General features: G+C 55.3%; 59 protein-coding genes and 1 other RNA gene (2 of these 60 only partly in view). 29 read left to right on the top strand and 31 right to left on the bottom strand.

All coding sequences use genetic code 11. The annotated features are described in order from the left end of the window. Window positions 1-775, bottom strand: partial view of a glutamate-5-semialdehyde dehydrogenase gene (locus GRI36_RS11890; RefSeq protein ID WP_160598647.1) — the 5' portion only. The gene continues 488 nt to the left of window position 1, outside the view; 775 of the gene's 1,263 nt are visible here — the first part of the coding sequence; its start codon is at window positions 773-775; the stop codon falls past the left edge of the window. Window positions 776-961: 186 nt separating this feature from the next. On the opposite strand from GRI36_RS11890, the gene GRI36_RS11885 reads away from it, so the two are divergent. Continuing rightward, window positions 962-1,729, top strand: coding sequence for an SDR family NAD(P)-dependent oxidoreductase (locus GRI36_RS11885; RefSeq protein WP_160598646.1), 768 nt, complete (start codon window positions 962-964; stop codon window positions 1,727-1,729). A gap of 101 nt (window positions 1,730-1,830) precedes the next feature. Here GRI36_RS11885 and typA read toward each other — a convergent pair whose 3' ends face one another. Beyond that, a complete protein-coding gene (gene typA / locus GRI36_RS11880) occupies window positions 1,831-3,666 on the bottom strand; it encodes a translational GTPase TypA (RefSeq protein WP_160598645.1) in 1,836 nt (611 codons plus the stop codon). A 291-nt stretch (window positions 3,667-3,957) separates the two neighbouring features. Here typA and GRI36_RS11875 point away from each other — a divergent pair, with 291 nt between their 5' ends. Both GRI36_RS11875 and GRI36_RS11870 read left to right on the top strand, forming a co-directional pair. Next, window positions 3,958-6,567 carry a TonB-dependent receptor gene (locus tag GRI36_RS11875; RefSeq protein ID WP_160598644.1) on the top strand — a complete coding sequence of 870 codons (2,610 nt, stop codon included), beginning with the start codon at window positions 3,958-3,960 and terminating at the stop codon, window positions 6,565-6,567. A gap of 130 nt (window positions 6,568-6,697) precedes the next feature. Then, complete coding sequence (locus tag GRI36_RS11870; protein WP_160598643.1) at window positions 6,698-7,165, top strand: DUF805 domain-containing protein; 468 nt, start codon at window positions 6,698-6,700, stop codon at window positions 7,163-7,165. 368 nt (window positions 7,166-7,533) lie between these two features. Here GRI36_RS11870 and GRI36_RS11865 read toward each other — a convergent pair whose 3' ends face one another. Both GRI36_RS11865 and GRI36_RS11860 read right to left on the bottom strand, forming a co-directional pair. Continuing rightward, complete coding sequence (locus tag GRI36_RS11865) at window positions 7,534-10,053, bottom strand: ABC transporter permease (RefSeq protein ID WP_160598642.1); 2,520 nt, start codon at window positions 10,051-10,053, stop codon at window positions 7,534-7,536. Next, a complete protein-coding gene (locus GRI36_RS11860; RefSeq protein ID WP_235902466.1) occupies window positions 10,050-10,742 on the bottom strand; it encodes an ABC transporter ATP-binding protein in 693 nt (230 codons plus the stop codon). The genes GRI36_RS11865 and GRI36_RS11860 overlap by 4 nt, the downstream gene beginning before the upstream one ends. Window positions 10,743-10,786: 44 nt before the next feature. Here GRI36_RS11860 and GRI36_RS11855 point away from each other — a divergent pair, with 44 nt between their 5' ends. Next, entirely contained in the window at window positions 10,787-11,491 is a 705-nt protein-coding gene (locus GRI36_RS11855; RefSeq protein WP_160598640.1) for an arylesterase, read from the top strand. 6 nt (window positions 11,492-11,497) lie between these two features. Here the strand turns inward: GRI36_RS11855 and recF are convergent, their stop codons facing one another. Both recF and GRI36_RS11845 read right to left on the bottom strand, forming a co-directional pair. Beyond that, the gene (recF, locus tag GRI36_RS11850) at window positions 11,498-12,586 is read right to left on the bottom strand and encodes a DNA replication/repair protein RecF (RefSeq protein WP_160598639.1); all 1,089 of its coding nucleotides are present in this window, start codon (window positions 12,584-12,586) and stop codon (window positions 11,498-11,500) included. A gap of 17 nt (window positions 12,587-12,603) precedes the next feature. Next, window positions 12,604-12,897: a hypothetical protein gene (locus tag GRI36_RS11845; protein WP_160598638.1), complete on the bottom strand. Its 294-nt coding sequence runs from the start codon at window positions 12,895-12,897 to the stop codon at window positions 12,604-12,606. Between the two features lie 74 nt (window positions 12,898-12,971). Between GRI36_RS11845 and GRI36_RS11840 the strand changes: the two genes are divergently transcribed. Together GRI36_RS11840 and GRI36_RS11835 are read left to right on the top strand one after the other, a co-directional pair. Next, window positions 12,972-13,103 (top strand): recombination protein F, encoded by a 132-nt coding sequence (locus GRI36_RS11840; protein WP_160598637.1) that lies wholly within the window; start codon window positions 12,972-12,974, stop codon window positions 13,101-13,103. Next, complete coding sequence (locus tag GRI36_RS11835; protein ID WP_160598636.1) at window positions 13,100-13,315, top strand: PspC domain-containing protein; 216 nt, start codon at window positions 13,100-13,102, stop codon at window positions 13,313-13,315. Before GRI36_RS11840 ends, GRI36_RS11835 begins: the two co-directional genes overlap by 4 nt. 81 nt (window positions 13,316-13,396) lie before the next feature. Here the strand turns inward: GRI36_RS11835 and GRI36_RS11830 are convergent, their stop codons facing one another. From GRI36_RS11830 to GRI36_RS11805, 6 genes are all read right to left on the bottom strand, one after another. Then, complete coding sequence (locus GRI36_RS11830; protein WP_160598635.1) at window positions 13,397-14,191, bottom strand: SDR family oxidoreductase; 795 nt, start codon at window positions 14,189-14,191, stop codon at window positions 13,397-13,399. 2 nt (window positions 14,192-14,193) lie between these two features. Next, a complete protein-coding gene (locus tag GRI36_RS11825) occupies window positions 14,194-14,736 on the bottom strand; it encodes an NUDIX hydrolase (RefSeq protein ID WP_160598634.1) in 543 nt (180 codons plus the stop codon). Then, window positions 14,733-15,416, bottom strand: coding sequence for a TPM domain-containing protein (locus tag GRI36_RS11820; protein ID WP_160598633.1), 684 nt, complete (start codon window positions 15,414-15,416; stop codon window positions 14,733-14,735). Before GRI36_RS11820 ends, GRI36_RS11825 begins: the two co-directional genes overlap by 4 nt. A gap of 9 nt (window positions 15,417-15,425) precedes the next feature. Further along, the gene (locus GRI36_RS11815) at window positions 15,426-16,214 is read right to left on the bottom strand and encodes a TPM domain-containing protein (protein ID WP_160599223.1); all 789 of its coding nucleotides are present in this window, start codon (window positions 16,212-16,214) and stop codon (window positions 15,426-15,428) included. 28 nt (window positions 16,215-16,242) lie between these two features. Next, a complete protein-coding gene (locus tag GRI36_RS11810) occupies window positions 16,243-16,716 on the bottom strand; it encodes a TPM domain-containing protein (RefSeq protein WP_160598632.1) in 474 nt (157 codons plus the stop codon). Between the two features lie 89 nt (window positions 16,717-16,805). After that, entirely contained in the window at window positions 16,806-17,411 is a 606-nt protein-coding gene (locus GRI36_RS11805; protein WP_160598631.1) for a LemA family protein, read from the bottom strand. A 183-nt stretch (window positions 17,412-17,594) separates the two neighbouring features. On the opposite strand from GRI36_RS11805, the gene mscL reads away from it, so the two are divergent. The 4 genes from mscL (at window position 17,595) to GRI36_RS11785 (ending at window position 19,632) form a co-directional block, all read left to right on the top strand. Continuing rightward, window positions 17,595-18,017, top strand: coding sequence for a large conductance mechanosensitive channel protein MscL (gene mscL / locus GRI36_RS11800; protein ID WP_160598630.1), 423 nt, complete (start codon window positions 17,595-17,597; stop codon window positions 18,015-18,017). A gap of 105 nt (window positions 18,018-18,122) precedes the next feature. After that, on the top strand, window positions 18,123-18,377 hold the full coding sequence (locus GRI36_RS11795; protein WP_160598629.1) for a hypothetical protein: 255 nt from the start codon (window positions 18,123-18,125) through the stop codon (window positions 18,375-18,377). A 53-nt stretch (window positions 18,378-18,430) separates the two neighbouring features. Then, window positions 18,431-18,774, top strand: a transfer-messenger RNA (tmRNA) gene (ssrA, locus tag GRI36_RS11790). Between the two features lie 180 nt (window positions 18,775-18,954). Beyond that, window positions 18,955-19,632, top strand: a complete 678-nt coding sequence (locus tag GRI36_RS11785) for a CPBP family intramembrane glutamic endopeptidase (RefSeq protein ID WP_160598628.1) — start codon at window positions 18,955-18,957, stop codon at window positions 19,630-19,632. Here the strand turns inward: GRI36_RS11785 and GRI36_RS11780 are convergent. From GRI36_RS11780 to GRI36_RS11765, 4 genes are all read right to left on the bottom strand, one after another. Then, entirely contained in the window at window positions 19,624-19,893 is a 270-nt protein-coding gene (locus GRI36_RS11780; RefSeq protein ID WP_160598627.1) for a hypothetical protein, read from the bottom strand. The two genes, GRI36_RS11785 and GRI36_RS11780, sit on opposite strands and share 9 nt — an antisense overlap. Before the next feature lie 119 nt (window positions 19,894-20,012). Then, window positions 20,013-21,263: an N-succinylarginine dihydrolase gene (locus GRI36_RS11775; RefSeq protein ID WP_160598626.1), complete on the bottom strand. Its 1,251-nt coding sequence runs from the start codon at window positions 21,261-21,263 to the stop codon at window positions 20,013-20,015. Further along, on the bottom strand, window positions 21,260-22,276 hold the full coding sequence (locus GRI36_RS11770) for an arginine N-succinyltransferase (protein WP_160598625.1): 1,017 nt from the start codon (window positions 22,274-22,276) through the stop codon (window positions 21,260-21,262). The genes GRI36_RS11775 and GRI36_RS11770 overlap by 4 nt, the downstream gene beginning before the upstream one ends. Continuing rightward, window positions 22,273-23,484, bottom strand: a complete 1,212-nt coding sequence (locus tag GRI36_RS11765; protein ID WP_160598624.1) for a hydrolase — start codon at window positions 23,482-23,484, stop codon at window positions 22,273-22,275. Before GRI36_RS11765 ends, GRI36_RS11770 begins: the two co-directional genes overlap by 4 nt. A gap of 178 nt (window positions 23,485-23,662) precedes the next feature. Between GRI36_RS11765 and GRI36_RS11760 the strand changes: the two genes are divergently transcribed. Further along, window positions 23,663-25,762 (top strand): malate synthase G, encoded by a 2,100-nt coding sequence (locus tag GRI36_RS11760; RefSeq protein ID WP_160598623.1) that lies wholly within the window; start codon window positions 23,663-23,665, stop codon window positions 25,760-25,762. A 226-nt stretch (window positions 25,763-25,988) separates the two neighbouring features. On the opposite strand, the gene GRI36_RS11755 is transcribed toward GRI36_RS11760, so the two are convergent. The 5 genes from GRI36_RS11755 to GRI36_RS11735 form a co-directional block, all read right to left on the bottom strand. Next, the gene (locus GRI36_RS11755; RefSeq protein WP_160598622.1) at window positions 25,989-26,351 is read right to left on the bottom strand and encodes a DUF6481 family protein; all 363 of its coding nucleotides are present in this window, start codon (window positions 26,349-26,351) and stop codon (window positions 25,989-25,991) included. Window positions 26,352-26,474: 123 nt separating this feature from the next. After that, window positions 26,475-27,293 carry a 16S rRNA (adenine(1518)-N(6)/adenine(1519)-N(6))-dimethyltransferase RsmA gene (rsmA, locus tag GRI36_RS11750; protein ID WP_160598621.1) on the bottom strand — a complete coding sequence of 273 codons (819 nt, stop codon included), beginning with the start codon at window positions 27,291-27,293 and terminating at the stop codon, window positions 26,475-26,477. Next, the gene (gene pdxA / locus GRI36_RS11745; protein WP_160598620.1) at window positions 27,290-28,312 is read right to left on the bottom strand and encodes a 4-hydroxythreonine-4-phosphate dehydrogenase PdxA; all 1,023 of its coding nucleotides are present in this window, start codon (window positions 28,310-28,312) and stop codon (window positions 27,290-27,292) included. Before pdxA ends, rsmA begins: the two co-directional genes overlap by 4 nt. Window positions 28,313-28,317: 5 nt before the next feature. Next, window positions 28,318-29,655, bottom strand: a complete 1,338-nt coding sequence (locus GRI36_RS11740) for a peptidylprolyl isomerase (RefSeq protein ID WP_160599222.1) — start codon at window positions 29,653-29,655, stop codon at window positions 28,318-28,320. A 211-nt stretch (window positions 29,656-29,866) separates the two neighbouring features. Next, complete coding sequence (locus tag GRI36_RS11735) at window positions 29,867-32,188, bottom strand: LPS-assembly protein LptD (protein ID WP_160598619.1); 2,322 nt, start codon at window positions 32,186-32,188, stop codon at window positions 29,867-29,869. Window positions 32,189-32,301: 113 nt separating this feature from the next. On the opposite strand from GRI36_RS11735, the gene GRI36_RS11730 reads away from it, so the two are divergent. From GRI36_RS11730 to GRI36_RS11710, 5 genes are all read left to right on the top strand, one after another. Further along, a complete protein-coding gene (locus GRI36_RS11730; protein ID WP_160599221.1) occupies window positions 32,302-33,762 on the top strand; it encodes a leucyl aminopeptidase in 1,461 nt (486 codons plus the stop codon). 9 nt (window positions 33,763-33,771) lie between these two features. Continuing rightward, complete coding sequence (locus GRI36_RS11725) at window positions 33,772-33,918, top strand: DUF2256 domain-containing protein (protein WP_160598618.1); 147 nt, start codon at window positions 33,772-33,774, stop codon at window positions 33,916-33,918. Between the two features lie 15 nt (window positions 33,919-33,933). Further along, the gene (locus GRI36_RS11720) at window positions 33,934-34,371 is read left to right on the top strand and encodes a DNA polymerase III subunit chi (protein WP_160598617.1); all 438 of its coding nucleotides are present in this window, start codon (window positions 33,934-33,936) and stop codon (window positions 34,369-34,371) included. A 99-nt stretch (window positions 34,372-34,470) separates the two neighbouring features. Continuing rightward, the gene (gene ndk, locus GRI36_RS11715; protein WP_160598616.1) at window positions 34,471-34,893 is read left to right on the top strand and encodes a nucleoside-diphosphate kinase; all 423 of its coding nucleotides are present in this window, start codon (window positions 34,471-34,473) and stop codon (window positions 34,891-34,893) included. A gap of 134 nt (window positions 34,894-35,027) precedes the next feature. Further along, window positions 35,028-35,279: a YdcH family protein gene (locus GRI36_RS11710; RefSeq protein ID WP_160598615.1), complete on the top strand. Its 252-nt coding sequence runs from the start codon at window positions 35,028-35,030 to the stop codon at window positions 35,277-35,279. Window positions 35,280-35,313: 34 nt separating this feature from the next. Here GRI36_RS11710 and GRI36_RS11705 read toward each other — a convergent pair whose 3' ends face one another. Genes GRI36_RS11705 through purM form a run of 3 tightly spaced genes read right to left on the bottom strand, consistent with a single transcriptional unit; the run spans window position 35,314 to window position 38,588 of the window. Next, complete coding sequence (locus GRI36_RS11705) at window positions 35,314-36,510, bottom strand: sulfotransferase (protein WP_160598614.1); 1,197 nt, start codon at window positions 36,508-36,510, stop codon at window positions 35,314-35,316. Window positions 36,511-36,514: 4 nt separating this feature from the next. After that, window positions 36,515-37,489: a phosphoribosylglycinamide formyltransferase gene (gene purN / locus GRI36_RS11700; protein WP_268893855.1), complete on the bottom strand. Its 975-nt coding sequence runs from the start codon at window positions 37,487-37,489 to the stop codon at window positions 36,515-36,517. After that, window positions 37,482-38,588 (bottom strand): phosphoribosylformylglycinamidine cyclo-ligase, encoded by a 1,107-nt coding sequence (gene purM / locus GRI36_RS11695; RefSeq protein ID WP_160598613.1) that lies wholly within the window; start codon window positions 38,586-38,588, stop codon window positions 37,482-37,484. The genes purN and purM overlap by 8 nt, the downstream gene beginning before the upstream one ends. A gap of 71 nt (window positions 38,589-38,659) precedes the next feature. On the opposite strand from purM, the gene GRI36_RS11690 reads away from it, so the two are divergent. Genes GRI36_RS11690 through GRI36_RS11675 form a run of 4 tightly spaced genes read left to right on the top strand, consistent with a single transcriptional unit; the run spans window position 38,660 to window position 41,725 of the window. Continuing rightward, complete coding sequence (locus GRI36_RS11690) at window positions 38,660-39,952, top strand: heavy-metal-associated domain-containing protein (RefSeq protein WP_160598612.1); 1,293 nt, start codon at window positions 38,660-38,662, stop codon at window positions 39,950-39,952. A 20-nt stretch (window positions 39,953-39,972) separates the two neighbouring features. Then, on the top strand, window positions 39,973-40,584 hold the full coding sequence (locus GRI36_RS11685; RefSeq protein ID WP_160598611.1) for a P-loop NTPase family protein: 612 nt from the start codon (window positions 39,973-39,975) through the stop codon (window positions 40,582-40,584). Between the two features lie 56 nt (window positions 40,585-40,640). Further along, entirely contained in the window at window positions 40,641-41,345 is a 705-nt protein-coding gene (epsC, locus tag GRI36_RS11680) for a serine O-acetyltransferase EpsC (protein WP_160598610.1), read from the top strand. Continuing rightward, a complete protein-coding gene (locus GRI36_RS11675) occupies window positions 41,345-41,725 on the top strand; it encodes a DUF2794 domain-containing protein (protein WP_160598609.1) in 381 nt (126 codons plus the stop codon). The genes epsC and GRI36_RS11675 overlap by 1 nt, the downstream gene beginning before the upstream one ends. Before the next feature lie 71 nt (window positions 41,726-41,796). Here GRI36_RS11675 and GRI36_RS11670 read toward each other — a convergent pair whose 3' ends face one another. The 5 genes from GRI36_RS11670 to GRI36_RS11655 form a co-directional block, all read right to left on the bottom strand. Continuing rightward, complete coding sequence (locus tag GRI36_RS11670) at window positions 41,797-42,066, bottom strand: hypothetical protein (RefSeq protein WP_328598387.1); 270 nt, start codon at window positions 42,064-42,066, stop codon at window positions 41,797-41,799. Beyond that, complete coding sequence (locus GRI36_RS13760; RefSeq protein WP_202392166.1) at window positions 42,020-42,499, bottom strand: phage holin family protein; 480 nt, start codon at window positions 42,497-42,499, stop codon at window positions 42,020-42,022. The genes GRI36_RS11670 and GRI36_RS13760 overlap by 47 nt, the downstream gene beginning before the upstream one ends. 123 nt (window positions 42,500-42,622) lie before the next feature. Further along, the gene (locus tag GRI36_RS11665) at window positions 42,623-43,699 is read right to left on the bottom strand and encodes a hypothetical protein (RefSeq protein ID WP_160598608.1); all 1,077 of its coding nucleotides are present in this window, start codon (window positions 43,697-43,699) and stop codon (window positions 42,623-42,625) included. Window positions 43,700-43,770: 71 nt separating this feature from the next. Next, window positions 43,771-44,706 (bottom strand): SDR family NAD(P)-dependent oxidoreductase, encoded by a 936-nt coding sequence (locus tag GRI36_RS11660; protein WP_160598607.1) that lies wholly within the window; start codon window positions 44,704-44,706, stop codon window positions 43,771-43,773. A gap of 168 nt (window positions 44,707-44,874) precedes the next feature. Next, on the bottom strand, window positions 44,875-45,555 hold the full coding sequence (locus tag GRI36_RS11655; RefSeq protein WP_160598606.1) for an HAD-IA family hydrolase: 681 nt from the start codon (window positions 45,553-45,555) through the stop codon (window positions 44,875-44,877). A 61-nt stretch (window positions 45,556-45,616) separates the two neighbouring features. Between GRI36_RS11655 and glmU the strand changes: the two genes are divergently transcribed. Genes glmU through GRI36_RS11640 form a run of 3 tightly spaced genes read left to right on the top strand, consistent with a single transcriptional unit; the run spans window position 45,617 to window position 48,140 of the window. Then, entirely contained in the window at window positions 45,617-46,972 is a 1,356-nt protein-coding gene (glmU, locus tag GRI36_RS11650) for a bifunctional UDP-N-acetylglucosamine diphosphorylase/glucosamine-1-phosphate N-acetyltransferase GlmU (RefSeq protein WP_160599218.1), read from the top strand. After that, a complete protein-coding gene (locus GRI36_RS11645) occupies window positions 46,969-47,613 on the top strand; it encodes a hypothetical protein (protein ID WP_160598605.1) in 645 nt (214 codons plus the stop codon). Before glmU ends, GRI36_RS11645 begins: the two co-directional genes overlap by 4 nt. A gap of 44 nt (window positions 47,614-47,657) precedes the next feature. Next, window positions 47,658-48,140, top strand: coding sequence for a DUF6265 family protein (locus tag GRI36_RS11640; RefSeq protein ID WP_235902248.1), 483 nt, complete (start codon window positions 47,658-47,660; stop codon window positions 48,138-48,140). Window positions 48,141-48,150: 10 nt separating this feature from the next. Here GRI36_RS11640 and GRI36_RS11635 read toward each other — a convergent pair whose 3' ends face one another. Continuing rightward, the gene (locus GRI36_RS11635; RefSeq protein ID WP_160598604.1) at window positions 48,151-49,332 is read right to left on the bottom strand and encodes a PQQ-dependent sugar dehydrogenase; all 1,182 of its coding nucleotides are present in this window, start codon (window positions 49,330-49,332) and stop codon (window positions 48,151-48,153) included. Here GRI36_RS11635 and GRI36_RS11630 point away from each other — a divergent pair. Next, window positions 49,331-49,966 carry a ribonuclease HII gene (locus GRI36_RS11630; protein ID WP_160598603.1) on the top strand — a complete coding sequence of 212 codons (636 nt, stop codon included), beginning with the start codon at window positions 49,331-49,333 and terminating at the stop codon, window positions 49,964-49,966. The genes GRI36_RS11635 and GRI36_RS11630 overlap by 2 nt on opposite strands. A gap of 16 nt (window positions 49,967-49,982) precedes the next feature. Here the strand turns inward: GRI36_RS11630 and GRI36_RS11625 are convergent, their stop codons facing one another. Continuing rightward, window positions 49,983-50,882 (bottom strand): hydrogen peroxide-inducible genes activator, encoded by a 900-nt coding sequence (locus GRI36_RS11625; RefSeq protein ID WP_160598602.1) that lies wholly within the window; start codon window positions 50,880-50,882, stop codon window positions 49,983-49,985. A gap of 99 nt (window positions 50,883-50,981) precedes the next feature. On the opposite strand from GRI36_RS11625, the gene GRI36_RS11620 reads away from it, so the two are divergent. The 5 genes from GRI36_RS11620 to folP form a co-directional block, all read left to right on the top strand. Continuing rightward, window positions 50,982-51,155 (top strand): YdcH family protein, encoded by a 174-nt coding sequence (locus GRI36_RS11620; protein WP_160598601.1) that lies wholly within the window; start codon window positions 50,982-50,984, stop codon window positions 51,153-51,155. Window positions 51,156-51,284: 129 nt separating this feature from the next. Next, a complete protein-coding gene (gene nhaA, locus GRI36_RS11615; RefSeq protein WP_160598600.1) occupies window positions 51,285-52,469 on the top strand; it encodes a Na+/H+ antiporter NhaA in 1,185 nt (394 codons plus the stop codon). Further along, complete coding sequence (locus GRI36_RS11610) at window positions 52,469-53,395, top strand: calcium/sodium antiporter (RefSeq protein WP_160598599.1); 927 nt, start codon at window positions 52,469-52,471, stop codon at window positions 53,393-53,395. Before nhaA ends, GRI36_RS11610 begins: the two co-directional genes overlap by 1 nt. Before the next feature lie 241 nt (window positions 53,396-53,636). After that, the gene (locus tag GRI36_RS11605; protein WP_160599216.1) at window positions 53,637-54,755 is read left to right on the top strand and encodes a site-specific DNA-methyltransferase; all 1,119 of its coding nucleotides are present in this window, start codon (window positions 53,637-53,639) and stop codon (window positions 54,753-54,755) included. Next, window positions 54,752-55,567: the 5' portion of a dihydropteroate synthase gene (gene folP, locus GRI36_RS11600; protein ID WP_160598598.1), read on the top strand. Its footprint extends 300 nt past the window's final position; the window shows 816 of its 1,116 coding nt (coding positions 1-816); the start codon lies at window positions 54,752-54,754; the stop codon falls past the right edge of the window. Before GRI36_RS11605 ends, folP begins: the two co-directional genes overlap by 4 nt.

Here is a 55,567-nt window from a genome sequence, read left to right as displayed (position 1 = left end):
TTCGGCGCATTTTTGCGTTGTAAATAACCTCCACCGCGTTGTCCTGATCAGCGGCGCTATGGACATAGGTGTGACAATTGCCGTCGAGATGCAGCAAAGTTGGCACTCGCGCCTGATCCCGTACAAGCTCGACAAGGCCGCGGCCGCCGCGGGGAATTGCCAGATCGATATAGTCCACAGCGCGCAGCAATTCGCCCACCGCCTCGCGGCTGGTTGTCTCGACCATTTGCACTGCATCTTGCGGTAGGCCCGCCGCCGCCAATCCGCTGCGCATACAAGCGACGATGGCGACGGTGGAATGGTGGCTTTCCGATCCGCCTCGCAGGATAATTGCATTACCCGACTTCAAGCACAGCGCGCTCGCATCGGCGCCGACATTGGGACGCGATTCGTAAATCATTGCTATCACCCCGATCGGCACTGCTACGCGCTCTATCTTCAAGCCATTTGGCCGCTCGAATGTGGCGAGCACACGGCCTACTGGATCGGGTAGGGCGGCAATGTCCTCCAGCGCTTTGGCCATCGCTTCGACACGGGCCTGATCCAGCATAAGCCGGTCAATAAATGCGGCAGGCTTAGTGTCGCGGATACTCTCCACATCGCGCAGATTAGCCGCAAGAATGTCAGCCGATGCTTCGCGAAGGGCTTCTGCCGCCTTGGTCAAAGCAAGGTTTTTTGCGGTGTTTGGCGCGCTCAGCAAGCCCTTTGCAGCCGTCTTGGCACGCTGGCCCAGCGTATCAATGCTGGATGAGGTTTCGGGTGTATGATGGCTCATCGCTGCTTCCATTTGCTCTCGCTAGCGGTCTTAGCATAGAACGGTCCGCCGATGCCTGCAGAAATGCTTGGCTCTGCGCAAGCTTAGGCAGGCTGAGCACCCCATTCAGGAAAAGCCCTTGCGGTCTTGCTACCAAACGCCGAACATTGCCTCAACTCAGACCCGTCCGTTCTCAAGGAGATTTCCATGTCCCGCTTCGCTGGCAAAACTATCATTGTAACCGGCTCCTCCAACGGTATCGGCGAGGGTATCGCCCGCCGTTTTGTTGAGGAAGGAGCGAATGTCGTGCTTAATTCGCGCAACCGTGCCGATTGCGAGGAAGTGGCCGCAACGCTCGATCCGGAGCGGACTTTGATTGTCGAGGGTGATGTGTCGAAGCCCGAATTTGCTGCGGAGATTATCAGCAAAACCGTTGATCATTTCGGCGCGCTGGATGTGCTGGTCAACAATGCCGGAGTGGCTGGAATGGGCCTGCTCGCCGATGCCAAGGACAGTGAAATTGACCGGATTATCGACATCAATGTGAAGGGAGTGCTGTATCTTAGCCGCGCGGCCATTCCCGAACTGATCAAGACGAAGGGCAATATCGTCAATATTTCCAGCGTATCGGGCATTGGCGGGGATTGGTCGCTGCCGATTTATAACGCTTCAAAGGGGGCGGTGACAAACCTGACGCGTTCGCTGGCGCTGCAATTAGGTGCACAGGGCGTTCGCGTGAATTGCATCTGCCCATCGCTAACGCGGTCGGATATGACCGCTGGCCTAACCGATAATGAGCAGGCGATGAAGGCGATCAAAAACCGGATGCCGCTCGGCCGCGCCGCCGAGCCATCGGAAATTGCCGGGCCGGTTGCATTTCTTGCCAGCGATGATGCGGTGTTTGTGACCGGTGTTAATTTGCCCGTTGATGGCGGGGTTAGCGCATCAAATGGCCAGCCGAATTTCTTTGGTTGAGGAATTCTTGGCGTAACTGAAGCGAGTTCGGCGGACAAATCAATAAATTGCGGCGGCGATAAATGGTCAGACCCTTATCGCCGCCGGATAATTTATCTCGCTTAGTCGCCCATCTTGCGGCGCTGTTTCTTGCGCTCGTTCGGGTCGAGTTCCGATTTGCGAAGGCGGATGCTTTCGGGCGTCACTTCGACCATTTCATCATTATCGATATAGGCGATTGACTGTTCCAGGCTCATCTTGCGCGGCGTGGTCAGACGGATCGCGTCATCCTTGCCGGTCGACCGGAAGTTGGTCAGCGCCTTCGATTTCATCGGGTTGACTTCGAGGTCGTCAGGCTTGGCATTTTCGCCAATAATCATGCCTTCATAGATCTTCGCCTGACTGCCGATGAACAATTCGCCGCGCTCTTCGAGCATATTGAGCGCATAGCCAACCGCTTCGCCAGTGCAGTTCGAAATCAACACGCCATTCTGGCGGCCTTCGATTGTGCCTTTGTAAGGGCCATATTTCTCGAACAGGCGGTTCATGATGCCGGTTCCGCGCGTGTCGGACAGGAATTCACCGTGATAGCCGATCAAGCCGCGCGACGGGGCGCTGAAGGTAATGCGAGTCTTACCGCCGCCCGACGGACGCATATCGGTCATTTCGCCTTTGCGCATGGCGATTTTCTCGACCACTGTGCCCGAATATTCATCGTCCACGTCAATGACGACAGTCTCGTATGGCTCGGTTCGGTTGCCATTTTCGTCTTCTTGATAAAGCACGCGTGGGCGGCTGATACCGAGTTCAAAGCCTTCGCGGCGCATCGTTTCGATCAAAACACCCAGCTGCAATTCGCCCCGGCCAGCAACTTCGAAGCTGTCCTTATCGGCAGACTCGCTGATTTTAATCGCTACGTTGCTTTCTGCTTCGCGAGCCAAACGGTCGCGGATCATCCGGCTGGTAACTTTGGTGCCTTCGCGGCCTGCAAACGGACTGTCATTGACCGCAAATCGCATCGACAGCGTTGGTGGATCGATTGGCTGTGCGTGAAGCGGCTCGGTTACGGATGGATCGCAAATGGTGTTGGACACGGTCGCAACGGCTAGGCCGGCCATGGAAATAATGTCGCCAGCGCGGGCTTCTTCGACAGGGACGCGCTCGAGGCCGCGGAATGCCATCAATTTGGACGCGCGACCAGTTTCAACAATGTTCCCGTCATTGTCGAGCGCGTGGATTGGTGCGTTGACCTTGATTGTGCCCGATTCCACCTTGCCGGTAAGAATCCGGCCGAGGAAATTGTCGCGGTCCAGCAGTGTCACGAGGAATTTGAACGGGCCGTCATAATCCGCCTGTGGGGCGGGGACGTGCTCGACAATTTTCTCAAACAATGGCGTCAAATCGCCTTCGCGGGCGTCGATGTCCTCGCTGGCATAACCATTGCGGCCCGAGGCATAAAGAACAGGGAAGTCGAGCTGTTCATCGTTAGCGTCGAGGCTGACGAATAGGTCGAAAACTTCGTCGAGTACCTCTGCTGCGCGTCCATCGGGTCGGTCAATTTTGTTGACGACGACAATTGGTTTCAGGCCGAGCGCAAGCGCTTTGCCGGTAACGAATTTGGTCTGCGGCATCGCGCCTTCGGACGAATCGACCAGCAGAATTACGCCATCGACCATCGAGAGAATGCGCTCCACTTCGCCGCCGAAATCGGCGTGGCCTGGCGTATCAACGATATTGATCCGGCGTGCATTCTCGCCTTCGCCATATTCGACCGAGGTACATTTCGCCAGAATGGTAATCCCGCGCTCTTTTTCCAGATCGTTGGAATCCATCGCGCGTTCTTCAATGCGCTGATTGTCACGATAGGTGCCGGATTGGCGGAAGAGCTGGTCAACAAGAGTGGTCTTGCCGTGGTCGACGTGGGCGATGATCGCCACGTTGCGCTGATTAGCGGACATTGTGATATGCTTTCAAATTCTAGGGTCCGGCCACTACATGAGCCGGTCGGTGGAGGTGCGCAGGCAATTGTGCAGCGCAATATCGCGCGCCCCGTAGCCGAGGGGGCTCAATACAGCAAGCCTTGGCTTCAACTCTGCCTTGCAAAAGCCTGTGTGGCAGATTGGTCACAAAATGACCACAGGCCGAAGGTCGCTCGCATTATTGCTTGAGCATGAACGTGTGCATACCTATGCTCCTTGGCAGATGTTGCCTGCATTAGAACAGGCTACACGGTAGAGGATGGAGAATCCATGAAATTTACTGCTTTTAAAAGCAGCGCGTCTTCACGTGCTGCACTTTACGCAAGCGTCGCAGCTGTTGGCCTTGCGATTCCCTCCGCAGCGATGGCGCAAGATGCAGACACAGATGTTGCTGCGGCCGATGAAGAAGAATTTCTTGACGAGAATATCATCATCGTCACCGGCACGAAGCGTGAGACCACGCTTCAGGAAACACCGATTTCAGTTTCGGTAACTTCGGGCGAGACACTCGAAAACGCGCAAATCCGCGACGTGCTCGACCTCCAGACCGTTGCGCCTTCGCTTCGGGTCAGCCAGTTGCAGACCTCGTCAGCATCCACTTTCATCATTCGTGGTTTCGGTAACGGCGATAACAACTTCGGCATCGAGCCATCGGTTGGCGTGTTTATCGATGGGGTGTTCCGCTCGCGTTCGGCAGCTGCCCTGTCCGATCTTCCCAATGTTCAGCGCATCGAAGTTCTGAACGGCCCGCAATCGACCCTGTTCGGCAAGAACGCGTCTGCCGGTGTGATCTCGGTCATTACCCGCGAGCCACAGTTCCAGTTCGGCGGCGCGGTTGAGGCTGTTTACGGCAATTTCAACAATATCGTGCTGAAGGCTGACGTTACTGGCCCGCTTAGCGACACAATCGCTTTCTCGGTCGACGGCAGCTACAACAAGCGCGACGGTTACGCTAATATAGTCAATCTGGATGAAGAGCAGAACAACCGCAATCGCTGGGCGACACGCGGCCAGTTGCTGTTTGAACCATCGTCTGATTTTAAAGCTCGCTTCATTGTCGACTATTCAAGAATTGACGAAGTCTGCTGTCAGGTCACAACCTTGGTTGCAGGTCCGGTTACCGGCGCGATCAACGCAGTTGGCGGACAGCTGAGCACAGATCCTTTCAGCTATGATGCGTATCTGAACTTTGTCCCAACAAACGAAGTCGATAATTACGGCGGCTCTTTGCAGATGGACTATCAGGCGGGTGCGTTGTCGTTCACGTCGATTTCCTCATATCGCGAACTGAAGAACTTCTTCCTTTCGGACATTGATTACACCAGCGCTGACATTGCGACAGAAACGCGCGATCAGGCTGTGAAGAGCATAACGCAGGAATTCCGCGTTGCTTCTGATTTTGACGGTCCGATCAACTTCCTGCTCGGCGGGTATTATTTCGACGAAAGCATCTCGCAAGACAGTGCGATCCAGAACGGAAGCCGTATCCGCGATGTGTTCGAACTTCTTGCTGGCGGAAATCCGGCAGATATTCTTACCGGCGCACCTTCTGTTTTCAACGGTGTCGAAGCGGCCCTTGGCCTTCCGCAAGAAAGCATTTTCCGCACTCCGCTACTTTCGCAAGAAACCTTCCGGATGGACAACACATCCTACTCGTTGTTTGGTACGGTTGATTTCGAACCGTTTGACGGCTTGGTCTTAACTGGCGGTTTCAACTACACCGATGATAAGAAGGACTTCGCTCTTGCGCAGCTAAGCCCGGATCCATTGGGCCAGATCAATCTGGTTGATGCCTTTATCACTTTGGCCACGGGCGGAGGGATTACGACTCGCGATCAGTTCCAAGCATTGCCTGCTGCCAACCAGGCAGCCTTGCTTGCGGCTGCAACGAATCCGGCGGTTAATACGCTTTTGCCGTTGTCTGGTTTCCAGTTCCAACCTCCATTCCTTACCATCCCTAACGCTGTTGAAGACGGTAAGACCCGTGACGACAAGTTTACATATCTGCTGCGGGCTGCGTATCGTATCTCCGAAGAGGTCAATGTCTACGCAAGCTATGCGACTGGCTTCAAAGCCAGCTCGGTGAACTTGTCGCGTGACAGCCGTCCGTCATCGGCGGATTACACAGCCGGCCCAGGTCGGTCGACTTTTGCAGCCCCTTCATCGCCAATTCTCGATGCAGGTCTGGCCATTCCAAACCTGAGCACCGGTTCACGCTTCGCGGGTCCGGAGAATGCTGAGGTTTATGAAGTTGGCATCAAGGGCCAGTGGGAAGGCTTCGGCTTTAACCTCGCTCTGTTCGACCAAACGATCAAAGGCTTCCAAAGTCTGGCGTTCACCGGAACCGGCTTTGCCCTGCAAAATGCAGGTCAACAATCGGTTAAGGGCTTCGAATTCGATGCAACAATCCGTCCGAGCGATAGCTTGGTCTTCACCTTCGCGACGACTTACCTCGACCCATTGTTCGATGACTTCCCGGGCAGTGTTTTGGGTGATCTAAGCGGCGTGAAACCGGCAGGTATCCCGCAAATTGCTATCTCGACATCGGCCACTCACATGATGGAATTGGGGTCGAGCGGAAATGAGCTCGTTACTCGCGTTGATTTCAGCCATGAAAGCAATACGCCGATTAACAACGGCCTGCCGACCTTCAACGCTGCACTGGGCAACACCCAAATCTTCAATCGTGCGGTGAATTTGGTCAATGCGTCGACAACTTTGAAGCTTGAAAATGGCCTCGAAATTGGTGCCTATGTCCGTAACCTGTTCAACGATCAGTTTATCACAACTGTGTTTGATGGTGTTGCACAGGCAGGAACAGTGTCAGGCTATCCTAGCCCGCCACGGACCTATGGCGGCGTAGTTCGCTTCAAGTTCTAATCCGGACTTGCAAAGCTATTAAATTAGGGGCTGCCGAAAGGCGGCCCCTTTTTTATGTTAATTGATATTGCGTAATCGGATAGAATATGTTCGTTTATATTCGGGAGCCACAAAATAGGGGGGATGTTCCATGGAATATATGATGATGCCATACCGGAAATTGTACCGGTTGATCGAAGGCCGCTCGGGCCGCCAAGAGTTTTGGATGTTCTTTTTATTCAATATATTGGTTGTCTTGGGTCTCGTCCTTCTCGTTTTCCTCTTTGCAGGCGGACTTTCGTCTCTTGACCCAACAAGCGCATTGATGGGCACTATGGCGGGGGCAGGTGTAGGCTTTGCAGTGTTGCTCATAATTCCAGTTTATGCTTGGGCAATTCTGACTGGCGTTGCCTCAACGGCAGTGTCGATCCGGCGCCTCCACGATATGAATCTCACCGGATGGCTTTATCTCGTTTATCTCATTTTGATGGTAATTCCGTTGTTGAACTTCCTTGTGTTTATTGGGTTCTATGTCGTGATGGCGTTGCCAGGCACAAAGGGACCCAACAAATATGGCGAAGATCCGATTGACCCGGTGAGCGCGTCGACCTTTGAATAGCTGAAGGTTTGCCCGGCATTGCGCCAGGCCTTCAATGATAAAAGCCCCTTTGCCGGACTGGAGGCAAAGGGGCTTTTTCGTACCATGCATGCCGTCTTATTCGGCAGCGAGCGAGCCGGACGCACTATCTTCTGCGGCGCGCTTGGATTTGGAATCTTCGCAATGGTTAGCAGCACTCGGGCGGTTGCCGTTAAAGTTCGCCGGCGGCAAAATATCGAAAAATCAAGTTAGGTCTGGTTTTTCTGCCTCATCCAGCTGGCTGGTAGCGCCATTGTGCTGGTATTTATGAGTATGGCTGGCACATGCAGCAGCCATAAATGTGGCCTGACCCGCACGATAGACACGATATCAAAGTGTTCAGCTAAACCTCAAAGTGCCCGCAAAGCTTGCGCCGGTTTCGCTCTCAATAATGGCAGCGAACCGGCCAGCGCGAACAATAGCACAAATGCCAGTCCCCCGCCGAGCACGGCTAGTATCTCGCCCCAATTTGGCAGCCAATCGAATTCGAACAGTTGGGTAATGACAAGCCAAGCGAGCCCGCTTCCAAGCCCAAGCGCAACCAGAGCCAGTATTGCCGCGAGCAAGCCGTATTCGGCCAATTGCATAAACAGGATCTGCCGGCGGCTTGCGCCAAGCACCCGCATGACGACCGTATCATAGGTTCGAGCCGCGCGGGCCGCGGCAATCGCCCCGATCAGCACCGCCAACCCGGCCAGCACCGCTACTGATGCGGCGGCGAAGGTCGCCAGACTAACCTGACCAAGGATCGTGCGGGCTTCTGCCAAGACCTGTCCGATTTCGATCACCGACGAAGATGGAAAGCTCTTGACCAACTCTCGCAGCAATGGCCCGGCAGTGGTGCCTTCGGGGAGGTCAATCGTGGCGGCAAGGTTGTGCGGCGCATCTGACAACGCGTTGGACGAGAATACGAGCACATAGTTGAAGCCCATATTCTCCCAATCAATCACCCGCAGATTGGCAATGCGCGCGGTGCGCTCGATCCCCAGAATGCCAATTGTCAGATTGTCCCCGATTTTGAGGTCGACCGCCTCAGCAAATTCGGCATCAATCGATACCAAAGGCTCGCCGGAATAATCCTCGTCCCACCACTCTCCCTTGGTCAGAGAATTGCCCATGGGCAGTGTGTCGGAATAGGTCAGGCCGCGCTCTCCGCGTAGCGGCCATGCGCCTTCTGGCAGCTCTTCCAAATCCGCGACGCGGGTCATCGCGGCTTCCGGCCCATAAGCCAGAATTGCCCCGCGTAGCGCGGGGACAGTCCTGATTTCCGCGTTGGCCTGATTGGTGAGCACCAGTTGCCGGAATTCGCCTTCTTGATCCTTGGGAATATCGAGCACGAAATAGTCTGGCGCCTGTGCAGGAACACGTTGATCGATGTTACCTTGCAAGCTGCTCTGGATCGCTGCGAGCAGTACAAAGGCGCTCAATCCAAAGCCAAGCGCTGTCACTAATGCCCCGGTTGATGCGCCAGGCCGGTGAAGATTGGCGAGCGCATTGCGGACCAGCGGGTTGGCCGGGCGGGGCAACTTTCCAGCGAGCTTCTGTATGCTCCACCCAAGCAGAGCGAGCAAGCCAAGGACCACTGCCGCTCCGATCAGGAAGCCACCTGAAAGCAAAGGCTGGCGAGCGGTCAGCAAGGCGAGGGCGACAATGCCGATGAGTCCGCCGAGCACCCATCCGAGCGCCCTCCCATCGCGGGCCAAGGGCACAATCCGCGCCCGCATCAATGCCATCGCGGGAAAGCGTCTTGCACGCAGTATCGGGGTAGCGGCAAACACGAGGGCAACTAACAAGCCGTATGCGGCCGCAACAATCAGCGCGACCGGCTCGAAAACAAATCCCGTATCGACAGGAAGCAAGCCATCAAGCGCTGCGGCAAGCAACGGAGTGACAAGCACGCCTGCAGCCAGCCCGAGTAGACTGCCAACGAGTGCTGCGGCGCCGATTTGCAGGCCGTATATACGTGCGATGTCGCGGCTTGATGCACCCAACACTTTGAGCGTGGCAATCGAAGCGCGGCGCGCCTCAAGATAGGACGCAACACCCCCGCCAATTCCGATGCCGGCGATCACCAATGCAGCGAGACCTACAAGTGTCAGAAATTCGCCCATCCGCGATACAAATCGATCTGCACCAGGCGAGGCGCGGTCTCGCGTGCGATAATCGAAACCGGCATCTGGAAATTGCTGCTCCAGTTGCTCCTGCACAGTTTCGGGGTTCTCGCCGCCGTCAAACGCGACGCGATATTTGCTTTGATACATCGATCCTGGCGCAAGCAGACCGGCTTGGCCGGGAACTGCCTCTGCTACGATAATGGTTGGCCCAAGCTGGAAGCCTTCGCTCAGCTTATCAGGTTCATTGTCGATAATGCCAGCTGCGACCAATTTGGTCTGGCCGATAGTAAAGCTGTCACCCACCGCAATGCCCAAACGGTCAATCGCGCCTTGTGCGACCCATGCTTCGCCAAGTTTGGGGGCAGAAGCCTTTTCGCCGCTCTTAAGCGTAAGCGTTCCGTATAGCGGCCAATTGGCATCAACCGCCTTTAGGCCGATGGGAGCGGCGTTTTCGCCTGCGCTGGCCATCGCTTGCAACCGGGTTCCGCCTGAGATCGAACCAAGCTCAGACAAGGCCATTTTCTCCGCTGCGCTCAGATCGCGCTGCCAAACTTCGACCTCAAGGTCGCCGCCCAGCAATTCCTGTCCGCGACCCTCCAGTTCCGCTTCGATTGCGCCGGTTAATGTCCCAATTGCCGCTAAGGCTCCCGTGCCTAGGAACAGACACACAAGCAGCAAACGAAGCCCCTTGAAACGCCCATTAAGGTCGCGCTTCGCAATCCGCCATGCGGCGGCCCAAGTCAGGGCATTATTCATGCTGCCGCGGTGTCGCTGGCGATCAAACCGTCGCCAATGGTGATAATTCGCCCGCAGCGCTCGGCCAGTTCAACGTCATGCGTGATGACCAGCAATGTCGCTCCGGTGTCTTGTCTGCGTTTGAACAGCAATTCGATGATGTCATGCCCGGTCGAAATGTCGAGATTGCCAGTGGGCTCGTCTGCAAAGATCAATTGCGGCCCTGGGGCAATTGCGCGGGCAATGGCTACTCGCTGCTGCTCGCCGCCCGAAAGTTGTGTGGGGTAATGTCCGAGTCTGTGGCCCAAACCGACAGCCTCCAATTCCGCCTGCGCTTTGGCGGTCGCATCAGGATCGCCTGCGAGCTCCATGGGTGTGGCGACGTTCTCGAGCGCGGTCATGGTTGGCAGTAAATGGAACGCCTGTAAGACTATGCCAATGCGGCCCCGGCGCGCCCACGCCAATTGGTCTTCATCCATCGTCGTGAAATCTTGCCCTGCTACACCCAAGCTGCCGCCGCTCGACCGTTCAAGGCCGGACAGCACAGCCATAAGCGAGCTTTTTCCGGACCCCGAGGGACCAAGCAGCGCAACCACCTCTCCCGATGCAATATCAAGATCAATCCCGCGCAGAACCTCGACGGGATTCTTGTCAGGATCATAAGTGAGAGTGAGATTACGGGCGGAAATCGTGTTTTGACTTGTCACCAAAGACCAATCGCATAGGGAAAGGGGCTGAGCAAGGAGGCTCATCCATGCAACTATGTCGTTTGTCGATTGTTCCCGCCTTTCTGTTGAGCTTGGCGCTCGCCGCTTGCGGAACCGAGCCACCTGCGAGCAAAACCGTCGGAGCAGAAAATGTTGGCGCAATTGCAGCCGAACAGCCTGTTATGGGGCCAGAGCGGCGCATTCTTGCTTTCGGTGACAGTTTGTTTGCTGGATATAATGTCGCGCAGGAGGATAGCTACCCCGCCAAATTGGAGGGCGCATTGCGAGCGCAGGGTATCAACGCTCGGGTCACTAATGCGGGTGTCTCGGGTGACACTACCGCCGCGGGGTTGCAACGTCTGACCTTCACACTCGATGCGCAGGAAGAACGACCTGATCTGTTTATCCTTGAGCTGGGGGGCAATGATTTGCTGCGGGGCATCCAGCCCAATCAGACTCGGTCGAATATCGAAGCGATGCTGAACGAATTGAAGAAGCGCGACATTCCGGTGCTGTTGATGGGAATGCGTGCGCCGCCCAATTTTGCGCAATTTCAGGCTGATTTTGATAATCTTTATCCAGAACTTGCTGCGAAATATGGCTCTGGGTTGGTCCCGTTCTTCTTGGATTCGATCTACACCAAGCCGGAATTAATCCAGCCCGACCGTATTCATCCCACCGAAGTGGGTATTGAAACGCTGGTTGGCGCCACTGTTGATGCGGTGAAGGGCGCTTTGCCCGAGGCAGAGTAGACGAAGCTAGCTGATGCGATTGACCTGCCCGGCATCGACTTTCCAAATAGCTGCCTCATCGCGCACGGCTGCAAAGGGCGCGAGTTCCGTTCCGGTTAGCCACAATTGTGCGCCGCTGTCGCGTAGACGTTCAAACAGGGCATCTCGGCGCACCGGATCAAGATGGGCTGCGACCTCGTCCAGCAACAGCAGATTTGGCCGCCCGCGTGCGGCGATGTTGGCGTGAGCAAGGATAATCGCAATAAGCATCGCTTTCTGTTCGCCGGTTGAGCAAGTTGACGCTGCAACGTGTTTGATTTCCATGGTCACCAGCAATTCATCGCGGTGCGGGCCAATAAGAGTGCGCGATGCGGCGCGGTCGCGGCGGCGGTTGTCGCGCAGGGCTTCTGCCAGTTCCTCCTGCATAATCGGGCCGCCAGAGGCATAGGATAGGGCAGGCCGGGCAAATGGCTCTGCGGGTAACATCGCCAGTTCTGCCATCACTTGCGAGATAAGGTTGGCCCGCCCGGCAGACAGCGCCGCACCATATTCGGCCAAATGCGCCTCCACCCCGTCGAGCCAAGCGGCTTCCGGTTCGCGCTCGTCAGACAGCAGCCGGTTGCGCTCTCTCAAGGCGGCTTCATAGCGAGTGGCGTACCGTGCATGTTGCGGATCAAGCGCAAGCGCCATGCGATCGACAAATCTGCGGCGCGCGCCGGCGCTGTCGGTAAACAGGCGGTCCATGGCGGGGGTAAGCCAGCCCAGTGCAACCCATTCGCTGAGGCCAATCGCGCTCGCATCGCTGCCATTAATACGGACAAGGCGGCGCCCGGGGCGTGTCGCTTCGGTGTAGGTGGCGAGCCGGACGGGCTCTGCGCCGGGGGCTGTGCTGAGCGAAGTTCCAATTGAAAAGCCGCCATTGCCATCATTGCCAGCCATCTCCGCCAGAGCGGCGCGGCGCAAGCCGCGTCCCGGCGCGAGCAGGGAAATCGCCTCAAGCACATTGGTTTTTCCGGCGCCGTTTTCGCCGACGAGCAAATTGAAACGGCTGGTGCCATCCAGCCGCGTCTGGCCGTGATTGCGGAATCCCGAAAGAGTGATTTGATCGATTGCCATGAGCAACAATGTCCTAGCTAGCGGGCATCAAATACGCCACTCGAAACAGGCATCCTGAAAAATGGTGTAAAATCCCAACATTCAGTAAGCATTAATATTTGAATTCGAGTGAATTTCCTTAAAAATGGCTGAATCAAGCCATTTTTCAAAACTGGCACGGTGCCTGCAAAGTGGTTGATATCGGTAGGAACACCCCACCGCCCACTAACGAAAAGGAACAAATCAATGACTACTTTCAATTTCTTCAGCAACCGCGCTGTCGCCGCCATCTCTGCTCTCGCAATCTCTGCAGTGTTCTTGGCAACAGCCATCGTCCCAGCCACCCCAATCGGTCTGCTCGCTTAATCCGCAGCCTGACTATCCAACCCAATAAAGGAAATTGACCATGTTTAACCTTAGCGAAATGAGCAGCCGTGTTCTCGCCGCTGCCTCTTCATTTGCAATCTCTGCCGTACTGTTTGCCTACGCAATCGTACCAGCTGAGCAAGGCGTAGTATTTGCAGGAATGATGGCATGAGCCAGCTTGAACGTAAATCCGCAGGCGGACCACCATCGAAGGCATTTCGCCTCGATAAAGGCCAGGCCAAAGTCTGGGGTGTATGCGGCGGTATCGCCAATTATTTCAACATTGACGCAACGCTCGTCCGTATTGGCTTCGTTGCAGGCACATTGATCGGCTTCGGCTCGCTATTGCTGGTCTATCTCTTGATCGCCCTGATTGCAGACTGAGGGGGCACGCCAGCCCCCTTAGTCCCAAAATAGAATAACCAAAAAGTACACAGAAGGGGCCGGAAATGCATTGCGCCCTGACTACATCGCAGAAATGCCGCCATCCAGTTTAAGTTCGGCCCCGGTCATGAAGCGGCTCTCGTCACTGGCGAGATAAAGCACAGCATTGGCGATATCGATAGGTTCGCCAACCATTTTCAAAGGTATTTGCCGGGCCAATTTGTCGAGCAGAACCTGCTTGTCCAAACCGGCATGTTTTGCCGTACCATCCAAAATCGGTGTATCTACGAAAGTAGGGTGAATTGAATTGCACCTGATATTCATATTTTGTTTTGCGCAGTGAAGCGCGATGGATTTGGACAGCATCCACACAGCAGCTTTTGATGAATTGTATGCCGGCATTGTGTCGCTGGCGATAAGTCCGGCAATCGATGAAATGTTCACAATCGATCCCGGCGCATGTTTGCGCATCAGCGGCAAAGCCTTCTGACAGCCGTGAAAGATGGAATCGACATTGACCGCAAAGCAGCGCTTCCAATCCTCAAATTGGCAGCTTTCGATATTACCCGCAACGCCGATGCCAGCATTGTTTACGAGAACGCTCAACCCGCCGAGGTGATCACGGGCGGCATCCACTGCGGCTTCCCAATCAGCCGCGCTGGTTACGTCATGCTGGATTGAATAGGCGGTGCCCGCTCCGCATTCCTGATTGATTGCTTCGGCAGTCTGGGCCGCGCCATTGGCGTTAATATCAGTGCACAGGACCCGCGCACCCTCTCGGGCCAGGAGGGTCGAATGGGCTGCACCCAAACCTTGGGCGGCTCCGGTTACCAGAGCGAGTTTCCCTCTTACGCGTCCTTGGGGGTTGGCTGGCATGTTCAATCCTCTTGCAAAAAATCTTCCGCCAGCAAAATCGCCAGCCGCACATCGACTGCATGGCCAAGTGCGTGCCAATTCGCAACGAATTGTCGCAAGTGTGCCAGCTTTACACGGTGGACGGTGATGTCTTCGCTATCGGTTCCGCCGCCTTCGCTTACTTTGGTCAGGCCGTGCGCGCGCAGCAGGGTGAAGCTTTCGCTGACCATGCCCGGGCTGGAATAATATTCGCCAAGGTTTTCCATCCGCTGCGCGGTGTAGCCGGTTTCTTCCTCCAGCTCGCGCATGGCGGCGGTTTCGGGTGCTTCATCCTCCGAACCATCATCATCGCCGATTAAGCCAGCGGGAATTTCCAGGCTGATCTTCCCCAGCGGAATGCGATATTGTTCGACCAGCAGCACATGCCCGTCTTCAATTGCAATGATTGCGGCGGCGCGGATATTACGAGCCCGACCGACATATTCCCACCGGCCGCGAACCTTCGCGGTGATGTATTTGCCTTCCCAAACGATCTGTTCGGGCAGCTCTGCGTCTGGTCCGCTCATACCATTATCAACCTGTCGGGAAGTTCATTCTGATCATCGGCACCGCGGGGGAAATGTTCGGAGAGAACCTGACCGACATCGCGCACACCGGCGGCCATACCCTCGGCGATATTGCCTTTCTTAATCTCTGCCAACATGTCTGCCATCGCCTCGCCCCACACTTCGGCATCAACGATTGCTGCGATGGGTTCATCAGCAACAATTTCCGCCCGGTGTTCCTTCATCGAAAGATAAATCAGGATGCCGGTGCGGCCATGGGTACGCCGTTCAGCGCCAACTTTAAACATCGCGATTGCGCGGCTATGCGCTCGTGCAGTTTTTAACCTGCCGGGGATCAGAGCGAATTTGATCGGATCCCACAGCTGTAAAAGCCACAATAACAGGAACCAGAAGATTGCGGCACCTGCCGCCATCGCGAAAATTTCACGCGGGCTCCATTCAGCATTCCAGTTGCCGAGCAAACCTGCATAACCATCGAGCATGAATTCGGGAAATGTTACGCAAAATGTCAGGGCAAGAAAGGATGCTAGCGCAGACCATGCCAAGGCAATATCCGAATAGCTGTCCGACCGGTCCCCCAGCACTGTAACAATTTCGCCCGAAGTGTTCAGCTCTGCCTGAGCCACCGCATTGGTAACAACCGCCTGTGCATCGGCGTCGAGATAGGTTTTCGTGCTCATTTTGATCTCCTACCAGCCGCCCGAGGCGCCGCCGCCCCCGAAACTGCCGCCGCCCCCGGAAAATCCGCCGCCGCCGCCAAAGCCCCCACCGCCGAAGCCACCGGAACGGTCACCTCCGCTTGCGCCGCGAAGGGCTGCATTGGCGACTTCCCACAGGATGATGTCTCCGACCGTGCTGCCAGTCAGGCCGCGTTTGTAGCGCTTGCCGCGCTTACCCCCACTGCGGAACATTGGAATGATCACAAACAGTAGGAAAAAACCGAGAAAAATGATTGTCGGGAAATCCAGTCTGGCGCCTGAGCTTTCCGCTTTGGCTGCGGACCCGACTTGAGCGGCAATTGCCTGCGCTTCTTCCGGGGGCAGGGTCAATTGCTGGATGATCGTGTCAGTCGCGATGTTGATTCCACCGACGTAATCGCCCTCTTTGAAGAATGGCAGCATCTGTTTCTGCACGATCAAAGTGGTCAGGCCATCGGTCAAGACCGGCTCCAACCCGTAACCCACTTCAATTCGCGTTTTGCGTTCGTTGGGCGCGACAATCAGCAGCACCCCGTCATTGCGCTCGGCATCGCCAATGCCCCATTCACGGCCCAACTGGTAACCGTAATCGGCGATGTCATACCCCTGCAAGTCGGGCAGGGTGACAATCACATATTGCCGCTGCGACTGCGTTTCCAACGCTTCCAGCCTGGCGGTCAAAGCGGCTTCGTCGGCATCAGGAATAATATCGGCATTATCGACAACTTGGCCCGTCAATTCAGGGAATGTCTGCGCGGCCAATGGCGCGGCAATCAGCATCGCGAACAGGGCCAGTAGGGCTGAGATTCTATGCCGCAAGTTTTGTCTCCATTATATCCGGTGATGCACCGCGTAGGTCCGTTTCAATTTGAGTTAGGCCCGCTTCAATCCCCGCGGTATAATCTCCGTCACGGAAGTGAATGAGCATAGCTTCAACAATTTCTGCAGACCTTGCAAAGGTCAGTAAATCTTCCATGCCACTCCCAACTTCAAGCCGCGCACTCCGTTCATTCGGCGCGACTATTATCAGAACGCCGTCATTGCGTTCCGCGTCGCCAATGCCCCAATTGTTGCCCAAGTCTTGACCATATCCTGCAATATCGCGACCATCCAAATCCGGCGTGGTCACTATCATCACTTGCGCCAAAGTATCATTCTCAAGTGCTTCCAAACGCGCCGTCAATTCGGTTTCTTTCTCGGGCCTTATCAAGGCCGCTGCATCGACGACCCTTCCTGTCAATTCGAGTGGCGTAACAGCTTTTATCGCGGGTTCTGCACTCAATCCTAGAGGATCAAATCTACCGTCACACGCAACAAGCGAAGCCGGCGCCACCAAGGCAATCAGGAGCGCCGGCCAGCGCATTGTCTGGTTTAGCTATCCGGACCGAGATCCAACTGTTCGGCAACCTCTGCGCCCTCGGTAACCGAGGTGTAAGGAACCAGCGGTTCAGCGCCGTGGATCAGATTGGCACCGATTGTGTCGGGGAACGTGCGGATTGTGGTGTTATAAACCCGGACCGCTTCGTTATAATCCCTGACCGAAATACGGATCTTGTTTTCAATTCCTTCGACTTGGCCTTGAAGCATCAGGAAATTATCATTGGATTTAAGTGTCGGATATTGCTCGACATTGACCATCAATCGGCCAAGGCCCTTGCTCAATTCGCCTTGGGCAGCCTGAAATTGTTCCATCTTGGCCGGATCGTTCAGATCATCAGCGGAAACCTGAATGCTGGTTGCCTTGGCGCGCGCTTCAATAACGTCGGTCAGGATCTGACCTTCACGGTCGGATGCGCTGCTGGCGATTTCTCCAAGGTTACCAAGCAAATTAGCACGGGACTGGAATGCCGCTTCTACATCAGCCCACTTTGCTTTGGCGGTTTCCTCAGCGGCGGGAACTGAATTGATACCGCACGCGGCAAGGCCGAGCGAAGCGATGGCAACAAAAGCCAAGCGGCGGATATTCGAAAAATTCATAGAATTGCTCCCCATTTTAAGTGCGTTCGCAAAAGCCTTAGCCGCGATGGTGCGGTGGCTGCTCTGCGTCTGTATTATGTAAATAGCACAGCTGGGCTTGTTTTCAAGGATGATAGGTCGCTTGGCAGGTCGAGAGTTTGATGGCAAAGATCACTTGAAAACACGGTAAAAAAGGGGTTTGGAATGCTTACGGAATTCAAAGATTTTATCGCCAAGGGCAACGTCATTGAGCTGGCCGTTGCGGTCATCATTGCTGGTGCATTTGGCGTTATTGTCGCTTCACTGACTGCGGATATGATCATGCCGCTGGTTGGCGCGATCTTCGGAGATGTCGATTTCAGCAGTAAATACATCGTCCTAAGTGGCGAAGTTGCAAAGGGTATGTCGCTAGAAGCGGCGCGCGAAGCAGGCGCCAACGTTCTTGCATGGGGCGCATTTGTGACTTCGGTCATCAATTTTGTGATCCTGGCCTTCATCATCTTCATGTTGGTGCGTTACACCAACAAAGTTCAGGCTCGTTTTCAAAAATCTGTTGAAGAAGAAGCACCTAGCGGTCCGACTGAGATCGAGTTGCTGACCGAAATTCGCGACGCTTTGAAAAAATAGAGCTTGTGTTTTGACCAATCGGGAACGATTTAGCCGACAGACAGTTTAGCTGTTCAATGTGGCCTGATTCGTGCCGTATGTTTATAAAACTAAGGGGAATTTTTTATGCGTAAATTTGCAATCGCTGCCGCTATGACTGCAGCTCTGGGTCTTTCGGCTTGTAACAACGGTGCTGAAACCGAAACCGAAGCGCAAGCTGATGCGATGGAAGCTGAAGCTGAAAATCTTGATGATGCTGCTGATGCCGCAACAACAGAAGCCGCTGAAGAATCGTTGGAAGCGCAAGCTGACGTAGCTGAAGATAAAGCTGACGACCTTGAAGATAAGGCCGATGCTGAAGAGGGCGTTCTCGCTCAATAATCAGCTAAACCAGTTACCTGGTTTACAAGGGGCGGGGCGCATTATGCATCTCGCCCCTTTTCTTTTGGGCTCATCATCCCTATTTAAAGAGTGCCGGTTTCGACCGGATATGGCGATAAATTGCGATGTGCAATAGACATAACGGACCCGGGGGCAGTACCCGGCGGCTCCACCAAAATCCCCGTTCTGCGGGGTTCCTGATGGGGCCGAACTAGGATCGACGTGTGTTCAAAAGCATTGTTTTTGCCCGGGTTGAGAATCCCCGTTAAAAGCTCACAACCTATAAGTGCAAACGATAACGACGCACTCGCAATCGCTGCGTAATCTGACGGCCTAACGGCCTGATCTTACAAAGCTAAAGCGCGGTTGGACCGACCGGGCAACAGAACGGATTCCGGGGGCCCGAGGGGGGGCCTAGCAACAGAACCTCCCTCACTTTAATTGCTTGAAAGAGCCGGGCACTGCGTAAATTGCGGTCGCTAATCGAGCGGCGGGCGCTGCTCGTCTATCTCAGCATTGGCGGTGCTTGCAGCGCAGCATGATGCGCGGCATTCGTCACTCCGGCAGGAGGGCGAGTATGACGGCGCATACGAAATTGAATCGCAAGGCGGCTTTCATCGATCTGCTGGTCGTCGTCGCAATTTTAGTCGTAGTAAAGCAGAGCTTTCTGCCGTTTTCGATGGTGTATGCCGGCCCAGTTTCGACTTTTTCAGCTATGGCGGCGGCGACATATTTGCTTTTCCGGCGAGGTTACAGCTGGGCTGATTTGGGTCTGAAATGGCCAGAAAGCTGGTGGAAAACGCTCGGAATAACGGCAGCGGTATTCGCCGCTTTTCTTGCCACCGCTGGCAGCGCAAGCGCGTTAGCCGATTTGATGTTCGAAGATGTTGGAACCAGCGGGCGGTTTGATTTTGTAACAGGCAATTTTGATGCCTATTTGTTGATTATGGCGCTCGTTTGGACGCATGGGTCGTTTTTTGAGGAGTTGCTGTTCAGGGCATTCATCATCACGAAATCGTCCGATGCGCTGGGCGGATCAAGAATCGCCAGCCTAATCGCAGTTTTGCTGGCGGCGATTTTCTTCGGATATCGGCACTATTATTATCAGGGAATGCACGGGGCGTTCGTGACCGGTTCAATTGGTCTGCTGTTCGGATTGATCTATTTGAAAGTTGGCAGGCAAAATATCCTGCCTTTGGTCTTGGCCCATGGTTTAGCGAATTCAATTGCGCAAACCACTCGTTTCCTAGGTTGAGCTATCGGTAAAGGCAGTTGGTTGGTCAACGTCGGCTACTTCTCTAGCCTCGCGTTCGTAGCGTAAGCAGTCGAGAATCTTCGCACCGGCCAAAAACACCGCCCCTGTCGTCGCCAGAAATAGCAGCTTGCCGCCCCAGCCGGGATATTGCGTTATATATTCGGACCCGCGAGCGGTCGCGCCCAGGGCGAGGGCGTAGATGATGAGATAGGCTTCCCATTTGGTCTTGATGACAAATAATCTGCCGATCTTTTTGAACATGCTCATCCTTTTTCGTTAATATTTTACATCGCAAATACCGTGCCAGTCACGGATTGGTGCGGTGCTTAGTGGTTAACGTTGAGGCAAGTGTAACATGGCCCGACAATCAGTCCAGCGCGTTAACTGAGTTCGGGCAGGCCCAGAGCGGTGAGCAAAGCATGGCGTGCCGCAATGATACGGTTTGCCAGATCCTTATCGCCAACTTGACCCGGTTCGATTGCTTCAGGCCAATGCTGGGAAACGATGTTACCGATAATGTCAGCATTTGCATCGCTGAGCATAAAACGCGCGTCGATTGTCGCAGGGCTCGCCACTACGCGCAGCCGTAAACAGGCGGGGCCGCCGCCATTGGCCATGCTCTGGCGCACATCGACCGGAATGACTTTACGAATGGGGCCGTTGCTCGCGAGCATCGTTTCAAGCCAACTCCACACGGCGGCACTCTCCTGACATTCGGAAGGAACGACCAGCGCCATGACGCCGTCTGGCAGAGTCAGTAATTGGGCGTTGAACAGATAGGTCGAAATGGCCTCCGCCATGCTGACCGCATCCGCGGGTACTTCCACCACTTCAAGCTCGGGAAATTTGGCTCGGATCGCTTCATAGGCGCCCTGCTGGTCGGCAAAGGCCTGAGCATGGGTAAACAACACGCGCTCATTCGCCACCGCGACGACATCGTTATGGAACGCACCGGCAGCAATCGCATCGGGGTTTTGTTCTATGAACACAGTCCGAGCGGGATCGAGCCGGTTGAGACGAGCCACAGCGCGACTGGCCTGCTCATGCTGGCGAGCCGGGAAATCACCTCCGGTTCTGCCATAAACGAATACTTCAACGCCTGCCGCATCATGGTCAGAGCAGAATCGCATATGGTTAGCCGCGCCTTCATCGCCGAAGCTTGCGGGGACTGCATCATGCACTGTGAAATGATCTTGGTCGCCGAAAGCAACGCGGAGTTGTGCGGCAGTATCCTGCCACTCCTGTCCGCGATGGAGCATAGTGATCAGATTGGCGGGAGTGAGGTGGCATTTTCCGTCTGCCGTATCGGGAGCAGGACTGACGGTTGCAGCATTGGCTGTCCACATAGAACTGGCTGACCAAGCAGCGCGGGTAAGCGCAGGATCAGCACTGTCATCAACCGCAAGGGCGTCAAGCAATTTGCCGTTGGGGCGGGGCAGCGGCAGCAAATATCCTTGAGCCAAACCGAGCGCGCGGTTGGCCTGCATTTTTGCCAGACCCTGCAACGCTGCGGCTCGAGGAAAGGATGTCTCCCCTGCGTTTTTGGTTGCGGCCAGATTGCCTAGGCTGAGGCCTGCATAATTATGGCTTGGGCCAACAATTCCATCGAAATTGATCTCGACCATGGTCAACGTTCAACACTCCATACGGTGTCGCCCGGTTTGACATCCAAATTGTCTGCCGATTGAGAATCGAGCGCGATCGTACCGTCTTCCAGCATTACCCGTGCGCCGTAGCTGCAGCGGAACTCGGACAAATTGCCTGTCGCGACAAGGACTTTCTCGCCTTTGTCCAAATCGACACCAGACACTTTGGCTGGCACCGAGCCGGCGATGCTTTTCACATTGTCGGTGCGGGCGGTCATGCTTGGTCCGCCATCGAAAATATCGACATAGCCCTCGGCCGCGAAACCTTCATTCTCGAGCATACGCATTGCGGCCCGTCCGGTAGGGTGCGGCAGGCCGATCACGCTGCGGGCATCATCATTCAGCATCGCGATATAAACCGGATGTTTAGGCATCAGATCAGCGATGAACTGGTTGCCATTGATGGCGTTGAAATAATCCGCTTCTTGAAACGACATGCCGAAGAAACGCCCAGCAACGCCGTCCCAGAATGGTGAACCGCCGCGATCGTCGATAATACCGCGTAATTCCGCCAATATCCGGTCGGCAAAGCGTTTGCGGTGCATCGCGACGAACAAATACCGGCTGCGGGCGAGCAACAGGCCAAGCCCGCCAGCACGTTCATTAGGATGGAGAAACAATCCGCCGACTTCGCTTGACCCTTCCAAATCGGTCGACAGGGCGAGCATTTCTGCGCGGACTGTCCGGTCCAGTTCTTGCGAATGCTGGGTCAGGGTAGTCATACGGTAGGAATAGAACGGCCATTGCTGGCCGACCTGTGTGAACAGCTGGCAAGTGCCGCGAACCGCGCCGGTTTCAACATTTTCCAGGACCAGCACGAATTGTTCGTCTTTCAGCCCGTCTTCGGTGTCTGCAAAGGATGCTTCGGCGCGCTCCAGTTTTGCGCCAAGAGCGGCGCGGTCAGCGGGTAAATTGGTAAACCCGCCGCCGGTTAGCTTGGCCATTTCATAAAGTGGTTCGAGGTCGGCGGCGCGCGCGGCGCGCATACGGAAAGTCAAAGCTCTTCTCCCGAAGCAATTCGGTGGATGACGAGTGCGGATAAAGCCGCACGTTCAGACAGGGATTTCACAATCAAGAATTCATCGGCAGAATGGATTGCTCCGCCGCGCACGCCCATCGTATCCACGACAGGCACGCCGCAGGATGCGATATTGTTGCCATCGCACACACCGCCTGTCGATTGCCATCCGATTTCCTGCCCGAGCGATGCTCCGCAATCACGCACCAGATCGAACAGCGCCTGCGCCTTGCGGTCTACTGGTTTGGGAGGGCGCGAAATGCCGCCATGCTGATGGATGTCGACTTCGTGCGCCTGCCGGACGTGGCCAATTAGTGCAGCAAGTGCGGCCTCGAATTGCGTCGCTGAATTGGGGCTTTTTGGCCGGATATTAAAGCGCAATACGGCGTGATCGGGTACGACATTATTGGCCGCGCCGCCTTCAATCTTGGCTGGATTAACCGGACATTCGCTGTTCTGGAGTTCCTTGAGCCCCAAGACCAGTGCAGCCGCTGCGACGATCGCATTGCGGCCATCTTGCGGATTGCGCCCTGCATGAGCCGATTTACCCGTAATTGTCAGCGAGTAATTGCCACTGCCGCCGCGTGCGTGGGCCAAAGTTCCATCGGGCAGCGCGCTTGGCTCGTAAGTAAGCGCCGCGAACTTTCCCTGCGCCATTTGCTCGATTAGCGCAGCGGATGCGAGCGAACCTGTTTCCTCATCCGAATTGATCAGAATATCATAGCCAATATTTGCCGCTATATCGCTTTGCTCAAGGGCTTTAAGTGCGTGGAGGAATACCGCGATCCCGCCTTTCATATCGGCAAGGCCGGGTCCGACCAATGTTGCATCATCTAGCCATGTCTGGCGCTGAAAGTCGCTGTCTTTGGGAAAGACCGTGTCCATGTGACCTGTGAACAGCAGCCGCCGCTGTGCGTCTGGCCGCACGCTCATAGTCAAGTGCTGGCCGTGCTGTTTCTCAAATTCTCGGCCATCAGCGCCCATCGCGGTTACGGGCGCTGGGTCAACCAATTGAACTTCGCCGGGTAATGCCGAGAATGCATCGGCCAGCGTGCTGGCCATTGTGGCCAAGCCGTCAAGATTGGCGGTGCCGGTGTTGACCGCACTCCATGCCTGCGCTTCGCCCAGCATCAAATCCTGATCAATCGGATCGATCAGCGCTTCATATTTGGCATCAAGTTGTTTCATCGGAAACCGCTCTAGCTTGGCGCGCAGGCTAGTCCAACCCCGACAATCACCTGCATCGGTTTTGATGTGGGCAAAGCCGTTGCATTTCGCCGCCCACCCCGCCATATCGCGCTTGTCCTCCCCAGACAATTTCGTTGAACCGGCGTGCAGTTTTGTGCGCAACCATGTGTGAGGAATTATGAGCGATATCGCGACACGTGCCGGGCTGCAGATTGACCGCCAGCTGGCCGAATTTCTGGAAATCGAAGTCTTGGGGCCGCTGGGCCGCGATGTAGACGCATTTTGGACCGGCTTCGCAGCTTTGCTGGATCGTTTCGCCCCGCGAAACCGGCAATTACTGGAAAAGCGCCAGTCGCTTCAGACACAGATTGATAGTTGGCACCGGCAACATCGCGGGCAAGACCACAATCCCGAAGCCTATCGCCATTTTCTCGAAGAGATCGGCTATCTGGTGCCTGAACCGGGCGACTTCACTATCGGTACGCAGAATGTCGATCCTGAAATCGCCACAATGGCCGGTCCGCAATTGGTGGTGCCGATTCTAAATGCGCGCTTCCTGCTCAATGCCGCCAATGCGCGCTGGGGCAGCCTGTATGATGCGTTTTATGGAACCGATGCGCTTCAGGATGCACCCGAAGCGCAGCAAGCGGGATATTGCCCGGTGCGCGGCGCGGCGGTGATCGCGGCTGGACGCCAATTTCTCGATGAGGCGCTACCGCTGGTAGGGCAAAGTTGGGCCGATATGGCCGACGAAGATGACGGCAAACTGGAGGACGAGGCCCAGTATATTGGCAAAACTGCCAGCGGCTTGCTGTTCAAAAACAACGGCCTGCACATCGAGGTCGTGTTCGACCGTGAGAGCCCGATCGGCAGCACCGACAAAGCTGGCATTGCAGACATCATTCTCGAAAGCGCGCTGACCACTATCGCTGATTGCGAAGATTCGGTTGCGGCGGTGGACGCCGAGGATAAATTGCTCGCCTATACCAATTGGCTGGGCATCATTCGCGGTGATCTGGAAGAAAGCTTTCAGAAAGGCGGTAATACACTCACGCGCCAGCTGGCTCCGAACAAAGAGTACGCCGCAGCCGACGGCAGCGCGCAAAGCTTAAGCGGCCGCAGCCTGATGTTTGTTCGCAATGTAGGCCACTTAATGACCAATCCGGCGATTCATTTGCCCGATGGCGGCGAAATTCCCGAAGGCATTATGGACGCGGTTTTCACCAGCGCAATCAGCGCGTTGGACGTAGAAAACCGCACAAAATTCGGCAATAGTCACAACGGCTCGATCTATATCGTAAAACCCAAAATGCATGGGCCGGAGGAATGCGGATTTACCAATGATCTGTTCGATGCGGTAGAGGATCTGCTTGGCCTCCCGCGCCACACGATCAAGGTCGGAGTGATGGATGAAGAACGCCGGACCAGCGCCAACCTTGCCAGCTGTATCTATGCGGTGAAGGACCGGATTGTGTTCATCAACACGGGCTTCCTCGACCGCACTGGCGACGAAATTCACACTTCTATGCAAGCAGGCCCGATGGTTCGCAAAGGAGAGATGAAATCGAGTGCCTGGCTGAAAGCTTACGAGGCACGCAATGTTGGTGTGGGCCTGAGGCATGGCCTGTCAGGCAAAGCGCAAATCGGCAAAGGCATGTGGGCTGCGCCAGATTTGATGGCGCAAATGATGCGTGAGAAAATCGCGCATCTAAACGCTGGCGCGAATACGGCATGGGTTCCGTCGCCGACTGCCGCAACACTCCACGCGCTGCATTACCACCAGAAGGATGTGTTTGAAGTGCAAAAGGGGCTGGGCGATGTTCCGAGCCTTGAACTGCTGCTTCAAATTCCACTGGCCAAGGGCGCAAATTGGTGTGAGGAAGAAATTCGCGAGGAGCTTGATAACAACGCGCAGGGCTTGCTCGGTTATGTTGTCCGGTGGATTGATGCAGGCGTTGGTTGCTCAAAAGTGCCCGACATCAACGATGTGGGCTTGATGGAAGACCGTGCGACTTTGCGAATTTCCTCACAGCACATGGCCAATTGGCTGCTCCACGGTGTGTGTACGAAGGAGCAAGTGATGGATTCGCTCCACAGAATGGCTGCGAAAGTGGACGCGCAGAACGCAGGCGACCCAACTTATGAGCCGATGGCCGGCAATTGGGACGGCGTTGCCTTCAAGGCTGCTTGCGATCTGGTGTTTGAAGGCGAAGAGCAGCCAAGCGGTTATACCGAGCCGCTGCTTCACAAATGGCGGCTGGTGAAAAAGGCTGGATAATTTCGTTTGTTCAAAACATGGCAAACAATAATTTAAATGGTGTGACCTACGTCACAGATCAAAACTTCGAAAAGCTTCAATTGGAACGCCTCCTGATCAGACATTGAGTCGAAATCAGTTGACGAGGCGACCCAGCTGCTACTTCGGTAGCGGCCAACTTTAAAAGCCGGAGCGTTGCCATGTGGCGCTCCGGCTCTTTTTGTCCCGTTATTAAATCGATGGCCCTTTAGCGCTTCTTTTTCTTGCGCTGCTTGCGGGCGGCGTAGCGAGCGTCGCGGATTGCCTTCTTCTCTTCTTCGGTAAGCTCGGGCGGAGCATTTGCGGCTGCTTCTGCTTCAGCTTCTGCTTTTGCTTTCGCTTCGGCTACTCTCTTCGCTTCAGCATCAGCCTTTACTTTTTCAGCTGCAGCGCGTTTCTCTTCGCGAGCCTTGGCTTTTGCCGCCTCGCGCGCTTCTGCAGCGGCCTTGCGCTCGGCGAGCACTTCTTCGCTGACCGGAGGTTTGGCCTTCAGCTTTTTTAGCGCCGCTTGTTTGGCTTTAGCGGCCATTTGAGTACGTTCTTGAAAGCTTGGTTGTGAGAAAGACGGCATTGGAGTTTCAGATTCCTTGATCTTGAGATGAGCAGATCCGCAATAAAATGGATCATTTGAAAGCGTCGTTAGAGCAATTGGTGCAAATGGCAAAGTGGCGAGCGCATCTGAGCATGTGATTGATCAAGTTAAAACTCGCGCAACCTCAACGAATTCCGCGACCGTTAGCGTCTCCGCGCGCCGTGTTTCGTCAATCCCAAGCTTTGCCAAGGCGTCGAGCGCGCCTGGCACCGATTTGAGGCTTTGACGAAGCATCTTACGCCGCTGACCGAATGATGCGGCCGTTATCCGCTCCAGTACTTGCGCCGAGACACCGCCTGGCATCTCTTTAGGCTCAACATGCACGATCGCGCTCATAACTTTGGGCGGCGGAGTAAACGCGCTGCGATGGACTTTCATTGCGAGTCTTGCGGATGAACGCCACTGGGCCAGCACAGCAAGCCGGCCATAAGCGCTCCCGCCGGGTGCTGACACGATGCGCTTGGCAACCTCCTGCTGGAACATCAGCGTCAGCGAGCTCCAACGCGGTGGCCATTGCTCCCCGCCGAGCCAATTCACAAATAGCGCGGTGCCAACATTGTAGGGCAAATTCGCAACTACGGCGTAAGTTTCGCCCATAAGCTGTGTGTGATCGATTTTCATCGCATCGCCTTGGATTACTTTTAACTGCCCCGGAAAAGCATCGTCCAATTCAGCCAGGGCGGGGAGGCAGCGGGTATCCATCTCGATTGCCGTCACGCGGGCACCAGCACGCAGCAACGCGCGGGTTAAGCCGCCGGGACCAGGGCCGATTTCGAGCACGGCCTTACCTTCGAGATTCCCGGATAATGCGGCAATTCGATCCAGCAACTGCTCGTCAAACAGGAAGTTCTGGCCAAGCGCTTTGGATGCGCTGAGGCCGTGCTTTGCAATCACTTCACGCAAGGGGGGTAGGTCGGTCAATTCTGCCGTGCCCGGCGCGTTGCGCAATCGCCCGCCATCTTAATTGCCGCAATCATCGCGCCTGCATTGGCAATGTTTTTGCCTGCAATATCAAAGGCCGTTCCGTGATCGGGCGAGGTGCGAATAATTGGCAGCCCAAGCGTAACGTTCACACCTTGGTCGAAATCGAGCGCCTTAACCGGGATCAATGCCTGATCGTGATACATGCACAGCGCCACGTCATAATTACCGCGAGCGTGCGGCGCGAACATTGCGTCTGCCGGATGCGGGCCGGTTGCATCAATGCCTTGACTGCGCAGGGCTGCAATAGCCGGGACAATGATCTCCAGCTCTTCGCTGCCAAATTTGCCGCCCTCTCCTGCATGCGGATTCAATCCTGCAATTGCTATCCTTGGTTGCTCAAGCCCAAAATCGCGCCGCAACGCTGCGACAGCGATGCGAGTGCGCTGGATGATCAAGTCTGCAGTTATTAAACCGGGTACATCCGAAAGAGCGCAATGCACCGTCAGCGGAATAGCCTTAAGCTGTGGTCCGGCAAGCATCATGACCGCCTGCTCATCTGCCAGGCCGCAAGCACGCGCCAGATATTCGGTTTGGCCCGGATGGGTGAAACCAATTTCCGCAAGCCGTGATTTTGCGATTGGAGCGGTCGCGATTGCCGAAACTTTTTCGCCCACTGCCAGTTTGGTCGCCCCGCGGAGTGATGCAAGCGCGAGGCGCGCGCCTTCTTCTGACGGCTTACCTGGGCTGTAATGCGAATCGATCGCTCCGAATACAGGCATGCACTCGTCAAAAACTTCGCAAGCTTCGCTGATTGATGAAACATGGCGTAACGGCATGTCCAAGCCGCGCTGCTGTGCGGCGGCGGCCAGCACGCTTGCTCCGCCCACTGCAAAGAATGGCGCAAGCGCTGCCTGCTTGCGTACATTCCATGCCAGCGCAATGATTTCAGGGCCGACCCCGGCGGGATCACCAATTGAAAGCGCTATCGGCCCCATGGTTTTGGGCGGATTGCCCATTGCGATCAGTCGTACTCGATATAGGCGTCGCTGCGTAGATCGCGGAGATAGCGTTGAGCACGTTTCTGAATGCGCTCATTCTCCTTCTCTTCGATGATTTGCTCAATTGTAGCGGCTGCCGCTGATTGGGGATCATCGCGCCCACACAGCATTAGCACCCGGACGCCGTCTGCAACGGAACCGAACGGAGGAGTCGTTTGTCCTACTTGAATGCTGAGCAGCGGTGTTTGCAATTGTTCCGGTAGCGCGCGCGCGCGGATTTCATTTTCTACCACTTCGGCACCTATTGACGCCGCAACGGCATTTGCATCTCCGCACCCTCGCATCCGCGCGACCGCATCGGTAAACAATTGTACGCGTGCGTTGGTTTGTTCGTCGGTTGATTTGGGGTCAAATCCGATGGAGATTTGCTTTAGGCTAAGCATCGCATCGCGCGGATCAGCCATACCGAGTTGCCTCTTGTCGATTAGATACATGATCACAAGACCGCCAGGAACTTCAAACGGTCCGACTAGCTGCCCTGGGGACATTTGACGGGCGCGTGTGGCCATTTCACTCGGCAGTGTATTGAGCCGGACGAAACCCAAGTCTCCTCCGACCGCAGAAGTTGAAGCTTCAGAAAACTGGCGGGCATAGGCTACAAAATTGCCGCCTTGTTGCAATTGCGCTACGATCTGGTTCGCGTTTTCGAGAACCGCTTCCCTATTCTCTATGGTCGCGCTGAGGTAGATTTCCCCCAAACGATATTCTTCGGTACCACGCTCGGATGCGCGGCGTGCCAGTTCCTCGCGCGCCTCTTCCTCGGAAACGTTTACAAACGGAGAGATGTTACGACGAATGACATTCGTCCACGCAATTTCACCGCGAATTTGCCGTTTTAGTGATGCAGGCGAGGAGCCGATGCCCAGAAGGTAGCTGTCCATTCTGGCGGGGTCAGCGCTGAAATTCTGGCTGGCGACTTGCGCATATCGTTGATCAACTTCTGCATCGCTTACGGGCAATTCCTGTGCATTTGCATCCTGGATTTGCAGCGTCTCGTCGATCAAATTGCGCAGCACTTGCATTCTCACACGCTGCAATTCTGCGGGCGGTAATTCGCCTTCCGATTGGGCTACTAGCAAAGCAACGCGGTGATCCACGTCAGTTCCGGTAATCACTGTGCCATTGACCAACGCCGTGGCGGACCGAACATTCGGGTCGTTATCGGACAGCAAGTTTACATCGGCAGGAATGCCGAGAGGATTTTCAGTGGTACGAGTCGCAACATCCTGCGCCTGCAAGGCAATGGGGCTGGCTGCTAAGCCAAGTGCGGCAAGACTGCCAAAAAACTTGGAAAAAGTCATTTCAATCACATGTAAATTCCGTTTGCAGCGCAGTCCTATGCGCCTTGGGACATTGTTTTTGAACGCGTTCGGCTTAACCTTCGCTGAGCGCTCGAAACCCTACTTTTCCGCCGATAGCGCGTTTGATGCGCGCTGCCAATCCTCGGGCGTAGCCAGAAGCCATTCCTTGTGCGTTCCAGCCATTTCCGGCGAAAAATTGCCAGTAAAGTAACTAACGAAAGCCAAGATTACGCAATGCAAAATAGAGCTGGAATGTATCGCCGCGCTGGGCATCTCCGGATGTAACGTAGTCGCGCCGCCAGGTTAGCCCAAGTTCCAGACAATCATCACTATAGGCAAGCCCAAGCCGCGTACGCACTGGTTCGAAACCATCTGAGTTAAGTGTCGGGTCTTCGTTTCTGTCAGTCAGGTTGAACACACCTGACCCGAAAACAGACCAATATTTTGCAAACGCGACACGGGTTGCAATGCGCAATTCTTCGCGATCTTGTAAATCCTCGATCCCGGCGGCGATGTCCCGGTTTAGCCGCAAATAGCCGATCTCGGCATAGGTTTGCCTAGTGCCAACAGTGGCATCAAATTCATTACGGCGAATGGCGAGATTATCTTTATCAAGCCTGTAGCGGTGCGTGAGTTTAACGAAGTCGCGGAACCGCACTTCGGTTCGCCCGACCACATCCGAAACACGCCCACTTAGCCCGGTTCCGTCGACCAAGATGTTGTTATCTGTATCTAGGCGGTATGACTGGCCCAATGTCGTTTTTACGCGCCAACCGGGACGCTGCAATTCCCAGTCGAAACCATATGTAATGCGCGCGCCATCCTCGACTCGGTCATAACCAGGAAAGCGGTTGAGCGCGAAAAGGTTGGAATCTTCCAGATCGATTGCCCGCGCATCTTCATTGGGCACCGCGAGGTTGCGAATGGGCGGGCTCGCCACAAACTGAACGCGCGGAGTGAAGACCTGCGTTCCGCCGAATGCTTCGCCTACAAATGGCCATTCCATGTCGAGTGCAGCGACCGCAATACCGCGCCCTTGCCAACCGGACTGGCCGCGGTAGATCGCTGTGTTGGTGAATGCGTTTTCGTCGCTGTAATAGACATCGCCGCGAACCATGCCGGTCAGTGTAATGACTTGGCCCAGATTGGTCAGTCGCTTCATATCCCAACGAGCCCCGGCAAAAGCGCGCTGTGTATCTTGGCCTTGGTCTCGGAACAGGGCGAGCGTGTTCGCCTGCAATTCCAAAGTGCCACCAAGGCCCGTAGGATCAGAGATGCGTTTGCGATAATCGATAACGGGCAGGACCAAGGGAACTTGGCCTTGCGGCTGATTGAGCCGCAAGGTCTGCGTTGCCCAGCCAGCTATCGACAAGTAGGATGTGTTGGAAATACGTTCGAGATTGACCGTCGAGCGCAGCCGGTCATCACGGCTAATATCGTAGCGGCGCAGGAATGTGCGGTCGCTCGCGGCGCGGACTGAACCGGTTAAACTCCACTCAGGGCTGAATTGAAACCGCCCATTTGCAAAAATGTAACCGCGAGCGTCCTTTTCGCTGGTTGGAACGCCGCTAAACCGCGAAATTCGACGGCTGTTTGTAGCATATCCGGTGATTTGATACGCGCCCTTGTCGGTCAAATGCCGCCATTGCCCAGAAACCATCGGCGGAGCGTCGCTGAAGACATATCCGTTTACCGCTAAATCCTTATTATCGGCTAGCCGCCAATAATAGCCGGCGCGGACCTCAACGCCATTCGATTCAGAGATACGAAAGTCAGGAACAGTTATGCCGGAAACCGCGCTGCCATCAGTGCGAACGGCGAGGCCGGGAAGGGGTAATAGTCGCTGGCCAAAAAGTTCCAGAAAGGCACCGCGAAAACGGATCCGTTTCTCCGCCGGATCATATGAGACACGGTCAGCAATTATTCGCCAACTGGGGTCTTTATTGCAATTGTCCGGATCAATCACCGCACAGGCGCTGTAAGACGCATCTGACAAAGTGATGCTGCCATCAGCTGCCCGGGCTCCCTCGCGGGCTGCCAGCCGGCCACCTTCGCGTAAAGCTAGCAGTAAATTATCCATCGCCCCAGCATCGAACTCGTCGGTGAGTTCAATTCTGTCTGTATAAAGCTGGTTGCCCTCTTCATCTACGAAACGAACATCGCCGGTTGCAACAATTTGTCCGGTCCTGCGGTTCCAGATGACAGTTTCTGCCAGCACCGAGCGATCGTCGCTGCGCAGGATGACCCGGCCATTGGCGGTGACGATGTCGTTTTCCGAATCAAACGCGATCGTATTTGCTTCGAAGTCGATCTGGCGAGGCTCTTGCTCTACTATCGCTTGATCAGCGATATTCAGAGATGCATCTCCTGCTGCCTCAGCCACATCCTGCGCGGCAGATGGATCTGCATTACCCACGCACAGCGCAAGCGCAACGAGCGCAGACGCCAAAACTGGCGGATGCGCTTGCGCGTTTCGGATAAGTATCCGGTGCGCAATTCTTGAATGGGTTATCGATTCCGAGCGGCGTAGCATGGCTTGCCTATCGCACCGTCCCCGCCTAATCGCAATTCCATTCATCAGCGTCCTCGCACGCTTAGACCAATCAGGCGCAATGTGCGCCAATGAACACATTTTTTGGAGAACCCATGCAGGTCAAATTTTCAGCCAGCCAGCCAGCCGATGCGCGTCTGGTGGCGCATATTACTGACAAGGACAATACACCAGAGACTTTGGAAAAGTCACTCGTGGAAGGTGCCAAAGCAGCTCGTTTTAAGGGGACTGGCGGACAATTGTTTGAAGGGTTTGTAGAGCGTGATGGCAATGTAGTTCGTGTTGCATTGGCTGGTGCCGGGGAGGTCGGTGCAGAAGATCGCAGTGCAAATCTAGAAAAAGCAGGCGCGGCATTGGCTGCTAAATATCTCACGTCCGGCGAAAAATCGCTGGTATTGGATTTTTCCGGCAGCGGGCTGGATGCAGGTTCTGCCGCGTCCGTGCTGCTCGGCTTGCGGCTTCGCAGCTGGCGGCATGATTTGTATCGCACGAAGCTGAAAGACGAACAGAAAATCAGCTTGACCAGCGTGACAGTCGTTGGTGCAGCCGAGGGTATCGATGCAGCTTGGGCCGATGCTTGCGCGATTGCCGACGGCGTTGAATTCACCCGCGATTTGGTTGCAGAGCCAGCTAACAAGCTATTTCCGGTCAGCTTTGTGGAGCGTTGTCAGGAAAAATTTGCCGGAACTGGCGCAGAACTGATTGTTCTGGATGACGCACAAATGGAAGAACTGGGCATGGGTTCGCTGCTTTGCGTCGGCGTGGGTTCGGAGCAACCTTCGCGGATGCTCGCTATCCGCTGGAATGGCGGTGAAAAAGGCGAAAAGCCAACTGCGTTTGTGGGCAAGGGCGTTACGTTTGATACAGGCGGCATTTCGCTGAAGCCAGGCCCCGGTATGGGCGATATGAAATGGGACATGGGCGGTTCTGGCGCGGTCGTTGGTGCGATGCTGACACTTGTGAAGCGCAAGGCCAAGGCAAATGTTGTGGGCGTTGTCGGGCTGGTCGAAAATATGCCTGATGGCAAGGCAACGCGGCCCGGTGACGTTGTGACCTCGATGTCGGGCCAAACGATTGAAGTGCTGAACACCGACGCGGAGGGCCGCCTAGTGCTCGCCGACGCGCTTCATTGGACACAAGTTGAATTCAAGCCGAAGCAGATCGTCGACTTCGCAACGCTGACCGGCGCGATCATCGTTTCGCTAGGTAATGAGCATGGCGGGTTGTTTGCGAATGATGATACAATCGCTGACAATTTGTTATCAGCGGGTAAATCCAGCGGCGACAAAATGTGGCGCCTGCCGCTTGCGCCTGCCTATGACAAAATGATCAACAGTCCTATTGCCGATATGCAAAACATTGGCGGCAAAGGTGCTGGTTCGATCACCGCGGCGCAATTCCTTAAGCGGTTCATCATGGATGATACGCCATGGGCACATTGTGACATTGCCGGAATGGTCTGGGCCGACAAAGCAGGTGCGACTTGGGACAAGGGAGCAACTGGTTTTGGCGTGCGTTTGATCGATACTTTCGTGCGCGATACCTGCGGAGGCTAGTTCCACGAAATGGCCCGCATGCGCAAAAAGGCGGATTTGCCGAGCAAAATTTGCAAAGCATGCGGGCTGCCGTTCAACTGGCGAAAAAAATGGGCACGCGATTGGGACAATGTGACCTACTGTTCCGAGCGCTGCCGACGCAACAAGCCGATGTAGGATAGGAGCTAGCAGATGAAAGTCGATTTCTGGCAACTCTCCCGCGATCCGGCAGACCGGGTAGTGGCGATGATTGCCCAGCGCGTGCTGGGATCGGGCCAGCGGCTGTTGGTTGTGTCTGAAGACCCGGCGCAGTTGGACCAAATCGGCAAGACCTTGTGGAATACCGCCCCGGCTGAATTCCTTGCCAATGGCAAGGCTGCAGCGACGGGGGCAGAGCGCCAACCGATCCTCCTGTCACCAGAGTGCGGAGCGGCCAATGGTGCCAGTCACGTGATATTCGCAGATGGTATTTGGCGCGAAGATGCGAGCAAATTCGAACGGAGCTTCCTGTTGTTTGGTGAGAGCACTTTGGAACAAGCGCGCGCTTGTTGGCGCTCACTTGATAATTCTGATGGTTTGGAGCGCAGTTTCTTCCGTCAGGACGAAGGCAAGTGGGTTAAGGTCGCCTAGCTTGGGTAAGAGGGAGCAGCCATAATGCTTGCGATTTGTGCGCTGCAGCGCTAGTGGCGCGCGCAACTATATTACTCCTCCCAATCTAAGGAATTGTTCATGGCGGTTACCCGCACCTTTTCGATCATCAAACCTGATGCGACCAAGCGCAATTTAACCGGCGCAGTCACCAAGATGCTTGAAGAAGCTGGCCTGCGCGTCGTCGCTTCGAAGCGCATCCATATGACCCGCGATCAAGCCGAAGGCTTTTACGCGGTTCACAAGGAACGTCCGTTCTTCGGTGAATTGGTCGATTTCATGATCAGTGGGCCCGTTGTCGTGCAGGTGCTTGAAGGCGAGAACGCCATGCAAGCCAACCGCGACATCATGGGTGCGACCAACCCGGCTGATGCTGCCCCCGGAACAATCCGCAAGGAACTGGCTGAAAGCATCGAAGCCAACACCGTCCACGGTTCGGATTCGGACGAAAATGCAGCGATCGAAATCGCTTACTTCTTCAACGAAGACGAAATCGTCGGCTAAGCGCAATTACTTCGTTAATTTTTTGGCCCCGTCGGAGCGATCCGGCGGGGCTTTTTCATTTGCAATTTGATCTAACGCAAAGCGGTCTGCCAGCTTGCTCTCTAAGGTGCTGCGAACAAAGCAAGGGAACCAGCATGGCACATACACCTCACGAAATTGGCGCAGTATTCTCAAAGGATGCTGAACTGCTTCACAAATTGAAGCTTGGTAACGCGCATTTTGTGAAACTTGCTGACAAATATCATGCGGTGAACCGAGAAGTTCACCGGATTGTGGCTGAGGTCGAAGGTGCATCTGATGAGCGTGTCGAGAGCCTCAAGAAGGAGCGCCTCGCTTTGCTTGATGAAATTAGCGACATTGTAAGCGAGGCGCGCTCGGAAAAGTAAACAATTTTTCAGGCGACCTGATGGGGTCCCCGTTCTAGCTAGCCTTTGGGAACTTCGCCATGTCGTTGCCATGTCCGTGATGCGGCGAAGATGCGGCATTTTTTTGTATCTTGCGCATGGCGACTAAAGCTTCGCTGGACAGCGAGATATCGAGTGATTGGTAAATGTGCGCGATCTCAGTTTCCCAATCTGAGCCGAGCCTTTCAAAGTGAACTTCTGATACTAAATTTCTGGACTGCGCCAATCCATCGTCAAGCCGCTGCGAACGCAACGCGAGTTTCCGTTGCCATTCGGCCTCGATCCATCGCAGATCGACATTGTTGGACTGGATGACCATCTGGTTTGCTACCAATGAAACCGAACTGCGCAGTGTGTCTTCATCATTTCGGCGCGCCACGATGATACGGCCATCGGGGAACTGAGCGAGTAGTGCGGGCAGGTCCTCGGCGAATTGCGGAGTTTTGATTACGCGTGGTTTACTTGAGTTACCCTGATGCGCTGCATCTGTCCGTAGTAGCCGCGCGAATTCGCGGTAGACGGGGGCCGGGTCACGTGCTTCGCTGAAGGCCGCGTAAGATGGAATGCGCCATTGTGCCTCATAGGCGCTGTGATCGAGTGCAGATGCGAGCCAGCCTAGCTCCTCGTCAGCACGGGCAGCGCCGAACGGATGAAGGCTATCGATCCAAGGGTCTAGCTTGCGGGCCATAAACAGGGTCAGCGCTCCGCGCACCGGCCGAAAATCGGGCTTTTCAGGAACCGGGTGCCAACTGTCACAAAACCGCGTCGCAGCCAGTGCAGGATCCGCCGCGAGCAAACGATGGATTCGGGTAGTGCCAGACCTCATCTGCCCAATTACAATAATCGGGGGCGCAATTTCCGTTTTCAGCAAGCCGGGCTGGGTTCGCCACAAAGCACCGAGAGCAAAGCGCTGCTTGATCGCGCGGACCAATTGACCATACGCGAAGGCTCGGCCCAAATTGTTTAGATTCGCTTCGGATTCAATCGCTTTGCAAAGAGAGTCTAGCCGTTCTCGAAAATCGGCCAAATCATCTGCCGAGCGTCCGCCAGCTTCATCTTCGGGCTCGAAGCCTTTACTGCCTCGCTCGATTAGCTCTTCGGGGTCGAGCGGCACACGGTCCATCCAACTACGTTCCCATGCTTTGCCAATCAGCCGATCGAGTCGGCTGGCCAAAGGTGCGCGTGCCAAGGGATGAGGGCGAGGCGGCGGCATTCGCCTAGAACTCTTCAGCCGCGTCAATCAATCTCGTCAATCGTTTGGGAGCGACTGCCTGCCAACTGCGTCGGAGCCAATGGTCGACCTGGTCCCAATCGACGTCCGGCCGGTTCAGGATCAGGCCGACCCACCCACTTGCGCCGTAATAGGCAGGCCGAAAGAACGCGCCGGGGTCGCGCTCGATCAAAGCGGTCATTTCATCTTGGCCGCTAGTCTTGGCCAAAAGTGCAATATGCGGTTCGCCGTGATGCTGATTGTTGAAATAGGCGAAATATTTGCCGCTCTTACCGCCAGTGCGCCAGCCGGGTGAACCATGACTCTCGCGTTCTTCCACTTCGGGCAGCGCAACGGCAAGTGTGCGGACGCGGTCAAATAGCCAATCTGCGCTGTACCCGCGGCTGACATAGGCGTTTACGACATGAGGAAAGAGCTGGTGTTCGGCGATACGTATCCGGTCCGATAATGTCTTGGGCGTGTCATCCGGCTGGATTGCGACCTCTAATTGGCCAAGGATTTCACCTGCATCGAGTTCATTTGACACGATATGAACCGTAGCGCCGGCAACCTTGTCACCAGCATCAAGGGCTCGCTTATGCGTGTCCAATCCCCGATATTTGGGCAGCAGCGACGGATGGATATTGAGCATTTTTCCGTTCCAGCGCTCCACGAACTGTGCGGAGAGAATGCGCATATATCCGGCCAGAACTATGTATTCTGCATCGGCATCGAAGACCGCCTTTTCCATGATTTTATCATGCTCGGCACGGTCCATTCCTTTGTGAGAATGGGCGAAGGTGGCAATGCCTTCGGATTTGGCTGTCATCAGGCCTGCGGCATCGTGATTATTGCTGGCGGCCAGAACAATCTCAAAGGCCGCATTAGGTAGCCGGCTTGCATAAAGCAGCGCCGTCATATTGGTTCCGGTGCCAGATATCAGCACCGCGATTTTGGACTTCACAGGCACCTGATCAGGCAAAATGCTCGGCTTTCCATGCGGTTCCAGCAGCCCAAGTTTCAGTTGAGCCAGTAACGCTGCATCCGCGTGCGCCTTCGCCAATCACGCCGATTTGCAAGACCGTTTCGCCTGCATGCTCCAGTTGCACAGTCAGTTCGGCAACATGCTGTGGGTCAACTGCAAGCACCATGCCGATACCGCAATTGAATGTGCGGGCCATTTCAGCTGGCTCGATATTTCCCTGCTCTTGGAGAAAAGCCATCAGGCCCGGTTGCTTCCAACTGTCAGCATCCACTGTGGCATGTGCACCTTCGGGCAAGACGCGCGGAATGTTTTCGAGCAAGCCACCGCCGGTAATATGGGCCAGAGCGGCAATCTTTCCACCGCGAATCGCCGGCAGCAAACTCTTCACATAGATGCGTGTTGGCTCGATCAGAGCTTCGATTAGTGTTCTTCCTGATTCGAACGGGGCAGGTTCATCCAGTTTCCAGGACTTATCTGCAGCCAGCCTGCGGACGAGTGAATAGCCGTTTGAATGGACACCTGAACTGGCCAAGCCGAGCAAGATCTGGCCCGGAGCAACCCTGTCTCCGGTCAATTGCTCGCCGCGCTCGACCGCACCGACGCAGAAGCCTGCCAAATCATAATCACCAGCGGAATACATGCCCGGCATTTCTGCTGTTTCGCCGCCAATCAGCGCGCAGCCGGCGATTTTGCAACCCTCTGCAATGCCCGCGACAACGCGTTCAGCAATGCCGGTTTCCAACTTTCCAGTTGCAAAATAATCTAGGAAGAACAATGGTTCAGCGCCCTGTACGATCAAATCGTTGACACACATCGCAACCAAATCAATGCCGACCTTGTCGTGTTGATCGAAATCAATTGCAAGCTTAAGCTTGGTCCCGACACCGTCATTGGCGGCGACTAGGAGAGGGTCCTGATACCCGGCAGCCTTTGGATCGAAAAACCCGCCGAACCCACCTATTTCAGATGTCGCGCCTGGCCTTGCGGTGGCTTTCACCAAGGGGCCGATGGCTTTTACCAAAGCGTTGCCTGCGTCGATATCGACACCGGCTCCGGCGTAGGTGTAACTGTCTTGTGACGATTTTTTTGAGGACATGACCACAGGCTTTAGCCATTCATGCTTGGAATTCCACGCACCTTTGGGCAAAAGGCCCGAAGTTTTCCCCGATGACCGATAATCTCGCCTCTACCGCCTCGACGCGCACGCTCAAAACGAGAGCTGTTTTCCAGTGTATGCTGGTGCTGTTTGCGCTTGCGCTCGCAATTGTTGCAGGGCGGGTTTTAACCGCCCAAGTCGAGGGTGACCGAGGTATTGCGGCGGTTGTCAGCAGCAGTGACATCGACGTGAGCGGGATTGAAGTTGATGTGCGCGGTGACGATGCTGAAGACGCTCGCCAAAATGGCTGGCGCGAGGCGCAACGCAAAGGCTGGGCCAAGCTTGGCGGTCCTTCGGTTTCCGATTCGCAGCTGGAATCGATGGTTTCGGCGATTGTGATCGAACAAGAACGAATCGGCGCGAAGCGCTACATAGCCACTTTGGGTATCATCTTTGATCGGGGCCGTGCTGGCCGTTATTTAGGCAGCAGCGCTAGCGCTTCTCGTTCTGCACCAATGCTGTTGATACCGGTGACGTTTTCAGCCGGTTCGCAGATGGTTTATGAAAAGCGCAACCCATGGCAACGCGCATGGGCTGAATATCAGGCGGGTTCGAGCCGGATCAATTACGTCAGGCCCTCTGGCGCAGGCAGTGATTCCTTGGTGCTCAATTTTGGTCAAGTTGGACGTCGCAGCCGTTTGTGGTGGCGCAATATCCTCGACGAGTTTGATGCAGCTGATGTGCTGGTTCCAATCGCCAAGTTGGAGCATCAATTTCCGGGTGGGCCCATAAAAGGTGGATTTACCGCCCGTTATGGGCCGGACAACACTTTCCTGGACAGTTTTACCTTAACCGCGAAGAACGATGCTGATCTGCCGCGGATGCTTAAGGAAGCGGTCGCGCGGTTTGATATTATTTACGGTCAGGCCTTGGCTGATGGTAAACTCAAGCCCAACCCCTCGCTCAATTTTGGCGGCGGTGCGGATCCGGTGCTGCAGCGGTTGATCGAAATCGGCCGTGCCGCGGCAGCTCAAGAACGCGCTGATAAGGCCTTGGCAGCCAGCACCGCATCAGGCGAAACGGCGACCGCGTCTGAAACCCCGGCGGCGGCGCCGACAGCCGCAGTGGTGTCCAGCTATGTTGTACAATTCGCTAGCCCTGATGCGGGCGCAATTGACGCCACTCTTGCGGCGGTGCGGGCAACCTCCGGAGTGCGCGGTGCGGCCACGACCAGTCTGGCAATTGGCGGTACTTCGGTCATGTCGGTGACGTATGGCGGCAGCATTGCGGACCTGGCAGCGGCGCTGCGGGGGCGGGGCTTTACGGTCAATCAGGGCAGCAACGCACTAGCCATTAGCCGCTAATCGGCGCAAGATTGCCGACTATGTCTCAAATTGCTCTGCCGCTGTCTCGCAAAGGTTCAGGCGATCCGGGCCGGATCGTGATCGGCAATGCCAATTCTGAAGTGATTGAGGCGCTACGCAATCCAAGCCACTGGCCGTTTAAAACGGCGATTCTGTCTGGTGAGCCACGTTCAGGAAAGTCGCTGTTGGGGCGTTGGTTTGAATCCTTAGGTGAAGGCGAAGTAATCGATTCAGCAAACATTTGGGACGAGACCGAATTGTTCCACCGCTGGAACCGGGCCCAAGAAGATGGGCGCCCATTGTTGCTGATTAGCGATGCCGATGGCTGGGAAGTTGAATTGCCAGATCTGGGCTCACGCCTTGGCTCAGCCTTGAATCTTCAGATCGCGACGCCCGATGACGAAATGCTTGCTTTTCTGATTGAAAGCATTGCCATCCAGCACGGCCTTGCTTTGGGTGAAGGGGCGATTACCTATCTGGTACCGCGGGCCGAACGCAGTTTTGCCGAAATTGAGCGTCTGGTGTTGATGATTAACCGGCTTAGCCTAGAGCGCAAAGCGCCGGCGACTTTAGGCATTTGGCGGGACGCGCTGGAAGCTATTCGGGGGCCGGAGCAGGGCCGTCTGCTGTGAAGATTTGCATTGGCCTACCGCTTGCACTGTGCCGGAAATGATGGGAGAATCAGGATATGTTCACAAGGCTTAGAGCCTATCTGGATTCGATCCGCGCCCGCGACCCCGCGCCTCGCTCCCGTTGGGAAGTGCTGATCTACCCTGGCGTTCTCGCGGTGGGAATGCACAGCATTGCGCATTGGCTCTTTCAAAGGCGGCTGTTCTTCCTGGCACGATTCGTGAATCATTTTTCGCGTTTTTTGACGGCGATTGATATCCATCCCGGCGCAAAAATCGGCAAGAATTTCTTTATCGATCATGGCTTTACAGTGATCGGTGAAACGGCTGAGATTGGCGACAATGTCACAATCTATCAATGTGTTACGCTGGGCGGGACGAACCCGACCAATGGCATTGGCGGGAAGCGGCATCCGACGTTGAAGGATCATGTGATTATTGGCTCCGGCGCGCAGATTATCGGACCGATTGTAATTGGAGATCATGCTCGGGTAGGCGCCAATGCGGTGGTCACAGATGATGTACCAGAAGGTGCGACGATGATCGGATTGAAGGCTCGATCCACACTGGTTCCGGCAGAAGAATGGCTCAAGGATTTCATTCCCTATGGCACTCCATGCGATGAGCCTTGCGAGGAATTGATTGAAACCGGGCCGAAACGCATCGCCGATCTGGAAGAACAGTTGAAATCACTCCGGGCAGATGTTGATGCAATGAAGTCCAGCAGTGACACCCCAATAAAGCGCAGCGGGACCATTGATTGATGGTGGCTGGCAGAACTTCTGGCTCGGGCATAGCGGACCATGTTGATGCGCGGATCATTGCATTTCCCGGCCGGAAGCCGTCCCAGACGGCGTTTGCGCGCGACGAACTTCAGCGGATTTTGGATTTGTATGGGCGAATGGTCTCTGCCGGAGAATGGCGCGATTATGCCATGGACTTCACCCGCGACGTGGCGGTGTTCTCCGCATTCCGCCGGGCTACTGAAAAGCCGCAGGCTCGGATAGAGAAACGCCCTTCTTTGCGAAACAAGCAGGGCATGTGGGCGCTTTACGGCGAACATGGCCAGATATTGAAGCGAGGCCATGACTTGAATGGAGTGCTAGCGCCGGTCGAACGCCGGTTTGTTAAAGCTATCGATTGAATTCACCGACTAAGTAGGCCTACTCAAAAGCGTTCCAAGCGTTGCTTGAGTTGGCCTGAGCGGTCGTAATCTCACCAACCAGTTTTATCCGCATGATTGATGCGACGACCATCAGCAGCTGGGCAAAGCCGGTCAGGCCGAATTCCATCCAAACACGGGGTCATGAATACGATATCTGTCAACACATCGACCATCAGCTTGAGCGCGAGTGCGGTCCAGATCAGGGTGGCGGTAATATAGGCCGTCCACCAGGCGGCAACATCCTCTACCCCTGAATGGGTATGTTCAGGAATTTCACCGCGGCTGCGATTGTGCAATTCGCGCATGGCACGGAACGGCACGATCAAATTGGCGACCGGAACGATGTAGCAGCCAACGGCCCATGAGGGGATAATCCATTGGCAGATTCTGGTCGCGCAGATTGGCGTGTGCTTTGTAAATCCAGATTAGCGAGGTGACGATCAAATCGGCCACTGCGATCAAAGAAAGCAGGCCAGCAATCATCAGGCCAGCAATCATCAGGCCAGCAATCATCAGGCCAGCAATCATCAGGCCTGCAACAATAAGGATTATCGGCCAGATCGACACCGATGGCTCAATTGGCCCAGTGCTGACCGCTATATCTTCTGGCCCTTTGAAGGTCACATATCCAACCGCCACGATGCCGAGCAGGGTGAGCGCGATGTAAGAGCACGCGAAGAATTTTACGAAATTGGCTAGCACCTTTAGCGTGGAAGACATTCTTAGTGTTGAAGGTCGAGCTTGATCGTTCATTGCCCATTTCCTCTGCCCAGGCCCGCCATGTCATTCGCGCTCGGATAAGCCCCCATTTCTGCAGCCCCAAAAAAACCCCGCGCAATTACTGCGCGAGGTTTTGTTGGTGTTCAGGAGCTTAAGTCACGCCGTAACGAGTTTCCCCGATACGGGCAGCCGCGCTTGTAGATTGTCTGGTAATTGCGCGATAATCGTTTGGCGGATTGGGGTCCAGAATGCCGACAGGGTAAGCAAGGCCGAACCGATGACCAAAGCGGTGAGCGCGACATTCAATTCAACCGCGCCGAAGCGGTCGAACAGCCATGTAAGCGTGACCAATACATAGGCGAGGGCTGAGACCAGCAAGGCCCGGCGATCAATCGCGAGTGCGATCAGCCCCATCGCGATATAGACCACCAGCACCCCGATTGCGGCACTTGCGCCGATGTTCTGGCCTTCGGTCACGCCGATCCAATAGAACAATGGATGCGCAATCATTGGCGCGGCTAGCAAGTGAAGCCAGAAGGCCACATCGCTGCGCCGTGTCTGACGCTCGCGGTCACTGATGTCCCACCGCATTGCGAATGCAAAGATGGCAAGACCAACCACGAACACCAAAGGTATCAGGATGCTTTCCGCGCTGTTGCCATTATCAGGATTGAACGCGGCCATTATCAACGCAATCACCGTAATGGCCACTGCGCCTGCGCCAGCGGCAACCGTGATAGGCACTTTGAAGCGGCGCCAATGTATGTAAGCGGCACCAGCTGTCAGCAAGCCGGAGCCGCCGACGATCGAAGCGATCAGTGCTTCTGAAGGGTTGTCCAAATCCGACAGCATCACCCCGGTGCCAAGTACCGCAGCGAACACGCCCCCAACAAATGCCAGCAACAATATAATACTAGGTAATGCCATCCGGCGCTTGCGAGTGAAGAATTCAGCCATGCCCCATGCGGCTGCTGCCACCAGCAAACCAGAGAAGGGCGGTGGCCCGTCGGCATTGGGTGTAATAGCCTGACCGATGCCAGCCATGGCGACTAGCATCAAAATCGCGGCAATTGTCACGAAAATATCGTTGAAGCTATTGATCAGCCGGAAATGTTCTTCATCTCCGACCGCCGTATTGCGCCCTGCGGCGACATGATTGCGCAAAGCATTAGCTGCCTCTGCACTGAGTGCGCCGGTCGCTACCGCCGTGCGCAGATCGTCTTCTGTATACATGGGCCTACTCCATCCCTGTTGATAGGGAAGAAGTAGGCCTAGTGTGTTAGTGTGTCAATACAGTGGTGATTTCAACCGCGTGCGCTGGAAGGAGCGGCATCTGCGCCAAGCACTTCTTGCATTGCCTTCAGGATCGCGCCACTTTGCTCGCTGCCCGATTGCGGGGCTTTAAGGTTGGTCATCGAATTGATGTCATCCCAGCGTGCAGCAAAGCCTTCGACAGTGCGTTCACCCTCTTTCAGCCAGACTGCGTCGTTCATGGTCACCCATGCGCTGTGGAAGCCGCCTGCACCCGCGCCAACGATCTGATTGGTCGGTGCATCTTCGCTGACCAGGAACAGGGCCGCCGGGGCAACGTTTTCAGGTGAGAACAGCTTGAATGCTTCTTCGGGGAACAAATCTTCGGTCATGCGCGTGCCCGCAACCGGCGAAAGCGAGTTGCAACGGATGTTGTATTTCGCGCCTTCGAGGTGGAGCGTCTTGGTCAGACCGGCGAGCCCGAGCTTGGCAGCGCCATAGTTTGCCTGACCAAAGTTACCGAACAGACCGGTCGAGCTGGAAGTCATCAGGATGCGGCCATAGGCTTGCTCACGGAACGTTTCCCAGCATGCTTTAGTGGCATAGGCCGAACCGAGCAGATGAACTTTGACCACGAGTTCAAAATCTTCGGGGCTCATCTTGGCGAAGCTCTTGTCGCGCAGAATTCCTGCATTGTTGATTAGAACATGTACGCCGCCCCATTTCTGTTTGGCGTCTGCAACCATCTTCTCCATTTGGTCATATTCGGTGACCGAACCGCCATTGGCGACCGCTTCGCCGCCGGCTTTCACAATCTCTTCAACGACTTGTGCCGCTGCGTCTGATGTGCCGGTGCCATCACGTGCGCCACCGAGGTCATTAACGACTACTTTAGCGCCGCGACGGGCGAGTTCGAGCGCATATTCGCGGCCCAATCCGCCGCCAGCGCCAGTTACGATTGCTACGCGATCCTTGAACGAAATGGTCATGCATTCTCTCCAACTGAATTCTGATATTTTGCTTTACGTTGCCGTAAACGTGAGCACGGATTGGCAGTTTCTTAGGCGTGTTGCAACTGCGAACAAGCTGCGCCCCCATTCCGTAGCGTTAGGCTGAGCGCTTAGGCATTGAATAACACGAATCGGGGTCTTTGGCACTCACAACGATTCCAATGCGCCAATCAGCTCAGTAGCAGCATGAATGACCGCATCCGCGCCCAGTTCATGCGGTGGCTTGTCACAATATCCATAGGCGCAGGCGATCACCGGTACGCCAGCAGCCTTGGCTGCATCAACATCGTAGGAACTGTCGCCAATAAAGGCGATGGAACCGCCGCCGCAACGTGTGCGTGCTTCGATTACCGGATCGGGCGCAGGCTTTGCGTTGCCTTTGCCCATCGTATCACCGCCGATGATGGTCACGAACCGGTCCGCCAACTGGAGTTGGTTCAGAATGTCGGTAGCAAAGCTTTCGAACTTGTTGGTGACGATGGCTAGCTTGACCCCGCGATCAGCCAGTATATCCAGTGCCTCGATAATTCCGGGATAGGGCCGCGAATGGACCGCATTATTCTCCGAATAATACGACAGCATTTGTTTGTAGAGCGTGTGAAATGCATCACGTTCCATCCTCGCTCCACCTGATGTTTGATCGTCAACTGCGCGGGACAGCATCATCTTTGCGCCTCCACCGATCAAATCTTTCGAACTATCTACTGGCACTGGGTCAAACCCGCCTAGCTTCAGTGCGTGGTTCACCGCCGCGCCAAGGTCTTGATGTGTGTCGAGCAGCGTACCGTCGAGGTCGAAGCCGATTGCGGAGAAAGGAAATTTGTTCATGGCAGCGCTGCGTGGCGGAAGGTTCTTCAAACCGCAAGCATTTGGTGGCATGGCGCAATCTATGACCAAATTTGCAGCCATCATCCTCGCCGCGGGCAAAGGCACCCGCATGAAATCGGATTTGCATAAGGTGCTTCACCCGATCGGCGGCAAGCCGATGTTGTTTCATTTGCTCGACAGTTTCGAGGAATTGGCACCAGCCCATACCGTCGTTGTCGCCGGTGACCGGCATGAGCAGCTTTGCGATGCAGTGGCGGACCGCAATGTCTCCGTCGCGCTGCAGGAACCTCAGCTAGGCACGGCTCATGCGGCATTGATGGCCAAAGATGCACTTGGCGGTTTTGAAGGGCTGGTGATGGTCAGCTTTGGCGATTGCCCGATGGTGAAATCCGCCACTGTGCAGAAACTGTGTGACGCAATTCAAGGCGACACCAAAGTCGCTGTTTTGGGCTTTCGCCCTGACGATACGCTGGCCTATGGCCGAATTATTGCGGATGAAGACGGAACCGTGCGCAAGATGGTCGAGCATAAGGATGCAAGCGAGGAGGAGCGGGCCTGCAATCTGTGCAATTCAGGCGTAATCGTGGCGCACAGTAAAGACATCTGGCGGCTGCTAGAAGGGGTCGGCAATGACAACGCGCAGGGCGAGTATTATCTGCCAGACGTAGCCACCAATGCGATTGCAGAGGGCGACCGCGTGGTGGCTGTCGAAACGTCACCTAGCGAAGTAGCAGGGATCAATTCGCGCGCTGAATTGGCGACTGCAGAAGCGCAGTGGCAAGACTTCAAACGTGAAGAGGCGATGGCTGCGGGCGTGTCACTCAAAGCGCCTGAAACCGTGTTCTTCAGTTGGGATACGGAGCTGGGCCGTGATGTGGTTGTTGAACCGCATGTAGTATTTGGCCCCGGCGTTAAAGTCGCCGACCACGCACTGATCCGCGCCTTTAGCCATCTCGAAGGCGCAACTTTGGGCGAACATACTTCAGTCGGGCCCTATGCCCGGCTTAGGCCCGGTGCGGTGCTGGAAGAGGGCGCGTTCATCGGCAATTTTGTCGAAATGAAGAAAGCGACGCTCGGCAAAGGCGCGAAGGCCAGTCATTTGACTTATCTTGGAGATGCTACAGTGGGTGCGGGCGCGAATATTGGCGCGGGCACGATCACCTGCAATTATGACGGTTATTTCAAGCACCAGACAGTGATTGGTGAGCGCGCCTTTATTGGCAGCAACTCGTCGCTAATCGCTCCGGTGAATATCGGGGCCGACGCGATCATTGCTGCTGGCAGCGCAGTCAGCCGCGATGTCGCCGCCGGAGAATTGCGGATGGTGCGCGGGGAGCAATTGGTCAAACCCGGCTGGGCAGACCGTTTCCACGATACGATGAAGAAGAAAAAAGCTGCGGAGAGGGATAGGAAATGAGGCAAATCAGGAGGTTTAAGCCTGCGCTTTCGCTTGGTTTGGCGTGCCTGATTGTAGCGGGGTGTGATTTGCCCGGTTCGGACCAATCTGGGACGAATGACGATCAAGAAAATCGCGCTGTATCTGATGCGGCAAATGTTGCTCAGGGGCCTGCAAAATCGAACGTTCCTGAGGGTGCGTTACCCAATCCGGAACCTGCAAAAATTGTGCGGGCGATTTGTGCGGAAGATGAACCGATCATTTTCAGCTGCACCGTAAAGGGCGGTAAGCAATTGTCGGTTTGTGCCAGTGAAACAGATGCTGGTAAGCCGACTGCGCAATATCGCTTCGGCAGGCAATCCGCAGAAATGGTGATCAATGGCGGCCGCTTTAGCAGCGTGCCATATTCGGGCGGGGGAGAAGCGCAGATTGCCTTCAGCAAGGGCGACACGCGCTATATTGTGTTCAGCCGGGTGATCCGAACCAATTTCGAACCGGGGGAGCCCAATGAACCTGATTTTCAGGATGGGGTGATGGTCGTTAGAAGCGGGAGACCGGCCGTTACGATCCGCTGTGAAGGCGAAGTGGCACAAGAAGTCGATGTCGCAGCGGGCGATCTTTACGGCGGCATCGGTGATGAAGTATTCTATCCTGAAGATTGACCGATTGAATTTAAACGCCAAGCCATGAACTTAGGAGAGCGACAATGCGGTTTAGAACTCTGAGATCAATCGGCTTGGCAATTGGAGCATTGGTAGCATCTGGTCCGCTGTTCGCACATGAATTGCCAGTCTGGATGGCCGGGTGTTGGGTGCAGACCCAAGACGATCAATGGACCGAAGAGTGCTGGACAGGCGCGCGCGCAGGAATCATGCTTGGCAGCAGCCGGACGGGGCAGAGCGAAAATCTGCGTTTCTGGGAGACGATGCAGATCGTTCTCGATCAAGAGAATGAAGATGGTCCAGTCTGGCCAATGGTGATCTGGGCGTCTCCATTGGGAGAGCAGCGCACAATGTTCACATTTGAGCCAGGCGATGCGCCGGGGGTCAGCTTTGTCAACGAAGCCAATGATTACCCGCAACGCATCCGCTATTGGCGCGAAGGTGAACTTCTGAAGGCAGAGATATCGATGCTCGATGGCAGCAATAGCAGGACATGGACCTATCGCGCCATGGGGAGCGGCGATTGAACCAATGTTGTCAGGCCGGCGTTAGGCGCAGCAACCGCCCGCCTTCACCGTCCTCGATCACCCAAATCGCACCGTCGGGGGCTTCGACAACAGCTCTGAGCCGGTTCTCAAAACCATAGCGTGCTGCTTCGCTGGCACCATCGCCGTCAATTTTTACATGGACCAATTCGTTGCTCGACAAGCCAGCGATCAGCGCAGTACCTTTCCAATCAGAGAACATATCGCCGCCATAGAAAATCATCCCGCCTGGGGCGATTACTGGTGTCCAAGTGATCGCTGATTGGGCGAGATCAGGACGGGTCGAGTTGTTCGGGATTTTCTTGCCATCATAGTGATTACCATCGGAAACCAACGGCCAACCGTAATTCGATCCGGCGGCGACCAGATTGAATTCGTCACCTCCGGCGGGACCATGTTCAACATCCCACAGGCGGCCCTGCGCATCGAAGCCCAAGCCCAGAATGTTGCGGTGGCCGTAAGACCAGATTTCATTGGTGGGCGCGGGCTTGTCTGCCATCGGATTTCCGGCAGCTGGCGTCCCATCAAGGTTAAGCCGAACTATCGTGCCCAAAGTGTTTGATGTGTCCTGTGCGGGCTGCATCTTTTGGCGGTCGCCGGAGGCGACAAACAGATGCTGGCCGTCAGGTGAAAATACGATCCGATGCGAATAGTGGCCCCGGCCGGTTACCTTGGGTGTCTGACGCCAGATGATGTCCAAATCGGAAATTGAGCAAGCAGCATCACTTTCACAGGCGAGAGTTCCGCGTCCAACGACAGCGCCGCGCGTTTCACCATCACCGGCTTCGACCCAGCTCAGATAGATCATTTTGCTGTCGGCATAATCAGGCGCGAAGGCAATATCGCCAAAACCGCCCTGGCCGCCATAATCAACCTCTGGCGTGCCTGACACTGACCCGGTCTGGCCTGTCTCGGGATTGACGAATTTCAGCTGGCCGGATTTTTCCGTGACGAAAATCCTGCCGGTCGTTGGTTCAAATGCTCCGGCCCAACCTTCATTGAAAGTACCATGTTCGGTTACTTTGAACGGACCGATGATCTTTGCATCCGCTGTCGTGTGAATTGAGGAGACAGTTGCGCCATTGTCCACCGATGCAGTTGCTCCGCAGCTTGCGAGTGCCAAGATGGCGGGTGATAGCGCCGCCAAGACGAACCTATTTTTTGAGATAATCATGTTTGCTGCAACTCCCAAAGCCGGATTTGGTGCCGAACTTTTTTCAGTCGGCGTTGATGAAGCCGGCCGTGGTCCGCTGGCTGGCCCGGTTGTGGCTGGTGCGGTGGTGCTTTGCAAGCCAGCGATCGAGGGTCTCGACGATTCCAAGAAACTTTCAGCAAAGCGCCGTGCCAAGCTCGACATTGTAATCCGCGAGCAATGCGCATGGGCAGTTGGCGTAGTTGATGCAGAGCAGATCGATAGGCTGAATATTCTAGGCGCGACATTGTTGGCAATGACGCAAGCGGTTGAGCGTTTGACCGGGCTTCTTGAAGGCCGTCCCGACGTCGTTCTGATTGACGGAAATATTTCACCAAAAGGGCGTTGCCCAGACTGGCGAGCAGACCTTTGGGGCGATGGCCGGCCGATTGTCGGAGGGGACGCTTTGGAACCGGCAATCTCGGCTGCCTCAATCGTTGCCAAGGAGTGGCGCGACCGGATGATGATCGAGGCTGCCCTGCAATATCCGCAATACGGTTGGGAACGTAACAAAGGGTACGGCACGAGAGATCATATGATAGCGTTACGCGAATGCGGCCCGACGCCGCTTCATCGCAAAAGCTTCGCCCCAGTTGCACAATTGGGTTTGATCTGAGCAGGTTAAGCTGAATTCAGGCCAATATTTCCTTAGCCTCGGCGGCCACCAGATCAGCGATTGCGGCAAAGCTGTCAGAAAATGCAGCGCCTTCGCGCCAGACGGCACCGATGGTTCGGCTTTCAGTCCAGTCTTCGATTTCAAACCGTTTAACCATATCTTCACCGCCGGTTTCATTACGGAGATACAGTTCTGGTAAGATAGCAAGTCCGAGGCCGGAACCTGCCATTTGCCGAAGACTATCCAAGCTCGTGCCTTCATAATCACGCAGCAATTCGGCGCCCATTTTTTCGCAAATATGTTCTGTTTGCCGATGCGACGGATGCCGCAAATCCAGGCTGAGAACCGGCTCTCCATGAAAATCCTGCATCTTGATCTTGGTTCGTTTAAATAGCGGATGATCAGGCGCACCAACCAAATGCATCGGTTCCGTAAACAACGGTTCGACGCGCAAATCGCGGCCGCTATGGGGCAGTGGGGCCAGCATCATATCTAGTCTGCCGTTATGCAGGTCGGCATATTGGTCGGTTGGTATCCCTTCGCGAATATACAGCTTTAAGGCAGGAAAATCTCGGTGTAGCCGCACCACCGCGCGCGGCATTAGATAAGGGCCGATGGTCGGAGAAACACCCAGCCGAATAGTTCCAGCCATACCGTCGCGGCCACGCTCGGCAACCGCCTTTATCTCTGCAACATCGCGCATCACGCGCCGCGCGCGGGTCGCGATTTCACGCCCGATCGGGGTGAGGCGGACAGGACGTCCACGCTCGACCAACTTGGCCCCAAGCCTTAACTCCATCTCTTTGACTTGCTGGCTCAAAGTGGGCTGAGAGACATTAACGCTTTCCGCGGCACGTCCGAAATGTTCGGTGTCCTCGATTGCGACGAGATATTGCAATTGTCTGATGCTGGGCATGATAGTTAAAATCTATCACGGTTACTCATTACATACAATTGGAATTATCAAACGAAAGGTGCAATATCATCGTCAACAGGGCAACTTCAGGAGAGTGAGATGAACAACTACCTCAAGAAATTGCAATTACGCCACCGCAGGATTGATCGGTTGATCGATACCAGCAAATCGGCGGGTAAGCAGGAGGAGGTAAAAGCCCTCAAGCGTATTCGCCTGCAAATTAAGGATCGAATTACCGAATTGCAGCCGGGCAGACAATCTGTCCCGCAGTAAGGCGGTAATGGCGGCGCCGGAGGATCTATCCCCCTCCTCATGGAACTTCGGCGCCGTCAAAAAATTTATAAAATGAATGAGCGGCGTTGCGGGAGTATTCTGCAGCGCCGCTTCAATTAGGAAATAACAATGCCAATCCGCAACGCAGCATCCACCACAGGCCAATTCCTGCGCGACTTTTTGAAGCAGGAAAGCGCGGGCGGTATCGTGTTGATGTTGGCTGCGTTGGCCGCCCTCATCGTCGCGAACAGTGGGCTCGCGGGATGGTACAGCGATCTTTTGTCAACGGAAATAGCTGTGACTATGGGCGGGGGCGGTATCGAGAAACCTGCTTTGCTGTGGATCAATGACGGCCTGATGGCGCTGTTTTTCTTCCTCGTCGGGCTTGAGGTTAAGCGCGAAGTATTGACCGGCCAATTATCCAGCTGGAAGCAATCGTCGTTGCCTCTGTTTGCCGCCTTAGGCGGTATGATGATGCCTGCTTTGGTGTTCTTTGCGATCAACTGGAACGAGCCTGACAACCTCGCAGGTTGGGCGATTCCGGCGGCGACTGACATTGCCTTCGCCCTAGGGATTCTGGCGCTACTTGGTAGCCGGGTGCCGGTTGCTTTGAAGGCTCTTCTGCTAGCCGTCGCAGTCATTGACGATATTGGTGCGATTGTGATTATCGCGCTGTTTTATACCCCTGGTGTCGAGACCAATATGTTGATCGGTGCCGCAATCATTCTCGGCTTGTTGTTCGCGATTGGTAGGGCGCGTGTTGGTTCACGGCTGCCGTATGTGATCCTCGGCGTGGTGTTATGGTACCTCGTGCTGAAATCGGGTGTTCATGCAACACTCGCCGGTGTTGCGCTGGCGATGACCATTCCGATCACGACCCGCGGCGGCGAGAATATGCTTGAGCATATGGAGCATGCGTTGCACCCGTGGATTGCATTCATGGTGGTGCCCATTTTCGCATTCGCCAATGCTGGCGTAGGGCTGCTCGATATCGAAATGTCTGCGCTTGTCGCGCCGCTACCGCTTGGTATCGCATTAGGTTTGCTGGTTGGTAAGCAATTAGGCATCGTTGGCTTTGCGTGGATTGCTACCAAGACCGGCATCGCCAGCCTGCCAAAGGGTATCAGTTGGATGCAAATGTGGGGCCTGTCGCTAATTGCCGGTATCGGATTTACGATGAGCCTGTTTATCGGCAACCTTGCCTTTGCTTCGCCGGAACAAATTGCGGCTGTGAAGCTTGGGGTTCTTAGCGGGTCGCTAATTTCGGCAATTGCCGGGGTGCTAATCCTGCGGTCAGCATCTAAGGCACCTTAATGACAACAGCTATATTATTGGTCCTGCTGGGCTTGGCGGGACTTACTCTAGGCGGCGAGTTACTCGTACGCGGCGCGGTCGGCATCGCACAGCGGATGGGACTGTCGCAGCTATTCACAGGGCTTGTGATCGTGGGTTCGGCGACGTCGATGCCCGAAATGGTTACCAGTATCGAGGCTGCGCTTGCTGGCTCGCCCGGAATTGCTTGGGGCAATATCATCGGTTCTAACGTTGCCAACACTCTGTTGATTTTGGGTGCGGCGGCGTTGGTCGCTCCGATCGTCCTGACGGGCACTGGTAAACGCGACGCGGTGGTTGCTTTGGTCGCCACCTGTTTAATTTGGCTGATAGCATTTCAGGGCTTAGCTTCGCCATGGATCGGCGCAGCTTTGCTCGCATTGCTGACAGTCTACATCATCTGGAGATACCGGCATCCGCGTGCAGGTGAGGGCGATGACGAGGAAGAACCCGAGACACCGCCACTTTTGTGGCCAGCGATCGGGTTATTTGTCGCAGGGGTCGCAATACTGGTATTCGGCGGCCAGATGCTCGTTACGGGCGCGATCGACATAGCTCGGTTTGCAGGCCTGAGCGAGACTGTGATCGGATTGACGATTGTCGCGGTTGGTACTTCGTTGCCCGAATTAGCCGCCTCGGTTGCGGCTGCATTGCGGGGGAAATCGGCAATGGCGATTGGCAATGTCGTGGGCTCGAATATCTACAATTTGCTGCTGATCGGCGGAGTAACCATGACTATTGCACCGCTGGCAATCCCGCCCGAATTGAATGATCTGGAATGGCCATTGGTAGCGCTGTCGGCCGTCATGATGGTGGTATTGTGCAGCTATGCGCGCAAAATCGAACGCTGGTTTGGCGGACTGCTGTTGGCTGCTTTTGTAGCGTTCAACGTCATGCTTTTTGTCTAAGAGCTGCTCAATCTGATAAACTTATCTTATAGAGTCTTCCGGGCCACACCCCATCATATCGAGTCTATGAAACCATCAAGACTCAACATCTTGTGGGGGACTCTTTTCGTTCTCTCTTGGTTAGCCGCGCGTTGACCATGATGTGCGAAAACTCTTTCCTTGACGCGAAGTCCGTGAGGACTCACCCTGTGGATAAGTCACAATAGGGGAAGAAATGATGGGGGTCATCCAGACCACTAGGATGCGTGAGGCCAGCAAGGCCCGCGTAAAAACTATCGCCAAGCCAGTGGAATTGCCGCTCGGTCAAATCCTGTCCGGCGATTGTGTGGAAGCGATGCGGTCGCTGCCCGACAACAGCATTGATCTCGTATTCGCGGACCCTCCGTACAATTTGCAACTTGGCGGGGACCTCAACCGACCGGATGGCAGTCAAGTCGATGCGGTTACCGATCATTGGGATCAGTTTGACAGCTTCAAGATTTATGACGATTTCACAAGAGATTGGCTGACAGAGGCGAGACGAATTCTCAAGCCTGACGGCGCCCTGTGGGTCATCGGCAGTTACCACAACATCTTTCGTGTTGGCGCGATCTTGCAGGATCTTGGTTTCTGGATCTTGAATGACGTAGTTTGGCGCAAAAGCAATCCGATGCCCAACTTTAAGGGTACTCGTTTCACCAACGCGCATGAGACGCTGATCTGGTGCAGTCAGGGCGAGAAAGCCAAATACCACTTCAACTACCGTGCGATGAAGACGCTGAATGATGAATTGCAAATGCGCAGTGACTGGGTGCTGCCGATTTGCGGTGGCCAAGAACGTTTGAAAGAAGGCGGGACGAAAGTTCATCCTACGCAGAAACCCGAAGCTTTGTTGTATCGCGTCATGCTGGCGACAACCGAAAAGGGCGATGTGGTGCTCGACCCGTTTTTTGGCACTGGCACGACTGGCGCTGTAGCCAAACGATTGGGCCGCCAATGGATCGGCTGCGAGCGCGAAAGTGTCTACACCGATGCCGCGCTCAAACGGATCGAGAAGGAGCTTCCACTTGATGAAAGTTCGCTCGAAACAATGCAAAGCAAGCGCAATGCGCCTAAGGTTGCATTCGGCGTCTTGGTTGAAAATGGTTATATCAAGCCGGGCACAGAAATTTTTGACAAGAAGAGAAAATGGGTCGCTAAGGTTCGCGCTGACGGCTCGCTCATTTACGAGAAGCAGGTTGGTTCAATCCACGGTCTGGGCAAGGAATTGCAAGGCGCACCCAGCTGCAACGGTTGGACATTCTGGCATATTGAACGCGACGGAAAAATAGAGGCGGTTGACGCCGTAAGGCAGCTATATCTGTTGGCGACCGAGGATTGATAAACCAAGTTTATATTCGGCCGACGGGGCTAAGTGACAGCCCGCAAAGCGAGCATGGCAATGCGCTGCGATTGGCTGGCGGGCTGGTCTATGCGCATAGGTTCGCGATTATTCTTAGGCAGGACGGGCGTGTTGTTGAGCGGCGTTTGGCTTCGCCAGATACAATCGGTGATATCCTGTCCGCTCTGCCCGAGGACATATGTGAGGACGCCGCAGCGCAATGGGCCGGATTGAAAGCTGATCATCAGCCGCTCCAATTGGGTGAGCGGACGATCCGCCTCGATCAACCGCAAATCATGGGAATTCTGAACGTAACGCCCGACAGTTTTTCTGATGGTGGCGAGTTTCTAGACAACCCAGAAGCGGGTCGCGCCCATGCGTCAGCAATGTTGGAGGCCGGTGCGGCCTTGGTCGACGTTGGCGGGGAAAGCACGCGCCCCGGGGCACCCGCCACATGGGAAGGTGACGAGTTGAAGCGCGTCCTGCCGGCGGTTGAATATTGCGCGGGAATGGGTGCCGCAATCAGTGTCGACACGCGCCGTCCGGCAGTCATGGAAGCGGCGCTCGAAGCAGGGGCGCATATTATCAATGACGTTTCTGCTTTGCGGCATGATCCGCGCAGCTTGGAATTGGTTGCGGCGCGGGGGTGCCCCGTAATATTGATGCACGCGCCGGGTGACGGCGAAGATCTGCACGGAAATGCAGAATATCGTGACGTCGTATTTGATGTGTTTGACTGGCTGAAATCTTCCCGAGACCGCGCGATGGCGGCTGGGCTAGACCGTAGCAATATTATTCTTGATCCGGGCATT

Origin of the sequence: Pontixanthobacter gangjinensis (assembly GCF_009827545.1) — a bacterium.
Lineage (GTDB): Bacteria > Pseudomonadota > Alphaproteobacteria > Sphingomonadales > Sphingomonadaceae > Pontixanthobacter > Pontixanthobacter gangjinensis.
The sequence above is the reverse complement of the archived record's forward strand: the minus strand, read 5'-3'. Positions and strand labels throughout refer to the sequence as shown.

Bases quoted from the DNA above. Each gene is read 5' to 3' on its own strand.
- GRI36_RS11805 (WP_160598631.1), bottom strand. From the start codon at position 17,411: ATGAATTTTTCGAATATCCGCCGCTTGGCTTTTGTTGCCATCGCTTCG.
- GRI36_RS11780 (WP_160598627.1), bottom strand. From the start codon at position 19,893: ATGTTCAAAAAGATCGGCAGATTATTTGTCATCAAGACCAAATGGGAA.
- GRI36_RS11635 (WP_160598604.1), bottom strand. From the start codon at position 49,332: ATGATTATCTCAAAAAATAGGTTCGTCTTGGCGGCGCTATCACCCGCC.
- GRI36_RS11820 (WP_160598633.1), bottom strand. From the start codon at position 15,416: ATGAGCACGAAAACCTATCTCGACGCCGATGCACAGGCGGTTGTTACC.
- GRI36_RS11740 (WP_160599222.1), bottom strand. From the start codon at position 29,655: ATGACTTTTTCCAAGTTTTTTGGCAGTCTTGCCGCACTTGGCTTAGCA.
- GRI36_RS11610 (WP_160598599.1), top strand. From the start codon at position 52,469: ATGACAACAGCTATATTATTGGTCCTGCTGGGCTTGGCGGGACTTACT.
- GRI36_RS11690 (WP_160598612.1), top strand. From the start codon at position 38,660: ATGACCGATAATCTCGCCTCTACCGCCTCGACGCGCACGCTCAAAACG.
- GRI36_RS11665 (WP_160598608.1), bottom strand. From the start codon at position 43,699: ATGTATACAGAAGACGATCTGCGCACGGCGGTAGCGACCGGCGCACTC.
- GRI36_RS11845 (WP_160598638.1), bottom strand. From the start codon at position 12,897: ATGGCTGTTGCCAAGAACACTGCAGAGATTGCGAGAGCAGAGATGGCG.
- GRI36_RS11765 (WP_160598624.1), bottom strand. From the start codon at position 23,484: ATGAAACAACTTGATGCCAAATATGAAGCGCTGATCGATCCGATTGAT.
- GRI36_RS11815 (WP_160599223.1), bottom strand. From the start codon at position 16,214: ATGCTGATTGCCGCGCCATTGGCCGCGCAGACATTCCCTGAATTGACG.
- epsC (WP_160598610.1), top strand. From the start codon at position 40,641: ATGTTCACAAGGCTTAGAGCCTATCTGGATTCGATCCGCGCCCGCGAC.
- GRI36_RS11885 (WP_160598646.1), top strand. From the start codon at position 962: ATGTCCCGCTTCGCTGGCAAAACTATCATTGTAACCGGCTCCTCCAAC.
- GRI36_RS11620 (WP_160598601.1), top strand. From the start codon at position 50,982: ATGAACAACTACCTCAAGAAATTGCAATTACGCCACCGCAGGATTGAT.
- glmU (WP_160599218.1), top strand. From the start codon at position 45,617: ATGACCAAATTTGCAGCCATCATCCTCGCCGCGGGCAAAGGCACCCGC.
- GRI36_RS11710 (WP_160598615.1), top strand. From the start codon at position 35,028: ATGGCACATACACCTCACGAAATTGGCGCAGTATTCTCAAAGGATGCT.
- GRI36_RS11875 (WP_160598644.1), top strand. From the start codon at position 3,958: ATGAAATTTACTGCTTTTAAAAGCAGCGCGTCTTCACGTGCTGCACTT.
- GRI36_RS11785 (WP_160598628.1), top strand. From the start codon at position 18,955: ATGACGGCGCATACGAAATTGAATCGCAAGGCGGCTTTCATCGATCTG.
- GRI36_RS11835 (WP_160598636.1), top strand. From the start codon at position 13,100: ATGAGCCAGCTTGAACGTAAATCCGCAGGCGGACCACCATCGAAGGCA.
- GRI36_RS11675 (WP_160598609.1), top strand. From the start codon at position 41,345: ATGGTGGCTGGCAGAACTTCTGGCTCGGGCATAGCGGACCATGTTGAT.
- GRI36_RS11685 (WP_160598611.1), top strand. From the start codon at position 39,973: ATGTCTCAAATTGCTCTGCCGCTGTCTCGCAAAGGTTCAGGCGATCCG.
- GRI36_RS11705 (WP_160598614.1), bottom strand. From the start codon at position 36,510: ATGCCGCCGCCTCGCCCTCATCCCTTGGCACGCGCACCTTTGGCCAGC.
- GRI36_RS11720 (WP_160598617.1), top strand. From the start codon at position 33,934: ATGAAAGTCGATTTCTGGCAACTCTCCCGCGATCCGGCAGACCGGGTA.
- GRI36_RS11830 (WP_160598635.1), bottom strand. From the start codon at position 14,191: ATGCCAGCCAACCCCCAAGGACGCGTAAGAGGGAAACTCGCTCTGGTA.
- purM (WP_160598613.1), bottom strand. From the start codon at position 38,588: ATGTCCTCAAAAAAATCGTCACAAGACAGTTACACCTACGCCGGAGCC.
- GRI36_RS11840 (WP_160598637.1), top strand. From the start codon at position 12,972: ATGTTTAACCTTAGCGAAATGAGCAGCCGTGTTCTCGCCGCTGCCTCT.
- GRI36_RS11730 (WP_160599221.1), top strand. From the start codon at position 32,302: ATGCAGGTCAAATTTTCAGCCAGCCAGCCAGCCGATGCGCGTCTGGTG.
- recF (WP_160598639.1), bottom strand. From the start codon at position 12,586: ATGGCAATCGATCAAATCACTCTTTCGGGATTCCGCAATCACGGCCAG.
- GRI36_RS11795 (WP_160598629.1), top strand. From the start codon at position 18,123: ATGCGTAAATTTGCAATCGCTGCCGCTATGACTGCAGCTCTGGGTCTT.
- typA (WP_160598645.1), bottom strand. From the start codon at position 3,666: ATGTCCGCTAATCAGCGCAACGTGGCGATCATCGCCCACGTCGACCAC.
- pdxA (WP_160598620.1), bottom strand. From the start codon at position 28,312: ATGGGCAATCCGCCCAAAACCATGGGGCCGATAGCGCTTTCAATTGGT.
- GRI36_RS11645 (WP_160598605.1), top strand. From the start codon at position 46,969: ATGAGGCAAATCAGGAGGTTTAAGCCTGCGCTTTCGCTTGGTTTGGCG.
- GRI36_RS11725 (WP_160598618.1), top strand. From the start codon at position 33,772: ATGGCCCGCATGCGCAAAAAGGCGGATTTGCCGAGCAAAATTTGCAAA.
- GRI36_RS11660 (WP_160598607.1), bottom strand. From the start codon at position 44,706: ATGACCATTTCGTTCAAGGATCGCGTAGCAATCGTAACTGGCGCTGGC.
- nhaA (WP_160598600.1), top strand. From the start codon at position 51,285: ATGCCAATCCGCAACGCAGCATCCACCACAGGCCAATTCCTGCGCGAC.
- GRI36_RS11625 (WP_160598602.1), bottom strand. From the start codon at position 50,882: ATGCCCAGCATCAGACAATTGCAATATCTCGTCGCAATCGAGGACACC.
- GRI36_RS11865 (WP_160598642.1), bottom strand. From the start codon at position 10,053: ATGAATAATGCCCTGACTTGGGCCGCCGCATGGCGGATTGCGAAGCGC.
- GRI36_RS11825 (WP_160598634.1), bottom strand. From the start codon at position 14,736: ATGAGCGGACCAGACGCAGAGCTGCCCGAACAGATCGTTTGGGAAGGC.
- mscL (WP_160598630.1), top strand. From the start codon at position 17,595: ATGCTTACGGAATTCAAAGATTTTATCGCCAAGGGCAACGTCATTGAG.
- GRI36_RS13760 (WP_202392166.1), bottom strand. From the start codon at position 42,499: ATGAACGATCAAGCTCGACCTTCAACACTAAGAATGTCTTCCACGCTA.
- ndk (WP_160598616.1), top strand. From the start codon at position 34,471: ATGGCGGTTACCCGCACCTTTTCGATCATCAAACCTGATGCGACCAAG.
- GRI36_RS11855 (WP_160598640.1), top strand. From the start codon at position 10,787: ATGCAACTATGTCGTTTGTCGATTGTTCCCGCCTTTCTGTTGAGCTTG.
- GRI36_RS11735 (WP_160598619.1), bottom strand. From the start codon at position 32,188: ATGCTACGCCGCTCGGAATCGATAACCCATTCAAGAATTGCGCACCGG.
- GRI36_RS11760 (WP_160598623.1), top strand. From the start codon at position 23,663: ATGAGCGATATCGCGACACGTGCCGGGCTGCAGATTGACCGCCAGCTG.
- GRI36_RS11655 (WP_160598606.1), bottom strand. From the start codon at position 45,555: ATGAACAAATTTCCTTTCTCCGCAATCGGCTTCGACCTCGACGGTACG.
- GRI36_RS11630 (WP_160598603.1), top strand. From the start codon at position 49,331: ATGTTTGCTGCAACTCCCAAAGCCGGATTTGGTGCCGAACTTTTTTCA.
- GRI36_RS11755 (WP_160598622.1), bottom strand. From the start codon at position 26,351: ATGCCGTCTTTCTCACAACCAAGCTTTCAAGAACGTACTCAAATGGCC.
- GRI36_RS11640 (WP_235902248.1), top strand. From the start codon at position 47,658: ATGCGGTTTAGAACTCTGAGATCAATCGGCTTGGCAATTGGAGCATTG.
- GRI36_RS11605 (WP_160599216.1), top strand. From the start codon at position 53,637: ATGCGTGAGGCCAGCAAGGCCCGCGTAAAAACTATCGCCAAGCCAGTG.
- GRI36_RS11870 (WP_160598643.1), top strand. From the start codon at position 6,698: ATGGAATATATGATGATGCCATACCGGAAATTGTACCGGTTGATCGAA.